50 protein-coding genes and 1 pseudogene (1 of these 51 cut by a window edge) are annotated in these 56,626 nt (G+C 72.8%); 13 read left to right on the top strand and 38 right to left on the bottom strand.

The window, feature by feature from the left end:
• The 19 genes and pseudogenes from ACIOGZ_RS33795 to ACIOGZ_RS33885 all read right to left on the bottom strand — a co-directional run.
• Nucleotides 1-245, bottom strand: a pseudogene (locus tag ACIOGZ_RS33795) (2-oxoglutarate ferredoxin oxidoreductase subunit alpha); the annotation flags it as partial.
• A gap of 256 nt (nt 246-501) precedes the next feature.
• A complete protein-coding gene (locus ACIOGZ_RS33800; RefSeq protein ID WP_363585065.1) occupies nt 502-1,164 on the bottom strand; it encodes a response regulator transcription factor in 663 nt (220 codons plus the stop codon).
• 115 nt (nt 1,165-1,279) lie between these two features.
• Nucleotides 1,280-2,290, bottom strand: coding sequence for a polyprenyl synthetase family protein (locus ACIOGZ_RS33805; RefSeq protein ID WP_363585063.1), 1,011 nt, complete (start codon nt 2,288-2,290; stop codon nt 1,280-1,282).
• Nucleotides 2,291-2,593: 303 nt separating this feature from the next.
• Nucleotides 2,594-4,216, bottom strand: a complete 1,623-nt coding sequence (gene nuoN, locus ACIOGZ_RS33810) for an NADH-quinone oxidoreductase subunit NuoN (protein WP_400988844.1) — start codon at nt 4,214-4,216, stop codon at nt 2,594-2,596.
• A gap of 11 nt (nt 4,217-4,227) precedes the next feature.
• A complete protein-coding gene (locus ACIOGZ_RS33815) occupies nt 4,228-5,847 on the bottom strand; it encodes an NADH-quinone oxidoreductase subunit M (protein ID WP_363632142.1) in 1,620 nt (539 codons plus the stop codon).
• A 34-nt stretch (nt 5,848-5,881) separates the two neighbouring features.
• Complete coding sequence (gene nuoL, locus ACIOGZ_RS33820; protein ID WP_363619160.1) at nt 5,882-7,777, bottom strand: NADH-quinone oxidoreductase subunit L; 1,896 nt, start codon at nt 7,775-7,777, stop codon at nt 5,882-5,884.
• A 13-nt stretch (nt 7,778-7,790) separates the two neighbouring features.
• Nucleotides 7,791-8,090, bottom strand: coding sequence for an NADH-quinone oxidoreductase subunit NuoK (gene nuoK / locus ACIOGZ_RS33825; protein WP_363585058.1), 300 nt, complete (start codon nt 8,088-8,090; stop codon nt 7,791-7,793).
• Nucleotides 8,087-9,085 carry an NADH-quinone oxidoreductase subunit J gene (locus ACIOGZ_RS33830; protein ID WP_400988782.1) on the bottom strand — a complete coding sequence of 333 codons (999 nt, stop codon included), beginning with the start codon at nt 9,083-9,085 and terminating at the stop codon, nt 8,087-8,089. Before ACIOGZ_RS33830 ends, nuoK begins: the two co-directional genes overlap by 4 nt.
• On the bottom strand, nt 9,082-9,684 hold the full coding sequence (nuoI, locus tag ACIOGZ_RS33835; RefSeq protein WP_363585056.1) for an NADH-quinone oxidoreductase subunit NuoI: 603 nt from the start codon (nt 9,682-9,684) through the stop codon (nt 9,082-9,084). Before nuoI ends, ACIOGZ_RS33830 begins: the two co-directional genes overlap by 4 nt.
• A 6-nt stretch (nt 9,685-9,690) precedes the next feature.
• Entirely contained in the window at nt 9,691-11,019 is a 1,329-nt protein-coding gene (gene nuoH, locus ACIOGZ_RS33840) for an NADH-quinone oxidoreductase subunit NuoH (protein ID WP_363632139.1), read from the bottom strand.
• Nucleotides 11,016-13,559, bottom strand: a complete 2,544-nt coding sequence (locus ACIOGZ_RS33845) for an NADH-quinone oxidoreductase subunit G (RefSeq protein WP_363585052.1) — start codon at nt 13,557-13,559, stop codon at nt 11,016-11,018. Before ACIOGZ_RS33845 ends, nuoH begins: the two co-directional genes overlap by 4 nt.
• On the bottom strand, nt 13,556-14,917 hold the full coding sequence (gene nuoF / locus ACIOGZ_RS33850) for an NADH-quinone oxidoreductase subunit NuoF (RefSeq protein WP_363585050.1): 1,362 nt from the start codon (nt 14,915-14,917) through the stop codon (nt 13,556-13,558). Before nuoF ends, ACIOGZ_RS33845 begins: the two co-directional genes overlap by 4 nt.
• The gene (nuoE, locus tag ACIOGZ_RS33855; RefSeq protein ID WP_363585048.1) at nt 14,917-15,672 is read right to left on the bottom strand and encodes an NADH-quinone oxidoreductase subunit NuoE; all 756 of its coding nucleotides are present in this window, start codon (nt 15,670-15,672) and stop codon (nt 14,917-14,919) included. Before nuoE ends, nuoF begins: the two co-directional genes overlap by 1 nt.
• Complete coding sequence (locus ACIOGZ_RS33860) at nt 15,669-17,045, bottom strand: NADH-quinone oxidoreductase subunit D (protein ID WP_363585047.1); 1,377 nt, start codon at nt 17,043-17,045, stop codon at nt 15,669-15,671. Before ACIOGZ_RS33860 ends, nuoE begins: the two co-directional genes overlap by 4 nt.
• On the bottom strand, nt 17,045-17,758 hold the full coding sequence (locus ACIOGZ_RS33865) for an NADH-quinone oxidoreductase subunit C (protein WP_363585045.1): 714 nt from the start codon (nt 17,756-17,758) through the stop codon (nt 17,045-17,047). The genes ACIOGZ_RS33860 and ACIOGZ_RS33865 overlap by 1 nt, the downstream gene beginning before the upstream one ends.
• Nucleotides 17,755-18,309 (bottom strand): NADH-quinone oxidoreductase subunit B family protein, encoded by a 555-nt coding sequence (locus tag ACIOGZ_RS33870; RefSeq protein ID WP_063348147.1) that lies wholly within the window; start codon nt 18,307-18,309, stop codon nt 17,755-17,757. The genes ACIOGZ_RS33865 and ACIOGZ_RS33870 overlap by 4 nt, the downstream gene beginning before the upstream one ends.
• Before the next feature lie 100 nt (nt 18,310-18,409).
• On the bottom strand, nt 18,410-18,769 hold the full coding sequence (locus tag ACIOGZ_RS33875) for an NADH-quinone oxidoreductase subunit A (protein WP_030060100.1): 360 nt from the start codon (nt 18,767-18,769) through the stop codon (nt 18,410-18,412).
• A 549-nt stretch (nt 18,770-19,318) separates the two neighbouring features.
• Nucleotides 19,319-20,389 carry a DMT family transporter gene (locus tag ACIOGZ_RS33880; RefSeq protein WP_400988785.1) on the bottom strand — a complete coding sequence of 357 codons (1,071 nt, stop codon included), beginning with the start codon at nt 20,387-20,389 and terminating at the stop codon, nt 19,319-19,321.
• A gap of 230 nt (nt 20,390-20,619) precedes the next feature.
• Nucleotides 20,620-21,285: a CatB-related O-acetyltransferase gene (locus ACIOGZ_RS33885; RefSeq protein ID WP_363585041.1), complete on the bottom strand. Its 666-nt coding sequence runs from the start codon at nt 21,283-21,285 to the stop codon at nt 20,620-20,622.
• 94 nt (nt 21,286-21,379) lie between these two features.
• On the opposite strand from ACIOGZ_RS33885, the gene ACIOGZ_RS33890 reads away from it, so the two are divergent.
• From ACIOGZ_RS33890 to ACIOGZ_RS33900, 3 genes are all read left to right on the top strand, one after another.
• Nucleotides 21,380-22,144 carry a TetR/AcrR family transcriptional regulator gene (locus tag ACIOGZ_RS33890; protein ID WP_400988787.1) on the top strand — a complete coding sequence of 255 codons (765 nt, stop codon included), beginning with the start codon at nt 21,380-21,382 and terminating at the stop codon, nt 22,142-22,144.
• An 85-nt stretch (nt 22,145-22,229) separates the two neighbouring features.
• Nucleotides 22,230-22,928 (top strand): peptidylprolyl isomerase, encoded by a 699-nt coding sequence (locus tag ACIOGZ_RS33895; RefSeq protein WP_363585037.1) that lies wholly within the window; start codon nt 22,230-22,232, stop codon nt 22,926-22,928.
• 97 nt (nt 22,929-23,025) lie between these two features.
• Nucleotides 23,026-23,388: a MazG-like family protein gene (locus ACIOGZ_RS33900; protein WP_363585035.1), complete on the top strand. Its 363-nt coding sequence runs from the start codon at nt 23,026-23,028 to the stop codon at nt 23,386-23,388.
• Between the two features lie 54 nt (nt 23,389-23,442).
• Here ACIOGZ_RS33900 and ACIOGZ_RS33905 read toward each other — a convergent pair whose 3' ends face one another.
• The 6 genes from ACIOGZ_RS33905 to ACIOGZ_RS33930 form a co-directional block, all read right to left on the bottom strand.
• Entirely contained in the window at nt 23,443-24,732 is a 1,290-nt protein-coding gene (locus tag ACIOGZ_RS33905) for a geranylgeranyl reductase family protein (RefSeq protein WP_350877772.1), read from the bottom strand.
• A 134-nt stretch (nt 24,733-24,866) separates the two neighbouring features.
• Nucleotides 24,867-25,562, bottom strand: a complete 696-nt coding sequence (locus ACIOGZ_RS33910; RefSeq protein WP_363585033.1) for a demethylmenaquinone methyltransferase — start codon at nt 25,560-25,562, stop codon at nt 24,867-24,869.
• A gap of 138 nt (nt 25,563-25,700) precedes the next feature.
• Nucleotides 25,701-26,288 (bottom strand): hypothetical protein, encoded by a 588-nt coding sequence (locus tag ACIOGZ_RS33915; RefSeq protein WP_400808765.1) that lies wholly within the window; start codon nt 26,286-26,288, stop codon nt 25,701-25,703.
• 247 nt (nt 26,289-26,535) lie between these two features.
• Nucleotides 26,536-27,177 carry an imidazolonepropionase-like domain-containing protein gene (locus ACIOGZ_RS33920; RefSeq protein ID WP_363632132.1) on the bottom strand — a complete coding sequence of 214 codons (642 nt, stop codon included), beginning with the start codon at nt 27,175-27,177 and terminating at the stop codon, nt 26,536-26,538.
• A 16-nt stretch (nt 27,178-27,193) separates the two neighbouring features.
• Complete coding sequence (gene mqnC, locus ACIOGZ_RS33925) at nt 27,194-28,414, bottom strand: cyclic dehypoxanthinyl futalosine synthase (RefSeq protein WP_400988789.1); 1,221 nt, start codon at nt 28,412-28,414, stop codon at nt 27,194-27,196.
• A 225-nt stretch (nt 28,415-28,639) separates the two neighbouring features.
• Entirely contained in the window at nt 28,640-29,542 is a 903-nt protein-coding gene (locus tag ACIOGZ_RS33930) for a menaquinone biosynthetic enzyme MqnA/MqnD family protein (RefSeq protein ID WP_063348157.1), read from the bottom strand.
• Nucleotides 29,543-29,910: 368 nt separating this feature from the next.
• On the opposite strand from ACIOGZ_RS33930, the gene ACIOGZ_RS33935 reads away from it, so the two are divergent.
• Nucleotides 29,911-30,114: a cold-shock protein gene (locus ACIOGZ_RS33935; RefSeq protein WP_052580872.1), complete on the top strand. Its 204-nt coding sequence runs from the start codon at nt 29,911-29,913 to the stop codon at nt 30,112-30,114.
• 271 nt (nt 30,115-30,385) lie between these two features.
• On the opposite strand, the gene ACIOGZ_RS33940 is transcribed toward ACIOGZ_RS33935, so the two are convergent.
• Nucleotides 30,386-31,732, bottom strand: a complete 1,347-nt coding sequence (locus ACIOGZ_RS33940; protein ID WP_363585025.1) for a dicarboxylate/amino acid:cation symporter — start codon at nt 31,730-31,732, stop codon at nt 30,386-30,388.
• A gap of 424 nt (nt 31,733-32,156) precedes the next feature.
• Between ACIOGZ_RS33940 and ACIOGZ_RS33945 the strand changes: the two genes are divergently transcribed.
• The gene (locus tag ACIOGZ_RS33945) at nt 32,157-33,365 is read left to right on the top strand and encodes an MFS transporter (protein WP_400988791.1); all 1,209 of its coding nucleotides are present in this window, start codon (nt 32,157-32,159) and stop codon (nt 33,363-33,365) included.
• A gap of 73 nt (nt 33,366-33,438) precedes the next feature.
• On the opposite strand, the gene ACIOGZ_RS33950 is transcribed toward ACIOGZ_RS33945, so the two are convergent.
• From ACIOGZ_RS33950 to ACIOGZ_RS33965, 4 genes are all read right to left on the bottom strand, one after another.
• Complete coding sequence (locus ACIOGZ_RS33950; protein ID WP_400988793.1) at nt 33,439-34,632, bottom strand: LacI family DNA-binding transcriptional regulator; 1,194 nt, start codon at nt 34,630-34,632, stop codon at nt 33,439-33,441.
• A gap of 29 nt (nt 34,633-34,661) precedes the next feature.
• The gene (locus ACIOGZ_RS33955) at nt 34,662-35,006 is read right to left on the bottom strand and encodes a DUF4229 domain-containing protein (protein ID WP_063348160.1); all 345 of its coding nucleotides are present in this window, start codon (nt 35,004-35,006) and stop codon (nt 34,662-34,664) included.
• Between the two features lie 121 nt (nt 35,007-35,127).
• Nucleotides 35,128-35,655: a GNAT family N-acetyltransferase gene (locus ACIOGZ_RS33960; RefSeq protein WP_400988795.1), complete on the bottom strand. Its 528-nt coding sequence runs from the start codon at nt 35,653-35,655 to the stop codon at nt 35,128-35,130.
• 71 nt (nt 35,656-35,726) lie between these two features.
• The gene (locus tag ACIOGZ_RS33965) at nt 35,727-37,061 is read right to left on the bottom strand and encodes an MFS transporter (RefSeq protein ID WP_400988797.1); all 1,335 of its coding nucleotides are present in this window, start codon (nt 37,059-37,061) and stop codon (nt 35,727-35,729) included.
• A gap of 192 nt (nt 37,062-37,253) precedes the next feature.
• On the opposite strand from ACIOGZ_RS33965, the gene ACIOGZ_RS33970 reads away from it, so the two are divergent.
• Complete coding sequence (locus tag ACIOGZ_RS33970) at nt 37,254-38,225, top strand: GlxA family transcriptional regulator (RefSeq protein ID WP_400988799.1); 972 nt, start codon at nt 37,254-37,256, stop codon at nt 38,223-38,225.
• 484 nt (nt 38,226-38,709) lie between these two features.
• Here ACIOGZ_RS33970 and ACIOGZ_RS33975 read toward each other — a convergent pair whose 3' ends face one another.
• Nucleotides 38,710-39,183, bottom strand: a complete 474-nt coding sequence (locus ACIOGZ_RS33975) for an ATP-binding protein (RefSeq protein WP_063348164.1) — start codon at nt 39,181-39,183, stop codon at nt 38,710-38,712.
• Nucleotides 39,184-39,803: 620 nt separating this feature from the next.
• On the opposite strand from ACIOGZ_RS33975, the gene ACIOGZ_RS33980 reads away from it, so the two are divergent.
• Together ACIOGZ_RS33980 and ACIOGZ_RS33985 are read left to right on the top strand one after the other, a co-directional pair.
• Nucleotides 39,804-40,463, top strand: a complete 660-nt coding sequence (locus tag ACIOGZ_RS33980) for a sigma-70 family RNA polymerase sigma factor (RefSeq protein WP_400988801.1) — start codon at nt 39,804-39,806, stop codon at nt 40,461-40,463.
• Nucleotides 40,460-41,707 carry a zf-HC2 domain-containing protein gene (locus tag ACIOGZ_RS33985; RefSeq protein ID WP_363632125.1) on the top strand — a complete coding sequence of 416 codons (1,248 nt, stop codon included), beginning with the start codon at nt 40,460-40,462 and terminating at the stop codon, nt 41,705-41,707. The genes ACIOGZ_RS33980 and ACIOGZ_RS33985 overlap by 4 nt, the downstream gene beginning before the upstream one ends.
• 58 nt (nt 41,708-41,765) lie before the next feature.
• On the opposite strand, the gene purU is transcribed toward ACIOGZ_RS33985, so the two are convergent.
• Together purU and ACIOGZ_RS33995 are read right to left on the bottom strand one after the other, a co-directional pair.
• Nucleotides 41,766-42,632, bottom strand: a complete 867-nt coding sequence (gene purU / locus ACIOGZ_RS33990) for a formyltetrahydrofolate deformylase (RefSeq protein WP_371517487.1) — start codon at nt 42,630-42,632, stop codon at nt 41,766-41,768.
• Nucleotides 42,633-42,795: 163 nt separating this feature from the next.
• The gene (locus tag ACIOGZ_RS33995) at nt 42,796-43,311 is read right to left on the bottom strand and encodes a hypothetical protein (protein ID WP_079135686.1); all 516 of its coding nucleotides are present in this window, start codon (nt 43,309-43,311) and stop codon (nt 42,796-42,798) included.
• Nucleotides 43,312-43,485: 174 nt separating this feature from the next.
• Here ACIOGZ_RS33995 and ACIOGZ_RS34000 point away from each other — a divergent pair, with 174 nt between their 5' ends.
• On the top strand, nt 43,486-44,784 hold the full coding sequence (locus tag ACIOGZ_RS34000) for an ABC transporter substrate-binding protein (protein ID WP_363585010.1): 1,299 nt from the start codon (nt 43,486-43,488) through the stop codon (nt 44,782-44,784).
• 106 nt (nt 44,785-44,890) lie between these two features.
• Here the strand turns inward: ACIOGZ_RS34000 and ACIOGZ_RS34005 are convergent, their stop codons facing one another.
• Nucleotides 44,891-46,108, bottom strand: coding sequence for a hypothetical protein (locus tag ACIOGZ_RS34005; RefSeq protein WP_400988803.1), 1,218 nt, complete (start codon nt 46,106-46,108; stop codon nt 44,891-44,893).
• A gap of 209 nt (nt 46,109-46,317) precedes the next feature.
• Entirely contained in the window at nt 46,318-47,694 is a 1,377-nt protein-coding gene (locus ACIOGZ_RS34010; RefSeq protein ID WP_350877580.1) for a transcriptional regulator, read from the bottom strand.
• Between the two features lie 315 nt (nt 47,695-48,009).
• On the opposite strand from ACIOGZ_RS34010, the gene ACIOGZ_RS34015 reads away from it, so the two are divergent.
• Nucleotides 48,010-48,714 (top strand): bifunctional DNA primase/polymerase, encoded by a 705-nt coding sequence (locus tag ACIOGZ_RS34015; protein ID WP_371522710.1) that lies wholly within the window; start codon nt 48,010-48,012, stop codon nt 48,712-48,714.
• Nucleotides 48,715-49,260: 546 nt separating this feature from the next.
• Here ACIOGZ_RS34015 and ACIOGZ_RS34020 read toward each other — a convergent pair.
• Nucleotides 49,261-49,953 (bottom strand): metal-dependent transcriptional regulator, encoded by a 693-nt coding sequence (locus tag ACIOGZ_RS34020; RefSeq protein ID WP_350877579.1) that lies wholly within the window; start codon nt 49,951-49,953, stop codon nt 49,261-49,263.
• Nucleotides 49,954-50,175: 222 nt separating this feature from the next.
• Here ACIOGZ_RS34020 and ACIOGZ_RS34025 point away from each other — a divergent pair, with 222 nt between their 5' ends.
• The 3 genes from ACIOGZ_RS34025 to ACIOGZ_RS34035 all read left to right on the top strand — a co-directional run bounded on the left by ACIOGZ_RS34025 (nt 50,176) and on the right by ACIOGZ_RS34035 (nt 52,947).
• A complete protein-coding gene (locus ACIOGZ_RS34025) occupies nt 50,176-50,940 on the top strand; it encodes a sugar isomerase domain-containing protein (RefSeq protein WP_363632121.1) in 765 nt (254 codons plus the stop codon).
• A gap of 220 nt (nt 50,941-51,160) precedes the next feature.
• Nucleotides 51,161-52,069 carry a DUF4231 domain-containing protein gene (locus ACIOGZ_RS34030; protein WP_363585002.1) on the top strand — a complete coding sequence of 303 codons (909 nt, stop codon included), beginning with the start codon at nt 51,161-51,163 and terminating at the stop codon, nt 52,067-52,069.
• A gap of 23 nt (nt 52,070-52,092) precedes the next feature.
• Nucleotides 52,093-52,947 (top strand): alpha/beta hydrolase, encoded by an 855-nt coding sequence (locus ACIOGZ_RS34035; protein WP_363585072.1) that lies wholly within the window; start codon nt 52,093-52,095, stop codon nt 52,945-52,947.
• Nucleotides 52,948-52,951: 4 nt separating this feature from the next.
• On the opposite strand, the gene ACIOGZ_RS34040 is transcribed toward ACIOGZ_RS34035, so the two are convergent.
• Nucleotides 52,952-53,920 carry a D-glycerate dehydrogenase gene (locus ACIOGZ_RS34040; protein ID WP_363585000.1) on the bottom strand — a complete coding sequence of 323 codons (969 nt, stop codon included), beginning with the start codon at nt 53,918-53,920 and terminating at the stop codon, nt 52,952-52,954.
• Nucleotides 53,921-53,985: 65 nt separating this feature from the next.
• Nucleotides 53,986-56,626, bottom strand: partial view of an FxSxx-COOH system tetratricopeptide repeat protein gene (gene fxsT / locus ACIOGZ_RS34045; RefSeq protein WP_363585070.1) — the 3' portion only. The gene runs 1,280 nt beyond the window's last position; the window shows 2,641 of its 3,921 coding nt (coding positions 1,281-3,921); the start codon falls outside the window, past its right edge; the stop codon is at nt 53,986-53,988.

Here is a 56,626-nt window from a genome sequence, read left to right on the forward strand (position 1 = left end):
AACGACGCCGTCTCCGAGGTGAACCGGTCACCGGTGAGCTGCATGCCGTCACCCGAGTCACCGGCGAAACGGATGATCACCCGGTCCAGTCGGCGGATCGGCTTGCCGTGCCTCGGCGGCGAACCTCCCGGGGCCGTTGGATCGGCGGGCACGGCCGCACCGGGGCGTCCGTCACCGTTCCCGGAACGACCACCGTCGCCGTCCGAGCCGTCCACTGCCTCTGACTGATCGACCTGACTGGTCACTGCCGCGGACCTCCTCGAGGGCACACCACCGCGGGCGCGGCCCCGTGCCCCGTCCGCTTGGTGCACCTCCCGCATCCTATGCGCGGGCACTTGATCCCGGACGGAACTCCCACGTGCGGCGGGAAAACACCGGCCCGCGCCCGTACCGCACACGGGGTACAACGTCCGGCCGCCGGAGATCATTCCGCGTCCGACGGCCGCCCCCCTGCCCCCCTACCCCCGAGCCGCCCCCCGAGCTGCCCGGCCGCCGGGACGGCTACGAGTTGAGGTAGGTGAGCACCGCCAGCACCCGGCGGTGGTCCTCCGGGCTCTGCGCCAGGCCCAGCTTCAGGAAGATGTTGCTGACGTGCTTCTCCACCGCGCCGTCCGAGACCACCAGCTGCTTGGCCACCGCGCTGTTGGTGCGGCCCTCCGCCATCAGCCCGAGCACCTCCCGCTCGCGCGGGGTGAGGTTGGCCAGCACGTCGCCCTTGCGGCTGCGGCTGAGGAGTTGCTGCACCACCTCCGGGTCCAGCGCGGTGCCGCCCTCGGCGACCCGGACCACCGCGTCCGCGAACTCGCGCACCTCCGCGACCCGGTCCTTCAGCAGGTAGCCGACGCCCCGGGTCGAACCGGCCAGCAGCTCGGAGGCGTACCGCTCCTCCACGAACTGCGACAGCACCAGCACGTTCAGCTCCGGGTAGCGCCCGCGCAGCTCGACGCAGGCGCGCAGGCCCTCGTCGGTGTGGCTCGGCGGCATCCGCACGTCGGAGACCACGACGTCCGGCAGTTGCCCGGCCGCGGCCAGGTCGTGGATGGTCTTCACCAGCGCGGCGCCGTCCCCGACACCCGCCACGACCTCCAGGCCCCGGTCGGTGAGCAGCCGGGTCAGGCCCTCCCGCAGCAGTACGGAGTCCTCGGCTATGACGACGCGGCGCATGGTGACCTTCCCGGCAGGGCAGAGCTGACAGGGGCCAGTCTCCCCCATCCGGGTGAACACCCGGCCCGCCGTCCGCGGATCCGCCGGTCAGGGGCTGCCGCCCGCCGCGCCCCGGTCACATGGTCCGGATCGCCACCGCGTCGCAGAGCCCCTCCAGGGCCGCCTTCGCCGCGCAGTCCGGCAGCGGGGCGAGCAGCGCCCGGGCGTCCTCGGCCTGGCGCAGCGTCTCCCGGCGGGCGCGCTCCAGCGCGGGGTGGCGGCGCAGCAGCCGCAGCGCCTCGGCGTGCAGCTCGTCGTCGGCGAGGTCCAGGGTGAGCAGTTCGCGCAGCCGGGTGTCGGCCGGGTCGGCGGGGTCAGCCGGCATCTGCTCCAGCAGCAGGGTCGGCAGGGTCGGCACGCCCTCGCGCAGGTCGGTGCCGGGGGTCTTGCCGGACTCCTGGCCGTCGCTGGCGATGTCCAGCACGTCGTCGGCCAGCTGGAAGGCGATGCCGATCCGCTCGCCGAACTCGCTGAGGGTGTCCACCATCCACGGCTCGGCGCCGGCCATCAGCGCTCCTATCCGGCAGGAGACCGCGATCAGCGAACCGGTCTTGCCGGCCAGCACGTCGAGGTAGTGCAGCAGCGGGTCGCCGTCCGGGCCGGGGCCGCGGGTCTCCAGGATCTGGCCGGTGACCAGCCGCTCGAAGGCGTCGGCCTGCATCCGCACCGCCTCGGGGCCGAGGTCGGCGAGCACCTGGGAGGCGCGGGAGAACAGGAAGTCGCCGGTGAGGATGGCCACCGAGTTGTCCCAGCGGGAGTTGGCGCTGGGGGCGCCGCGGCGCACCGGGGCCTCGTCCATGACGTCGTCGTGGTACAGGGTCGCCAGGTGGGTGAGTTCGACGACGACGGCCGCCGGCACCACACCGGGCGCCCCCGGGTCGCCGAACTGCGCCGCCAGCAGCAGCAGCAGCGGACGGAAGCGCTTGCCGCCGGCCTCGATGAGGTGACTGGCGGTGATGGTGATGAACGGGACGTCGCTCTTGACGGCCTCGGCGAGCGCCGTCTCCACCGCGTCCAGTCCGGCCTGAACGTCCCGGGTCAGGTCGCGGTCCTGCACGCTGAGCCCGAAGGGTCCCACGACGGTCACGAAGACCACTCCTCTGTCCCTGGTCGATCTAGCGGCCTGGTCCCTGAGTGCCGCCGCTGGCCATACAGGCAGGGTATCCGGTCACGAGTGGATCACTGCACGGGCGTGCGGATCCTGTCATGATCGGGCCGGATGCCCTGGTCAGGGCGGCTGTGGGGGCAGTACTGCGGTGGGGGCGAATTCAGCTGGAAAACACGGGCCGGAGCCCCTCCGCCGGCGGGCCGGCGGCAAACGCGCGTCCGGACCGCGCGCCGAGGGCGCGGCCCGGACGGGCCCGGGGCGGCGGCGCCGCCCCGGTGGCGGTCAGCGGACGAACAGCGCGGCCTTCGACGCCAGGTCCAGGAAGTACTGCGGCAGCAGGCCGAGACCCAGCGTGACCAGCACCCCCACCCCGATCGCGGTCGCCGTGAAGGCGCTCGGGATCGCCACCGTCGGGCCGCCCGGCTTCGGGTCGGAGAAGAACATCAGCACGATGACCCGGATGTAGAAGAACGCGGCCACCGCCGAACTCAGCACACCGACGATCACCAGCGGCGTCGCCCCGCCGGCCGCCGCCGCCTGGAACACCGCGAACTTCCCGGTGAACCCGGAGGTCAGCGGGATCCCGGCGAAGGCCAGCAGGAACAGTGCGAACACCGCCGCCACCAGCGGCGAGCGCCGGCCCAGCCCGGCCCAGCTGGACAGGTGGGTCGCCTCGCCCTTGGAGTCGCGCACCAGGGTGACCACGGCGAACGCGCCGAGCGTCACGAAGGAGTACGACAGCAGGTAGAACAGCACCGAGGACAGGCCCTGCTTGTTGGTGGCGATCACGCCCGTGAGGATGAACCCGGCGTGCGCGATCGAGGAGTACGCCAGCAGCCGCTTGACGTCCTGCTGGGTGACCGCCAGCACCGCGCCCACCACCATGGTGAGGATCGCCACCCCCCACAGCACCGGCCGCCAGTCCAGCCGCAGGCCCGGGAAGGCCACGTAGAACAGCCGCAGGAACGCCCCGAAGGCCGCGACCTTCGTCGCCGCCGCCATGAAGCCGGTCACCGGGGTCGGCGCGCCCTGGTACACGTCCGGGGTCCAGGAGTGGAACGGCACCGCGCCGACCTTGAACAGCAGGCCGACCGCGAGCATCGCCAGGCCGATCAGCAGCAGCGCGTCACTCTGGGTGCTGCTCAGCTGCGCCGGGGTGGTCATCGCCTTGCCGGAGATCACGTCCGAGATGTCGCCGAGCTTCACGCTGCCCGCGTAGCCGTACAGCAGCGCGGTGCCGAACAGGAAGAACGCCGAGGCGAAGGCGCCCAGCAGGAAGTACTTGACGGCCGCCTCCTGGGAGAGCAGCCGGCGGCGCCGGGCCAGCGCGCAGAGCAGGTACAGCGGGAGGGAGAAGACCTCCAGCGCCACGAACATCGTCAGCAGGTCGTTGGCCGCGGGGAACAGCAGCATCCCGCCGACCGCGAACATGGTGAGCGGGAAGACCTCGCTGGTGGCGAAGCCGGCCCGGACCGCGGCCCGCTCCTGCTCGCCGCCGGGGGTGGCGGCGGCCTGGGCCGCGAAGGCGTCGGCGGGCAGGCCGCCCGCCTTGGGCTCCAGCTTCCGTTCGGCGTAGGTGAGCACCGCGACGACGGCGGCCAGCAGGATCACGCCCTGCAGGAACAGCGCCGGGCCGTCCAGCGCGACGGACTCCATGGCCAGCAGGTCGACCCGGGTGGAGCCGAAGCCCTGGGAGGCCAGCACCACCACGGCGACGAAGGAGCCGATCAGCCCGGCCAGGGCGAGCGACACCTGCGTCCAGTGCCGGTGCCGGCGGGGCACGAAGGCCTCCACCAGGATGCCGGCCACGGCGGCGCCGAACACCACCAGCATCGGGGAGAGCTGGCCGTACTCCAGGTGCGGCGCCGGGATGCTGGCGGTGTTGCCGCCGGCGGCGGCGAGCATGCCGGTGGTGCTCACTTCTGCTCACCTCCTGAGGTGGCGGCGACCGGGTGGGCCGGCGCCGGGTCGGTCTCGTGGACCTGCGAGAGCGTCGCGTTCACCGAGGGGTTGACCAGGTCGGTGAGCGGCTTGGGGTAGACGCCGAGCAGGATGGTCAGCGCCACCAGCGGGGCGACCACGGCCAGTTCGCGGACCTTGAGGTCGGGCATCCCGCCGACGCCGGCCTTCACCGGGCCGGTCATGGTGCGCTGGTACAGCAGCAGGGCGTACAGCGCGGCCAGCACGATGCCGAAGGTCGCCACGATGCCGATCGCCGGGTAGCGGGTGAACGTGCCCACCAGCACCAGGAACTCGCTGACGAACGGGGCCAGCCCGGGCAGCGACAGGGTGGCCAGACCGCCGATCAGGAACGTCCCGGCGAGCACCGGGGCGACCTTCTGCACCCCGCCGTAGTCGGCGATCAGCCGCGAGCCGCGGCGGGAGATCAGGAAGCCCGCCACCAGCATCCACGCGGCGGTGGAGATGCCGTGGTTGACCATGTAGAGGGTGGCGCCGCTCTGGCCCTGGCTGGTCAGCGCGAAGATGCCCATGATGATGAAGCCGAAGTGCGAGATCGACGCGTAGGCGACCAGCCGCTTGATGTCCTTCTGACCGACCGCCAGCAGCGCGCCGTAGATGATCCCGATCACCGACAGGACCAGGATCACCGGGGCGAAGGTCTTCGAGGCGTGCGGGAACAGCCCGAGGCAGAAGCGCAGCATCGCGAAGGTGCCGACCTTGTCCACCACGGCGGTGATCAGCACGGCGGTGCCGGCGGTGGCCTCGCCCATCGCGTTCGGCAGCCAGGTGTGCAGCGGCCACAGCGGGGCCTTCACCGCGAAGGCGAAGAAGAAGCCCAGGAACAGCGCCTTCTCGGCGGTGCCGGACAGCTGGAGCTTGCCGTCGGCGATCGCCGAGGTGAGGGTCTGGAGGTCGAAGGTGCCGAAGCCCTGGTCCTGCGCGATCACGTACAGGCCGATCACGGCGGCCAGCATCACCAGGCCGCCGAGCAGGTTGTAGAGCAGGAACTTCACGGCCGCGTACGAGCGCTGGCGCGCCGCGTCGGGGCCGCCGGCCCGGTCGCCGAAGCCGCCGATCAGGAAGTACATCGGGATCAGCATGGCTTCGAAGAACACGTAGAAGAGGAAGACGTCGGTGGCGTAGAAGGAGACGACCACCATCGCCTCCACCGCCAGGATCAGGGCGAAGAAGCCCTGGGTGCGGCGCCTGCCCTCAAAGGTGCCGTCGGGAGAGGCAGGCCCCGGGTCGGCGTCGTGCCAGGAGGCCAGCATCACCACCGGCACCAGGACGGCGGTGAGCAGGGCGAGGACGGCGCCGATGCCGTCCACGCCGAGCGAGAAGGTGATGCCGAAGGAGCGGATCCAGCTGTACGACTCGGTCAGCTGGTAGCGATCGCCGTGCGGGTCGAAGCGGGTCGCCACCACGGCGGCCAGCACCAGGGTGACGACCGAGACGCCCAGGGCGACGGCCTTGGTGGTCGAGCGGCGGCGCTCGGTCGACCCGGCGGGCAGGGCGGCGGTCAGCACCGCGCCGGCCGCCGGGACGGCACAGGTGGCGGTCAGCAACGCGCTCATGGCCGCACCCCCCACGTGGAATCTGCGCGAGTCATCAGACGGACCTCATCAGGAGAGTCGTGGCGACCAGCACCAGCGTGCCGCCGAACATGGAGAGCGCGTACGAGCGGACGAAGCCGTTCTGGACCCGCCGCAGCCGACTGGACACGCCGCCGATGGTGGCGGCCAGGCCGTTGACGAAGCCGTCCAGACCGCGGCTGTCGAAGTAGACCAGCGTCGCGGTGAGCGCCGAGCCCGGGCGGACCAGGACGGCGTGGTTGAAGTCGTCCTGGAGCAGGTCGCGGCGGGCGGCCCGGGTGAGCGGGGAGCCGACCGGCGGCACCACGGGGACGGCGGAGCGCCCGTACATCAGGTACGAGACGAGGACGCCGGCCAGCATGCAGGCCGTGGTGAGCACGGTGACCACCAGCGGGGCGAGCGGCGAGTTGCCCTCGGAGTGTCCGGTGACCGGCTCCAGCCAGGTCAGGAACGAGTCGTTGAAGGCGAACAGCCCGCCCGCGAAGACCGAGCCGAAGGCCAGCAGGACCATCGGGATGGTCATGGTCTTCGGCGACTCGTGCGGGTGCGGGGCGTTGCCCTCCGCGTCCGGCTGCCAGCGCTTCTCGCCGAAGAAGGTCAGCAGCATCACCCGGGTCATGTAGAACGCGGTGACGGCGGCACCGGTCAGCGCGCACAGGCCGAGGATCCAGCCCTCGGTGCCGCCCTTGGCGAAGGCCGCCTCGATGATCTTGTCCTTGGAGAAGAAGCCGGACAGGCCGGGGAAGCCGATGATCGCCAGGTAGCCGAGGCCGAAGGTGACGAAGGTGACCGGCATGTACTTGCGCAGGCCGCCGTAGTGACGCATGTTCACCTCGTCGTTCATGCCGTGCATGACCGACCCGGCGCCGAGGAACAGCCCGGCCTTGAAGAAGCCGTGCGTCACCAGGTGCATGATCGCGAAGGCGTAGCCGATCGGGCCGAGCCCGGCCGCCAGCACCATGTAGCCGATCTGCGACATCGTCGACCCGGCCAGCGCCTTCTTGATGTCGTCCTTCGCGCAACCGACGATCGCACCGAACAGCAGCGTGACCGCGCCGACCACCACCACGGCGGTCTGCGCGTCCGGCGCCAGGTCGAAGATCGCCGACGAGCGGGTGATCAGGTAGACGCCGGCGGTCACCATGGTGGCCGCGTGGATCAGCGCCGACACCGGGGTCGGGCCCTCCATCGCGTCGCCCAGCCAGGACTGCAGCGGCACCTGCGCCGACTTGCCGCAGGCCGCCAGCAGCAGCATCAGGCCGATCGCCGTCAGCTTGCCCTCGCTCGCCTGCGCCGCCCCACCGAAGACCGGTTCGAAGGCGAAGGAGCCGAACTCGGTGAACATCAGCATGATCGCGATCGACAGGCCCAGGTCACCGACCCGGTTGACGATGAACGCCTTCTTCGCCGCCGTCGCCGCGCTCGGCTTGTGCTGCCAGAAGCCGATCAGCAGGTACGAGGCGAGGCCCACGCCCTCCCAACCGAAGTACAGCAGCAGGTAGTTGTCGGCGACCACCAGCAGCAGCATGGCGGCCAGGAACAGGTTCAGGTACGCGAAGAAGCGGCGCCGGCGCTCGTCGTGCGCCATGTAGCCCACCGAGTACAGGTGGATCAGCGTGCCGACGCCGGTGATCAGCAGGACGAAGGTCATCGACAACTGGTCGAGCCGGAACGACATGTCGGCCTGGAACCCGTTCACCGGGATCCAGCTGAACAGGTGCTCGGTGACGGCCCGGTGCTCGGCCTCGCGGCCCAGCATGTCCCGGAACAGCGCCAGGCCGAAGCCGAACGAGAGCGCCGCGAGGGCGGTGGCCAGCCAGTGGCCGAAGCGGTCCAGCGCGCGGCCGCCGAGCAGGAGCAGGGCGGCGCCGGCCAGCGGGGCCGCCACCAGCAGCGGAATGAGAGAGTTCACCGAGGCCCTCCGCCTACAGCTTCATCAGATTGCTGTCGTCGACCGAAGCGGAGTGCCTAGTCCGGAAGATGGAGACGATGATGGCGAGGCCGACCACGACCTCGGCCGCCGCGACCACCATCGTGAAGAACGCGATGATCTGGCCGTCCAGGGTGCCGTGCAGCCGGGAGAAGGTCACCAGGGCGAGGTTCGAGGCGTTCAGCATCAGCTCCACGCACATGAACAGCACGATCGCGTTGCGCCGGATCAGCACTCCGGCCGCGCCGATGGTGAACAACAGGGCCGCGAGGTACAGGTAGTTGGCCGGGTTCACTCCGATCCCTCCTCGTCGGCGCGGCCGTTCAGGCCGTCCTTGCCGTTCAAGCCGTCCTTGCCGTTCGAACCGCCGTTGCCGTTCAGACCGTTCGGACCGCCGTTGCCGTCCTTGCCGTTCACCGACGCCGGCACCGACGCCGGCACCGGCTCCAGGGACTTGCGCGGTCCGGCGACCGCCGGCCGCTCGGACGACGGCCGGCCCAGCCAGTCCGCCGTGGTGTTCTCCAGCTCGGCCATCCGCCGCAGCATCTCCTGGCTGACGTCCCGGACCTGGCCGCGCTCGCGCAGCGTCGCCATCACCGAGTCCTCGGCGATCGTGCCGTCCGGCAGCAGCGCCGGAACGTCCACCGCGTTGTGCCGCGCGTACACGCCCGGCGCCGGCAGCGGCGGCAGCTGGAGGTTGTCCACGACCCGCTGGGCGGCCAGCTCGCGCTGCGTCTTCGGCGCCTTCACGTGCTCGCGGTGGGTCAGCACCATCGCACCGATCGCCGCGGTGATCAGCAGCGCGCCGGTGACCTCGAACGCCCACACGTACCGGGTGAAGATCAGCCGGGCCAGGCCCGGCACGTTGCCCTCGGCGTTCGCCTCGGACAGGCCGGTGAAGTGGTCCAGCCGCGCGTTGGCGATCCCGGCGATCAGCAGCACGCCGAAGCCCAGCCCGCACAGCACCGCGGCGAACCGCTGGCCCTTCAGCTGCTCCTTCAGGGAGTCCTCGCTGGTGACGCCGACCAGCATCACCACGAACAGGAACAGCATCATGATCGCGCCGGTGTAGACGACGATCTGCACCACGCCCAGGAACACCGCGCCCTGCGCCATGTAACAGACCGCCAGCGCCATCATCGTGGCCGCCAGGCACAGCGCGCTGTGCACGGCCTTGCGCATCAGCACCATGCCGAGCGCGCCGCCGACCGCGATCACCGCGAGCACCCAGAACTGGACGGCCTCCCCGACGGAGGTCGTCCCGGTCGCGGCCAGGTTGAGGGAGGTCACTGCTGGACCTCCCGCTCCCGGTCGGTGCGCTCCTGCTGAACCGTCCCGGGCGCCGCCGCGGTGATCTCGCCCCGGTAGTACGCGCCCTCGTCGGCGCCCGGGAAGATCGCGTGCGGGGCGTCCACCATGCCCTCGGACAGGCCGACCAGCAGCTGCTCCTTGGTGAAGATCAGGTCCCGGCGCGAGGAGTCGGCCAGCTCGTACTCGTTGGTCATGGTGAGCGCGCGGGTCGGGCAGGCCTCGATGCACAGCCCGCACAGGATGCAGCGGGCGTAGTTGATCTGGTAGACCGCGCCGTAGCGCTCGCCCGGCGAGTAGCGCTCCTCCTCCCGGTTGTCCGCGCCCTCCACGTAGATGGCGTCGGCCGGACAGGCCCACGCGCACAGCTCGCAGCCGACGCACTTCTCCAGGCCGTCCGGGTGCCGGTTCAGCTGGTGGCGGCCGTGGAAGCGCGGAGCGGTGGGCTTCTTCTGCTCCGGGTACTGCTCGGTGAGCCGCTTCTTGAACATGGCCTTGAAGGTCACGCCGAAGCCGGCGGCCGGGCCGAGGATCGACGGCTTGTCGGGCCGCTCGGCCCGCTCCGTCTGGTCGGACGACATCTCGGTTCAGCTCCCTTCGGTATGGTCGGCCCCGTTGAGGGCGTCCTGGAGTTGCTTCGGGGCCCGGCTGCGCCGGCGCGGCACCGGCGGGAGCTCCTGTCCGGGCAGCGGGGGCACCGGGTATCCGCCCGCCATCGGGTCGAACTCCCCCTTCGGCAGGGCGGGTTCGGGCTCGGGCTCCTTCTTCAGGAAGTCCCGCAGCAGGGCGAGCAGCAGGATCGCCCCGACCGGCGCGCCGACGTACAGCACCACCTCGCCGAAGCCGTAGCCCTCGTTGCGCAGCGCCCGCACGCTCGCGATCAGCACCAGCCACACCAGCGAGACCGGGATCAGCACCTTCCAGCCCAGCTTCATGAACTGGTCGTAGCGGAACCGGGGCAGCGTGCCGCGCAGCCAGATGAAGAAGAACAGCAGCAGCTGGATCTTCAGCGTGATCCACAGCATCGGCCACCAGCCGTGGTTGGCGCCCTCCCAGAAGGTCGACACCGGCCACGGGGCCCGCCAGCCGCCCAGGAACAGGGTGGAGGCCACCGCCGAGACGGTCACCATGTTGACGTACTCGGCCAGCATGAACATCGCGAACTTCAGCGAGGAGTACTCGGTGTTGAAACCGCCGACCAGCTCGCCCTCGGCCTCCGGGAGGTCGAACGGCGCCCGGTTGGTCTCCCCCACCATCGCGATGATGTACACGATGAACGACACCGGCAGCAGCGCCGCGAACCAGGTCGGCTGCTGGTGCGCCACGATCTCCGAGGTCGACATCGACCCCGAGTAGATGAACACCGCCGCGAAGGACAGGCCCATCGCGATCTCGTAGCTGACCATCTGCGCGGCCGAGCGCAGCCCGCCCAGCAGCGGGTACGTCGAACCGGACGACCAGCCGGCCAGCACGATGCCGTAGATGCCGATCGAGGCCGTCGCCAGGATGTACAGCAGCGCCACCGGGAAGTCGGTCAGCTGCATCGCCGTCCGGGTGCCGAAGATCGACACCTCGTTGCCGGCCGGCCCGAACGGGATCACCGCGAAGGCCATGAACGCCGGGACGGCGCAGACGATCGGGGCCAGGATGTAGACCACCTTGTCCGCGCCCTTGACCACCAGGTCTTCCTTGAGCGCGAGCTTCACGCCGTCCGCCAGGGACTGCAGCATCCCCCACGGCCCGTGCCGGTTCGGCCCGATGCGCAGCTGCATCCAGGCCACCACCTTGCGCTCCCAGACGATCGCGATCAGCACCGTCAGGACCAGGAAGCCGAAGCAGAACACCGCCTTCAGCAGCACCAGCCACCACGGGTCCTGCCCGAAGAAGTGGAGCGTCTCGTACGGCTGCGGAGTCATCGCTCCTCCCCTTCGCTGCCCGCGTCGCCCGCCGCGGCCTCGGCCCTCGCGGCCGGCTCGGGGGCGGCCACGGCGATCGTGACCAGATGGCCGACGGTGGTGCCGAGCGCGCGGTGGGCGCCGCCCGGCGTGGAGTTGAGCGGGATCCAGACCGTGCGGTCCGGGATCGAGTCGGTGACCTCCAGCGGCAGGGTCAGCGAGCCGGCCGGGCCGGTCAGCCGCAGCGCCCCGCCCGCCCCACCCGCCTCGGCGCCGGCCTCCGGCGCACCGACCTCCTTCGCGGTGGCCGGCGAGACCCGGGCCACCGCCCGGTGCCGGGTGCCCGCCAGGTGCGGATCACCCTGCTGCAACGTGCCGTTGTCCAGCAGCTGGCGCCAACCCGCCAGCACCGCCTGGCCGGTGGCCGGGCGGGGCAGCACGCCGGGATGCGCGGCCGGGTCCGCGGACCGGTCACCCGTCCACGGGGTGAAGTGGTCCAGCTCCAGCCGGGCCGCCCGGACGTCCGGCAGGCCCAGCCGGTGGCCCAGCGCCTCCGCCAGCATGGTCAGCACCCGCAGGTCCGGGTACAGGTGGCGGCCCATCTGCTGATCGGGCTTGAGCGCCGCCTCGAACATCCGCAGCCGGCCCTCCCAGTCCAGGAAGGCGCCGGCCTTCTCCGCCACCGCCGCCACCGGCAGCACCACGTCCGCGCGCGCCGTCACCGCGGAGGGCCGCAGCTCCAGCGACACCACGAACGGCACCGCCGCCAGCGCCGCGTCGGCCAGCGCCGGATCCGGCAGGTCGTCCGGGTCGACGCCGCCGACCAGCAGCGCGTCCAGCTCGCCGTGCGCCGCGGCCGTCAGGATCTGCTCGGTGTCCCGGCCCGGCCGGGACGGCAGCTCCGCCACCCCCCACACCCCGGCGGCCTCCGCCCGGGCGGCCGGAGCCGCCACCGGACGGCCGCCGGGCAGCAGCCCCGGTAGCAGGCCCGCCTCGACCGCACCGCGCTCACCCGCCCGGCGCGGCACCCACGCCAGCCGGGCGCCGGTCGCGTGCGCCAGGCGCAGCACCGCCGTCAGCGCGCCCGGGGCGGCGGCCAGCCGCTCGCCCACCAGGATCACCGCGCCCGGGCCGCGCAGCAGCTCGGCGGCCCGCCCGGCCTCGTCGTTCAGCGGCTCGTCGGCGGCCAGCGCGGCGAACCACTCCGCCTCCGTGCCCGGGGCGGCCGGCAGCAGCGCGCCGCGCAGCTTGGCCAGGCCCCGGGAGGCGAACGCCGCCACCGAGTACACCTTCAGGCCCCGGTCGCGGCTGGCCTTGCGCAGCCGCAGGAAGACGATCGGCGACTCCTCCTCCGGCTCGAAACCCGCCAGCAGCACCGCCGGCGCCTGCTCCAGCTGCTCGTAGGTCAGGCCCTCGCCGTCCACGTCCACCCCGCGCCCGGCGACGGCGGCGGCCAGGAAGTCCGCCTCCTCGCCGCTGTGCGGGCGGGCCCGGAAGTCCACGTCGTTGGTGCCGAGCACCACCCGCGCGAACTTCCCGTACGCGTAGGCGTCCTCGACGGTGACCCGGCCGCCGGTCAGCACCCCGACGCGGGCGCCGCGCAGTCCCTCGGCGGCCCGGGCCAGCGCCTCCGGCCAGGAGGCGGGCACCAGCTCGCCGTCCACCCGCACCAGCGGGGTGGCGATCCGGTCCCGCTGCTGGGCGTAGCGGAACGCGAACCGGCCCTTGTCGCAGTTCCACTCCTCGTTGACCGCCGGGTCCTCGCCCGCCAGCCGGCGCAGCACCTTGCCGCGCCGGTGGTCGGTGCGCTGGGCGCAGCCCGAGGAGCAGTGCTCGCACACGCTCGGCGAGGAGACCAGGTCGAACGGGCGGGAGCGGAAGCGGTACGCCGCCGAGGTCAGGGCGCCCACCGGGCAGATCTGGATGGTGTTCCCGGAGAAGTACGAGTCGAGCGGCTCGTCGTCCCCGGTGCCGACCTGCTGGAGCGCGCCGCGTTCCAGCAGGTCGATGAACGGGTCCCCGGCGATCTGCTGCGAGAAGCGGGTGCAGCGCGCGCACAGCACGCAGCGCTCCCGGTCCAGCAGCACCTGGGTGCTGAGCGGGATCGGCTTCTCGTAGGTGCGCTTCATCCCCTCGAAGCGGGTGTCGGCGTCACCCGTGGACATCGCCTGGTTCTGCAGCGGGCACTCGCCGCCCTTGTCGCAGACCGGGCAGTCCAGCGGGTGGTTGATCAGCAGCAGCTCCATCACGCCGCGCTGCGCCTTCTCGGCCACCGGTGAACTCACCTGGGTGCGCACCACCATGCCCTCGGCGACCGGGATGGTGCAGGAGGCGACGGGCTTGCGCTGGCCCTCGATCTCGACGATGCACTGCCGGCAGGCGCCGGCCGGGTCGAGCAGCGGGTGGTCGCAGAAGCGCGGGATCTGGGTGCCGATCCGTTCGGCGGCCCGGATCACCAACGTCCCCTTGGGGACCTGCACTTCGACGCCGTCGATGGTGAGCGTGACCAGCTCGACCGCGGCCTTGTCGCCCGTGGAGGTGGATGGCTCTGTGATCGTCACGCGTGCACCTCCCTTTCGGTGGCGGACTGGTGGCCGGGGCGGGGGCCGTCGGCCCAGACGGTGGAGGCGGCCGGGTCGAACGGGCAGCGGCGCTCGGCCAGGTGCTGCTCGTACTCGGCCCGGAAGTGCTGGAGGGAGGAGACGATCGGGCTCGCGGCGCCGTCGCCCAGTGCGCAGAAGGACTTGCCGTTGATGTTGTCGGCGATGTCGAGGAGCTTCTCCAGGTCCCCGTCGACGCCCGCGCCCGCCTCGATCCGCTTGAGCAACTGGACCAGCCAGTAGGTGCCCTCGCGGCAGGGGGTGCACTTGCCGCAGGACTCGTGGGCGTAGAACTCGGTCCAGCGGGTGACCGCACGCACCACGCAGGTGGTCTCGTCGAAGACCTGCAGCGCCTTGGTGCCGAGCATCGAACCGGCCGCGCCGACACCCTCGTAGTCCAGCGGGACGTCCAGGTGCTCGTCGGTGAACATCGGGGTGGACGAGCCGCCCGGGGTCCAGAACTTGAGCCGGTGCCCGGGGCGGACGCCGCCGCTCATGTCCAGCAGCTGGCGCAGCGTGATGCCCAGCGGCGCCTCGTACTGGCCGGGGTTGGTGACGTGGCCGGAGAGCGAGTACAGCGTGAAGCCGGGGGACTTTTCGGTGCCCAGGCCCTTGAACCACTCCTTGCCGCGGGCCAGGATCGGCGGCACCGAGGCGATCGACTCGACGTTGTTGACCACCGTCGGGCAGGCGTACAGGCCGGCGATCGCCGGGAACGGCGGCCGCAGCCGGGGCTGGCCGCGGCGGCCCTCCAGCGAGTCCAGCAGTGCCGTCTCCTCGCCGCAGATGTAGGCGCCGGCTCCGGCGTGCACGGTGATGTCGAGGTCGACGCCCGAGCCGAGGATGTCCCGGCCGAGCAGCCCGGCCTGGTACGCCTCGGCGACGGCCGCGTGCAGGCGGCGCAGCACCGGGACGACCTCGCCGCGCAGGTAGATGAACGCGTGGTCGCAGCGGATCGCGTAGGAGGCGATGATCATGCCCTCGATCAGCGCGTGCGGGTTGGCGAACAGCAGCGGGATGTCCTTGCAGGTGCCCGGCTCGGACTCGTCCGCGTTGACCACCAGGTAGTGCGGCTTGCCGTCGTTCTGCGGGATGAACTGCCACTTCATCCCGGTGGGGAAGCCGGCACCGCCGCGACCGCGCAGCCCGGAGTCCTTCACCAGGGCGATCACGTCGTCCGGCGGCATCGCCAGGGCCGCCTTGAGGCCGTCGTAGCCGTGGTGGCGGCGGTAGGTGGCCAGCGTCCAGGGCCGTTCGTCGTCCCAGGAGGCGGACAGGACGGGGGTGAGCAGCTTCTCGGCCGGCTCGGCGGCGGTCATCACGCTTCCGTCCCTTCGTGGCCGGTGCCCTCGTGGCGGGGCGCGACGACCTTGGTGCCGCCGGTGCCGGGCAGCGCCTCGCCCTTGGCCAGGCGCAGGCCGGCCAGCGAGGGCGCGCCGCCCGCGCCGGACTCGTCGTTGGCACCCGGGCGCTCGTCGGGGAAGCCCGCCAGGATCCGGGCGGACTCCTTGAAGGTGCACAGCCGGGCGCCGCGGGTCGGCCGGACCTCCCGGCCCGCGCGCAGGTCGTCGACCAGCCGCTTGGCGCTCTCCGGGGTCTGGTCGTCGAAGAACTCCCAGTTGACCATCACCACGGGCGCGTAGTCGCAGGCCGCGTTGCACTCGATGTGCTCGATCGAGATCTCGCCGTCCCCGGTGGTCTCGTTGTTGCGCACGCCGAGGTGCTGCTGGAGCTCGTCGAAGATCTGGTCGCCGCCGAGCACCGCGCACAGGGTGTTGGTGCAGACCCCGACGTGGTACTTCCCGGCCGGGCGCCGCCGGTACATGGTGTAGAAGGTGGCGACGGCGGTGACCTCGGCGGTGGTGAGGTCCAGCTGCTCGGCGCAGAACCGGATGCCGGTCGGGCTGACGAAGCCCTCCTCGGCCTGCACCAGGTGCAGCAGCGGCAGCAGCGCCGACCGGGCCTGCGGGTAGCGGCCGATCAGCTCCGCGGCGTCGGCGGCAAGCCGGGCGTGCACCTCCTCGGGGTACGGTGTGGCCGGCAGCGCCGGCATCCCCAACTGGACGTCTGTCACCGGTCCACGCCTCCCATCACCGGGTCGATCCCGGCCACCGCGACGATCACGTCGGCGACCTGGCCGCCCTCGCACATCGCCGCCATCGTCTGCAGATTGGTGAACGACGGATCCCGGAAATGGACCCGGTACGGGCGCGTCCCGCCGTCGCTGACCACGTGCACGCCCAGCTCGCCCTTGGGCGACTCGACCGCCGCGTACGCCTGGCCGACCGGGACCCTGAAGCCCTCGGTGACCAGCTTGAAGTGGTGGATCAGGGCCTCCATCGAGGTGCCCATGATCTTGCGGATGTGGTCGAGCGAGTTGCCCATCCCGTCCGGGCCGACGGCGAGTTGGGCGGGCCAGGCGATCTTCTTGTCGGCCACCATCACCGGGCCCGGCCGCAGCCGGTCCAGGCACTGCTCGACGATCCCCAGCGACTGCCGCATCTCCTCCAGGCGGATCAGGAAGCGGCCGTAGGAGTCGGCGCTGTCCGCGATCGCGACCTCGAAGTCGTAGTCCTGGTAGCCGCAGTACGGGTCGGTCTTGCGCAGGTCGTGCGGCAGGCCGGTGGCGCGCAGGATCGGGCCGGTGGCGCCGAGGGCCAGGCAGCCGGGCAGGTCGAGGAAGCCGACGTCGACCAGGCGCGCCTTGAACACCGGGTTCCCGGTGGCGAGTTTGTCGTACTCGTGCATCCGGGAGCGCAGGGTCTTCACGCATTCGCGGATCTGGTCGACGGCGCCGGGCGGGAGGTCCTGGGCGAGGCCGCCGGGGCGCACGTACGCGTGGTTCATGCGCAGGCCGGTGACCAGCTCGAAGACGTCCAGGATCAGCTCGCGGTCGCGGAAGCCGTAGATCATCAGGGTGGTGGAGCCGATCTCCATGCCACCGGTGGCCAGGCAGACCAGGTGCGAGGCGATCCGGTTGAGCTCCATCATCAGCACCCGGATCACGCTGACCCGGTCCGGGATGTCGTCGGTGATGCCGAGCAGCTTCTCGACGGCCAGGCAGTACGCGGTCTCGTTGAACAGCGGGGTCAGGTAGTCCATCCGGGTCACGAAGGTGGTGCCCTGGACCCAGTTGCGGAACTCCATGTTCTTCTCGATGCCGGTGTGGAGGTAGCCGATGCCGCAGCGGGCCTCCTTCACCGTCTCGCCGTCGATCTCCAGGATCAGCCGCAGCACGCCGTGGGTGGACGGGTGCTGGGGGCCCATGTTGACGATGATGCGCTCGTCGTCGGCCCGGCCGACCGCCTCGACCACCTCGCCCCAGTCGCCTCCGGTGACCGTGAAGACCCGGCCCTCGGTGGTCTCCCGGGCCTCTGCCTGCTCGGTCTCCTCGTGGGGTCGAGTCTCTTCGTCGTGCCGAGCATCTTCGTGGTGCCGAGTACTCATCAGCTGTACGACCTCCGCTGGTCGGGAGCCGGGATCTGGGCGCCCTTGTACTCGACGGGGATGCCGCCGAGCGGGTAGTCCTTGCGCTGCGGGTGGCCCAGCCAGTCGTCCGGCATCATGATCCGGGTGAGCGCCGGGTGGCCTTCGAAGACCAGGCCGAAGAAGTCGTAGGCCTCGCGCTCGTGCCAGTCGTTGGTCGGGTAGACGCTCACCACGGAGGGGATGCGCGGGTCGGCGTCCGGCGCGGTGACCTCCACCCGGATCAGCCGTCCGTGGGTGATCGACCGCAGGTGGTAGACCGCGTGCAGCTCGCGGCCCTTGTCGTCGGGGTAGTGCACGCCGCTCACGCCCAGGCACAGTTCGAAGCGCAGCGCCGGGTCGTCGCGCAGGGTGCGGGCGGTCCGGAGCAGGTGGGCGCGGTCGATGTGGAAGGTGAGCTCGCCGCGGTCGACGACGGTCTTCTCGATCACCTCGACCGGGTCCAGGCCCTGCTCCTCCAGGGCGCCCTCCAGCTCGTCGGCGACCTCGTCGAACCAGCCGCCGTACGGCCGTTCGCTCGGGCCGGGCAGCACGATCGGCGCGGCCAGGCCGCCGAAGCCGGAGGTGTCGCCGCTGTCCTGGGCACCGAACATGCCCTGCCGGCGGCCGACCACCTCGACCGGGATCTCGCGGACCGGGTGCTCGCGACGGGTCTCGGGTAGCTGCTCGTTCATCGCAGCAGCCCCCGCATCTCGCTGACCGGGGTGGCCTTGAGGGCGAGCGCCTCGCCCAGTTCCTCGGCCCGGATCCGGTTCGCGCCCAGCGGCTCGTGCTGGATCTTGTCGTGCAGCTTCAGGATGGCGTCCATCAGCATCTCCGGGCGGGGCGGGCAACCGGGCAGGTAGATGTCCACCGGGACGATGTGGTCGACGCCCTGCACGATCGCGTAGTTGTTGAACATCCCGCCCGAGGAGGCGCAGACGCCCATCGAGATGACCCACTTCGGGTTGGCCATCTGGTCGTACACCTGGCGCAGCACCGGGGCCATCTTCTGGCTCACCCGACCCGCCACGATCATCAGATCGGCCTGCCGGGGGGAACCCCGGAACACCTCCATGCCGAACCGGGCCAGGTCGTAGCGGCCGGCGCCGGTGGTCATCATCTCGATCGCGCAGCAGGCCAGACCGAAGGTGGCCGGGAAGAGTGACGCCTTGCGCACCCAACCGGCGGCCGTCTCCACGGTCGTGAGCAGAAAGCCGCTCGGCAGCTTCTCCTCGATTCCCATCAGATCCCTCTCAATGCCCTCAAGAAGCCCTCAAGTCCTGTGGTACGTCGGCCCGTTCGGGCTTGTCCGCTCGTTCACAAAGGCGGCGGCCACCCCGCGCTCAGTCCCACTCCAGGCCGCCGCGGCGCCACACGTAGGCGTAGGCGACGAAGACCGTGGCGATGAACAGGAGCATCTCGACCAACCCGAAGATCCCCAGGGCGTCGAAGGTCACCGCCCAGGGATAGAGAAAGACGATCTCGATGTCGAAGACGATGAAGAGCATCGCCGTCAGGTAGTACTTGATCGGGAACCGACCGCCGCCCACGGGCTGCGGGGTCGGCTCGATGCCGCACTCGTACGCCTCCAACTTGGCCCGGTTGTAGCGCTTGGGGCCGGTGAGTGAGGCCATCACGACGGAGCCGACCGCGAACGCCGCCGCGATGGCACCGAGTACGAGGATCGGCGCGTAGGCATTCATAGCCCCCGCTCCCTCCGTCCAGTCGTCCTTGACTGCAGATCGGAACCGGCAGGTCACGCTGAGGTGAACCCGCGTTCCGGTTCCCGGGATCCACCTCATGTGAGGCAGTTCACAAAGCCTGGAACGAGCGCATCCTATGCCCGTCGGCTTGTGATCTGCGACACGCAGTTCAACGTCATCTTTGTGATCTACGCCACGATGGGAATCGTGCCGAATATGAACATGCCCAGAGTTGTCAACACAAAGAAGTCAAATGGTCACAACCAGTCGCATTTACTTGTGAAGCGGCTGGTCAGAGCCGCGCTCCTATATCAACTATGCGTCGACGGGAGCAAATTTCGAGGCGTCATGTTGACGTGTTATAGCGGCTCACCCTGAGGGGTGGCGGGGGACCGAACGCTCGCTTGACCCTTCGTTCACAAGCGTGCGAAACGGTCCTCGGGGCCCTCCCCCTCCCGCCGCCCGCCGCCCGGTACGCCGAGCACCAGCCGGGCTGGGGCACGGTCTACGCCCGTCGGACGCTGAGTCGCCGGTGACCACCACAGCGGATCACACCGGGGCCGGCTCCGGGCCCCGCTCCCCGACCCCGGTCGCGGACTCGGCGACAACAGATCCAGCGGCCTCGGACTCGACGGCCTCGGACTCGACGGCTTCGGACTCAACGGCTTCGGTCTCAACGGCTTCGGTCTCCCCGCGCCGGACGGGAGCGGGAGCGGGGACGGAGGCGGGAGCGGTGCGGCGGCCCCACTCGGTGGCGACCATGACCAGGGCTCCGCCGACCAGGGCGAGCGGACCCATCCGGTTCCCGGCGATGGTGATGCCGAAGACGGCGGCCCACAGCGGTTCGGTGCCGAGCAACAGACTCACCCGGGACGGCGAGGTGGCGCGGACAGCCCACATCTGAACGAAGAAGGCGAACAGCGTGCACAACAGGGACAGGTGCAGCAACCAGGCCCACTGGCCGGGCCCGTACGAGCGGGCGACGGCCCACGGCGACGGCCCTACGGCTGGCGCGACGGACGCGAACACGGCTGTCGCGACGGCGAGTTGGACCCAGGTCAGGGCCAGCATGTCGGTTCCGCGGACGGCGCGGGCGCGGGCCGTCGCCAGGACGAAGGCCGAGCGAACCAGGGCGGCGCCCAGCACCAGCAGGTCGCCGAGCGAAGGCGGGCGCAGCCCGCCGTCCCCGGTGAGCAGCGCGACGCCGAGCACGGCCAGCGCGGCGGCCGCGAGGAAGGCGCGCGGCGGCGCCGTCCGGCTGAGGACGCTCTCGCCGAGCGGGGTGAGCACCATCGCGAGGCTGATGATCAGCCCGGCATTGGTGGCGGAGGTGTGCACGGCACCGTACGTCTCCAGCAGGAAGATCCCGCTGAGCACCAGCCCCAGTGCGCCGCCGCCCAGCCACTCGGCGCGGCTCAGCCTCCGTAGCGCCGGCCAGGCGACCATCCCGAGCAGCGGCAGCACCAGCCCGAACCGCAGGACCAGCATCGCCACGGCCGTCCCGGGCTCCGCCACCCGCTGGACGGCGAGGAAGCTCGACCCCCACACCACCGCCACCAGGAGAACCGGCAGGTCACGAAGGGCCGATGAGGACGAAGACACGGACAGGGAGGCGCGCATGAGTCAGATCCCTCCGAGCGAACGGAACCGGCGGGGCGCGAGTACCGTACGGCGTCGGACGGACCCTGGAGCTGGGCGAAGGGCGCAGCTATCGACGGGGCGGAGCATGGAGCAGGGGGACGCCATCCTCCCGCACCGGCCCACCCGTGATCAACGCCCTGCCGCAGCTCACTGGATCTCCGGAGGGCTCCAGCGCCCCCGGGGCCGACGTCCTTCCCAGGCCCGGCAGGTCAGCGGGCGAGCAGGCCGTTCGCCGCGGCGATCTCCTCGATGTCGGCCGGGGTCCCGGACATGATGGCGCGGACGTGCTCGGTGACGAGCTCGACCGGCCAGTTCCACCAGGCCGCACGGAGCAGTCGCTCGACGTCGGCGCCCTCGAAGCGGCGCCGGATCGGGCGGGCGGGGTTGCCGCCGACGATGGTGTAGGGCTCGACGTCGGCGGTGACCATCGCACCGGCCGCGATGATCGCGCCGTCGCCGATCCGGACGCCGGGCAGGACAGTGGCGCCGAAGCCGAACCAGACGTCGTTGCCGATCACGGTGTCGCCCCGGCTGGGCAGGCCGGTGACGAGGTCGAGGGTCCGCTCGGTCCACTCGCCGCCGAACATCGTGAACGGGAAGGTGGACACGCCGATGGTCGGGTGGGCGGCGCCGGCCATCAGGAAGCGGGCCCCGGTGGCGATCGCGCAGTACTTTCCGATCACCAGCCGCTCGGGTCCGTAGGCGTAGAGGACGTTGCGCTCCTCGAAGCGGGTGGCCCCTTCGGGGTCGTCGAAGTAGGTGTACTCGCCGACCTCGATCCGCGGGTCGGTGACGAGCGGGCGCAGCAGGACGACCCGGTCGTGGCCAGCGAGCGGGTGCAGGGCAGTGGGGTCGGGAATGGCGGTGGCGGTCACACAGACTCCTCTCGTAACGCGACCAAGGTCGCATTACGATGAGCATGGCACGGCCGCCACACCACAGCAAGCCTTAACGCGACTGGAGTCGACTTTGAACGAGAACGCCCCGGAGCCGACCCACCCCGCGACGACCCACCCCGCCACCACCGCACACCCCGCGACGACCGCCCCCGCCACCACCGCGCAGCCCGCGACGACCCACCTCGAAACGACCCACCCCGAGCCCCGCACCCCGACCCCGCGCCCCGGCGGTCGCAGCGCCCGGGTCCGGGAGGGGGTGGTCGCCGCCACGCTCGCCGAGGTCGCCGAGAAGGGGTACGACGGCCTCACCGTCGAGGCGGTCGCGAGCCGCTCCGGCGTCCACAAGGCGACGCTGTACCGGCGGTGGGGCGGAGTGGACGGCCTGGTCGCGGACGCCCTGACCGCCTCGGCCGACCAGCCCTGGCCGCTGCCCGACACCGGCGACCTCCGCGAGGACCTGCGGCTGATCACCCGGGAGGTGTTCACCGTCTTCACCGATCCCGACCTGGGGGCCACCCCCACCGCGCTGATCTTCGCCGCCCAGCGCTCCGACACCGGCGCGACCGCCCTGCGCGCCTTCTTCGCCTCCCGCCACCGCCAGGCCGCCGAGGTCGCCGAACGAGCCGTCGCCCGGGGCGAGTTGCCCACCGGAACGGACGGCGCCGAGGTGGTCCGGGCCGCCACCGCCCCGCTCTACTACCGGCTGTTCGTCACCGGCGAGCCGCTGGACGCCCACACCGCCGAGCGGGCCGCCGACGCCGCCGCGCTGGCCGCCCGCGCCGGGCTGTTCACCTCCGCACCCCGGGCCAACCCCGTTCCCCCGGAGCCCTCCTGACCCTCCACCCGCCCGACGGGGCCTGAAACCCAACGGCCCCTACCGACCTCTACCGGATCGCCGCCCCGGCGTGGATGATGGCGCCATGCCAACCCCGCCGTCCACCACCCTCCGGAAGGCCCGTCACGTGAAGCGCGCACCCTGGGCCCTGCTCGCCGTCGCCACCGTCCTCCCGCTCACGGCGAGCACCGGCACCGCCGTCGCGGACACCCCGCCGCCCGCGCCCGCCTGCGCCTACACGCCCGCGGTGCCGGCCGACAACTTCAAGGGCATCCCCGTCTTCGACGCCAAGAAGGCCGCCCAGCCCTACCGCGCCACCCTGCGCACCAGCCAGGGCGCGATCACCTTCCAGGCGCTGACCGACAAGGCGCCCTGCACCACCTTCTCGTTCCGCTTCCTCGCCGAGCACGACTACTTCGACCGCAGCCACTGCCACCGCCTCACCACCCAGCGGCTCTACGTCCTGCAGTGCGGCGACCCGACCGGAACGGGCAGCGGCGGGCCCGGCTACTCCTTCCCGGACGAGAACCTGACCGGCGCCACCTACCCGGCCGGCACCGTGGCGATGGCCAACGCCGGTCCGAACACCAACGGCAGCCAGTTCTTCTTCGTCTGGAAGGACACCAAGCTCTCCCCCGCCTACACCCCGTTCGGCCGGATCACGGCGGGCCTGGACGTCCTGCAGAAGATCGCCGCGGGCGGCGAGGACGACCAGAACAACCCCGGCGACGGCTTCCCCACCCTCCCCGTGAACATCCGCCACGTGAAGATCAGCACCCGCTGACCGGGAGCCCGCCCCTCACCCCCCACGCCGTTCCTGTGCGTCCGCAGCGCCTCCCGTACGGTGGCAGCACCAACGACACCGCACGGGAGCAGCGCGCATGGACAGCCGGATCTGGGAGAGCGTGGACCACCTCGTCGCGTGGCTCGACGAGCAGGGCACGCAGTCGCCCCGGGAGGAGCGCCTGCTGCGGATCCTCAAGCTCTCCGAGGAGGTCGGCGAGGTCGGCGCCGCGGTGATCGGCGCCACCGGCCAGAACCCGCGCAAGGGCGTCACCCACAGCTGGGAGGACGTCCAGCACGAGCTCTGCGACGTCGTCTTCACCGCCCTCGTCGCCCTCCGGACGCTCACCCCCGACGCGGCCCGGGTCTTCGCCGACCGCCTCGCCTACGTCGAACAGCGCTCCGCCGCCTCCCGCCGCCCGGCGGACGGGGAGCGGAAGACGGCAGAGGAGACGCCCTGAGGTCCTGGAAGGGACCGGGGGGACCGAGGGGGCCGGGAGAAGGCCCCGGGCCCGCTACGCGTTGGGCGCGACCTTCGCGAGGCCGTTGATGATGCGGTCCATCGCGTCGCCGCCCTGCGGGTCGGTGAGGTTGGCGAGCATCTTGAGGGTGAAGCGCATCAGCATCGGGTGGGTGAGGCCGCGCTGGGTGGCGAGCTGCATCACCTTGGGGTTGCCGATGAGCTTCACGAAGGCGCGGCCCATCGTGTAGTAGCCGCCGTAGACGTCCTTGAGGACGCGCGGGTAGCCCTGCAGAGCGCGCTCGCGCCCGGTCTCGGTGACCCGGGCGTGGGCCTGGACGATGACGCCGGCGGCGATCTGGCCGGATTCCATCGCGTAGGCGATGCCCTCGCCGTTGAACGGGTTGACCATGCCGCCCGCGTCGCCGACGAGCAGCAGGCCGCGGGTGTAGTGCGGCTGCCGGTTGAAGGCCATCGGCAGCGCGGCGCCGCGGATCGGGTCGGTCATGTTCTCGGGGGTGTAGCCCCACTCCTCCGGCATGCCGGCGCACCAGGCCTTGAGCACCTCGCGCCAGTCGAGTTCGCCGAACGCGGGCGAGGAGTTGAGGATGCCGAGGCCGACGTTGGAGGTGCCGTCGCCCATGCCGAAGACCCAGCCGTACCCGGGCAGCTGCTTGCGCTGGCCGCCGCGGGTGTCCCACAGCTCCAGCCAGGACTCCAGGTAGTCGTCGTCGTGGCGCGGCGAGGTGAAGTACGTCCGGTAGGCGACGCCCATCGGGCGGTCCTCGCGGCGGTGCAGGCCCATGGCGAGCGAGAGCCGGGTGGAGTTGCCGTCGGCGGCGACCACCAGCGGGGCGCGGAAGGTGACCGGCCGCTTCTCGTCGCCGAGCTTGGCGGTGACGCCGACGATCCGGCCGGTGCGCTCGTCCAGGACGGGCCCGCTGACGTTGCAGCGCTCGTAGAGCCGGGCGCCGGCCTTCTCGGCCTGACGGACCAGCAGCTCGTCGAAGTCGGCGCGCTTGCGGACCAGGCCGTAGTCGGGGAAGGCGGACAGCTCGGGCCAGTCCAGCTCCAGCCGGACGCCGCCGCCGATGATGCGCAGGCCCTTGTTGTGCAGCCAGCCGTTCTCGGTGGAGACGTCGATGCCCATGTCCACCAGCTGCTTGGTGGCGCGGGGGGTGAGGCCGTCGCCGCAGACCTTCTCGCGCGGGAACGCGGTCTTCTCCAGCAGCAGCACGTCCAGCCCGGCCTGGGCGAGGTAGTACGCGGTGGTGGACCCGGCCGGACCCGCGCCGACCACGATGACGTCGGCCGTGCTCTCGACCGGGCTGTCCGGCTTCGTCAGATCGGCTGCGGTCTCGGACACGGTGGACACTCTCCTGGAGCTGCGGCTGTGGGGACGGCGGCTTCTGTCTCCGGCAGTCTAGTTCCGTCCCCGCCGCCGGAAACGACCACGCCCCCACCCCGCCGGTGCAACGGCTACCCGAGCTTGTACGCCCGGTGCAGCGCGACGATGCCGCCGGTGAGGTTGCGCCAGGCGACCTTGGACCAGCCGCTCTCCTGCAGCCGGGCCGCCAGCTCGGGCTGGTCGGGCCAGGAGCGGATGGACTCGGCGAGGTACACGTACGCGTCCGGGTTGCTGCTGACCGCGGTGGCGACCGGCGGCAGGGCGCGCATCAGGTACTCGGTGTAGACCGTCCGGAACGGCGTCCAGGTCGGGGTGGAGAACTCGCAGATCACCAGCTTGCCGCCGGGCTTGGTGACGCGCTGCATCTCGCGCAGCGCCGCGTCGGTGTCCTGGACGTTGCGCAGCGCGAAGGAGATCGTCACCGAGTCGAAGGTGCCGTCCGCGAACGGCAGCCGGGTGGCGTCGCCGGCGGTGAGCGGCAGCTCGGGGTGGCGGCGCTTGCCCTCGACGAGCATGCCGACGGAGAAGTCGCACGGGACGACCTGCGCGCCGGCCTCGGCGAAGGGCAGCGAGGAGGTGCCGGTGCCGGCTCCGAGGTCGAGCACGAGGTCCCCCGGTCCGGCGTCCACCGCCTCGGCCACCGCCCGGCGCCAGGCGCGGGCCTGGCCGAGGGACAGCACGTCGTTGGTGCGGTCGTACTTGGCCGCGACGTCGTCGAACATGGCGGCGACTTCGTGCGGCTGCTTGTCCAGAGAGGCTCGGGTCACGCCCCCATTGTTCACCCTGGCGCCGACACCCCGACCAACGGGGCACGCCGCGGGGCGTCCGCACCCGCCGCACGGGCCCCGCCGCACGCCCCCGCCGTCCAGCGCCCCCGCCCGGCCCCACCGGTGCCGCGCGCCCCGTCAGTGCTGCGCGCGCCGCCCGCTCGCGCGCCGCCGGCGCCGGGAGCGCTTGCCGTGGGTTATCGCGGGCATCCCGTCGGCCAGCGCCCCGGTCGCCAGTGCGACGGTGGTGGCCAGCCGGCCCTGCCCGGCGCGGACCGCGAGCGCCCGCCGGTGCCGCCGGATGCGCAGCACGCAGACCACGAACATCCCGACCGCGACCGGCACGCTGAACCGGGCCAGGCCGACGCCGACCGGCTGCGGGTAGGTGTCGCCGCAGATCCGCACCGCGCCCGGGTCGTCGGCGGCGTGCTCCAGGCAGATCGGGTCGCCGATCCTGGCGCCGTCGGCGAGCGGCAGCGCGGCCGCGGTGTGCGACTGGCCGGACGCCCGGTAGCTGACGGCACTGTAGGAGCCGCCGCCGGTGGGGAGCTGGGTGACGACGCCTTCGACTCTCACGGGGTGGGCGCCGATCCGGTCGGCCTGGTCGGCCTGGCGCCAGCCGAGCAGGCACATGCCGACGGCCAGCACGGCGCTGAGCACGGCGGCGAGGTACCAACCACGGCCCAACCGCGGGGATCGCGGCGGGGGGACGGTCGCGGATCGCATGGTTCCTGTCCTGGCTTGCCTTCGGGGCCTGGGACACGGCCCCGCCACCCGCGGGCACGGGCGGTAGGTGGTGAGGGTACGGAGTGAGCTGTCCGGGATCGTATCCGCTGGCGGGCCCTCAGGTCACGGCGAAGGGGGAATCACCCCACAGGGTGGACAGTGGAGTTCGGCGGCACACGAAGGAAGTGCCGTACGCCGCAAGGAAGTCCGACTACCGGCGAGTACGTCGTCCGGTTCCCGGCCCCGTTCAGCGCCGCCGGTACACCAGCCGCCCGCCCAGCACGGCGGCCAGGCAACCGCCCGGCGATGGCTGGGCGAAGCCCTCCCCAACGGCCGGGAACACCGCGAAGTCGGCCCGGCCGCCCGCCGCCACCCGGCCGTGCACGGCCGCCGCGAGCGGCAGCACCGACAGCGGGTCCAGCGGGCCGTCCGCCGGGTCCATCGCGTCCGGGGCGCCCGGCAGTGCGACCAGCCCGGAGCGCGCCACGGCCGTGCGCACCGCGGCCCGCTCGAACGGCCCGGCCACCGCCGTCACCCCGAACCCGAGCATCCGTTGCAGCCCGCGCCGGGCGCTCGCGCCGCAGCGCCCCTCGTCGACGGAGCCCGTCAGCCCGTCCGCGACCGGCTCGACGCCGATCTCCTCGCGCGGGTCCGGGTGGTAGGCGTGTTCCAGCAGCCGGTGCCCGTACGGGTTGCGCAGCCCCGGCGTGAGCACCGCGGCGCCCCAGTCCCGCAGTCGCGCCCCCGGGTGCGCGGCGGCCAGTTCCCGGTACGGTCCGACGGCCTCGACGCGGTCACCGCGCACCAGCACCGCCCCGTCCGGGAGGGACGGGGCGGTGGGGTCGGCCGGGTCGGGCAGCACCAGGGCCGCCCGGTGCAGGGTCAGCACGGCGGTGCCCCGGGCCTCAGTTGTCCAGGATCTTCAGCTCGGGGTGCGCGGTGCCGCCCTCGATCGCCGTGGAGGCGATGTGCGAGGCGACCCGCAGGTCCACCGGGTCGTTGGCCGGGTCGTCCAGCACCCGCAGGTGCTCGTACGTGGTCGCGCGCTGCGCCGGGACGCGGTCGGCGGCCCGGATGAGGTGGATCAGCTCGGTGAGGTTGGAGCGGTGCTTGGCACCGGCCGCCGAGACGACGTTCTCCTCCAGCATGACCGAGCCGAGGTCGTCCGCACCGTAGTGCAGCGACAGCTGGCCGGCCTCCTTGCCGGTGGTGAGCCAGGAGCCCTGGATGTGGGCGATGTTGTCGAGGAACAGGCGGGCGATCGCGATCATCCGCAGGTACTCGAAGACGGTGGCCTGCGTCGAGCCCTTCAGGTGGTTGTTCTGCGGCTGGTAGGTGTAGGGGATGAAGGCCCGGAAGCCGCCGGTGCGGTCCTGCACGTCGCGGATCATCCGCAGGTGCTCGATCCGCTCGGCGTTGGTCTCGCCGGTGCCCATCAGCATGGTGGAGGTGGACTCCACGCCGAGGCCGTGCGCGGCCTCCATGATCTCCAGCCAGCGCTCGCCGGACTCCTTGAGCGGGGCGATCGCCTTGCGCGGCCGCGCGGGCAGCAGCTCGGCGCCGGCGCCGGCGAAGGAGTCCAGGCCGGCCCGGTGGATCCGGGTGATGGCCTCCTCGATCGAGACGCCCGAGATCCGGGCCATGTGGTCGACCTCGGAGGCGCCCAGGGAGTGGATCACCAGCTGCGGGAAGTCGGCCTTGATGGCCGAGAACGCGCGCTCGTAGTACTCCACGCCGTAGTCCGGGTGGTGGCCGCCCTGGAACATGATCTGGGTGCCGCCCAGTTCGACGGTCTCGGCGCAGCGGCGCAGGATCTCGTCGAGCTCGCGGGACCAGCCCTTGTCGCTCTTCGGCGGCACGTAGAACGCGCAGAACTTGCACGCCGTCACGCAGACGTTGGTGTAGTTGATGTTGCGCTCGATGATGTACGTCGCGATGTGCTCGGTACCGGCGTAGCGGCGGCGGCGCACCGCGTCGGCGGCGGAGCCGAGCGCGTGCAGCGGCGCCGAGCGGTACAGCTCCAGCGCCTCCTCCGGGGTGATCCGGCCACCGCCGGCGGCCCGGTCGAGCACGGCCTGCAAATCGGTGCTGGGCGCATCGAGGGTGGTCGCTGCGAGCTCGGTCACCTGGCCGCCTTCTCTCTCTCGGATACTGCAGTTCTCGGCGCTGCCGCCCCCCGGACGGCGGGCGTCCGGGTACGGCCGAACCAGCCTACGCCAGGCCTTTCGAGCGTCCGCGTCAGCCCGCTGCCCGTCGACCACCGTGCTCAACCGACCACCGTGCCCAACCGACCACCGCGCTCAACCGACCACCGTGCCCAACCGACCACCGTGCTCAACCGACCACCGTGCTCAGCCGACCGGCAGCGCCGCCGGCTCCAGCAGCCGCACCGCGACGTCCGACGCGAAGCCGCTGTCGTGCGCGACCCGGCGGGCGAACTCGGCGACGCCGGCCAGCTGCCGCTCGCCGAGCGAGAAGTCGAGGGCCTCGCTGAAGTACCGCTCCAGCACGTCCGCGCCGAAGGCCTCCCAGCGGGCGGCCTGTTCGGCGACCTTGGCGGCCTCGACCAGTGAGAGGTCGCGGGACTCCAGGAAGGCCCGGTGCACGGCCGCGGTCAGTTCCGGACGGCGCTCGGCGAACTCGCGGCGCACGGCCCAGACGGCGAAGACGAACGGCAGGCCGGTCCACTCCTTCCACATCTCGCCGAGGTCGTGGACGGTCAGTCCGAGGTCGGCGGCCTGGCCGAGGTAGGCGCGCAGCGCCGGGTCGCCGATCAGGACGGCGGCGTCGGCCTCGGCGAGCATCGAGCTGAGGTCGGGCGGGCAGCTGAAGTAGTCGGGGCGGACGCCCTCGCGTTCCTCCAGCAGCAGCCGGGCGAGCCGGACGGAGGTGCGGCTGGTGGAGCCGAGGGCGACGCGGCGGCCGTCCAGGTCGGCGAGCGGCACCTTGCTGACGATGAGGCAGGACATCACCGGGCCGTCGCTGCCGACCGCGATGTCGGGCAGGACCAGGAGGTCGTCGGCGTTGCGCAGGTACTCCACGCAGGTGATCGGACCGATGTCCAGCGAGCCGTCGACGAGCTGGTCGCTCAGCTTCTCCGGGGTGTCCTTGGTGAGGTCGAGGTCCAGCAGGTTGCCGGTCCTGGCGAGGCCCCAGTAGAGGGGGACGCAGTTCAGGAACTGGATGTGGCCGACGCGAGGCCTGACCGGGGTGTGTTCCTGGGGCTCCCGCGATTGTCCGTCCGGTGCTGCCACTGCGCCGCTCCCTTGTACTGTTCGTGCGCTTTCCCGCAGCGTATGCCTGCTGTTCACAGAGGCTTGCACCGGGCACCCGACACGCGCTCGCGAGGCCTGCGGGACGCCCCTGCGGGGCCCTACGACACGCGCCGTGGGGGCCGCAGTTCACCCCTGGTCGTCACAGCGACCGCATGCTAGCGTTGCCCTCAGTTGCAGTTTGATTCCCCTTGCAGTACTTGAAGCCTGCGGAGCATGTAACCGCGGGCTTTTTGTAGTTTTTCAGCAATATCGAAAAACTTCGGACTCGTCCGGAGGCAGGGCGATCAGCGCAGCGGACCGGGTGCCACACGGTGTGGCCCCGACACGTCCCTCGCAAGGAGAACGGCATGGCCACGGGAACCGTCAAGTGGTTCAACGCTGAGAAGGGCTTCGGCTTCATCGCCCAGGAGGGCGGCGGCCCCGACGTCTTCGTCCACTACTCCGCCATCAACGCGAGCGGCTTCCGCTCGCTGGAGGAGAACCAGGCGGTGAACTTTGACGTCACCCAGGGCCCGAAGGGCCCGCAGGCGGAGAACGTCACCCCCATCTGACCATCTTCTGATGTTCTGATCGCTCGGGACCCCAGCGGGTCCGTCGGCGGCTCCCGACAGCCGTCACCATGAGCACAAGAGCAACACCCAAGGGGGCCCGCCCGACCGGCGGGCCCCCTGCCTTTTCCGCCTGGCCTTTCCCCGGCCCCTCCTCCCGGCCACCGCCCCGGGAAGCAACGCACGCACCCGCGCCCCCGCGGCGCGCACAAGGGCCCGCCTCCGCACCGGGGAACGGTGCACAGGCGGGCCCTTGTCGCCGAGCCGGCCGGGATCAGGCAGCCACCGGGGCCGCCTTGTCCGTCTGCGCCGGGACGACGGCCGACGGCGCGTCCTCGTACAGGTCGCCGGAGGGGCGGTTGTAGGCGGCGACGTCGAGGATCTTCTCCCGCGAGGCCACCAGGACCGGCACCAGCACCTGGCCCGCGACGTTGGTCGCGGTGCGCATCATGTCGAGGATCGGGTCGATGGCGAGCAGCAGGCCGACGCCCTCCAGGGGCAGGCCCAGGGTGGAGAGGGTGAGCGTCAGCATGATGATCGCACCGGTGAGGCCCGCGGTGGCGGCCGAGCCGACGACCGAGACGAAGGCGATCAGCAGGTAGTCCCGGATGCCGAGGTCGATGTTGTAGACCTGGGCGACGAAGATCGCGGCGATCGCCGGGTAGATCGAGGCGCAGCCGTCCATCTTGGTGGTGGCGCCGAACGGCACGGAGAAGGACGCGTACTCGCTGGGGACGCCGAGGCGCTCGGTGACGCGGCGGGTGACCGGCAGGGTGCCGACCGAGGAGCGCGAGACGAAGGCCAGCTGGATGGCGGGCCAGGCGCCCTTGAAGAAGTTGACCGGGTTCAGGCCGGCGGCGAACTTCAGCAGCAGCGAGTAGACGACGAAGAGCACCAGCGCGCAGCCGACGTAGATGTCGAGGGTCAGCGTGGCGAAGGGCTTGAGGAGGTCCCAGCCGTACTTGGCGACGGACTTGCCGATCAGGCCGAGGGTGCCGAGCGGGGAGAGCCGGATGACCCACCACAGGGCGGTCTGGGTCAGCTCCAGGACGGACTCGCTGAGCTTGAGGACCGGCTCGGCCTTGCTGCCGAGCTTGATGATCGCCGCGCCGACCACGACCGCCATGAAGACGATCTGCAGCACGTTCACCTTGGCGAAGGCGTCGACGATGTTGGTCGGGAAGATCCCGGTCAGGAAGTCGATCCAGGTGCCCTTGGAGTCGAGCGCCTTGAGGCCGTCGGTCTTGAGGTTGGTGCCCTGGCCGGGGTTGGTCAGCAGGCCCAGGCCCAGGCCGACGGCCACCGCGATCAGCGAGGTGATCATGAACCAGAGCAGCGTGCGGGTGGCCAGGCGGGCCGCGTTGGTGACGTTGCGCAGGTTGGCGACGCTCACCACGATCGCGGTGAACACCAGCGGCGGGACGGCCAGCTTGAGCAGCTGGACGAAGATCTTGCCGATGGTCTCCAGGGTGGTGGCCAGCCAGGAGATGTCGGCGGCGCGGGCCAGGTAGCCCAGGCCGACGCCGAGCAGCAGTCCGCCGACGATCTGGACCCAGAACGGGGTCTTGCGGATTCTCGCGAGCACGGACGGCGACGAGGTCGCCTCGGGCGCTGTGGACATGACGGTGCGGCTCCGGGGGAGGGCGTTGCTGACGGTGGGGTGTGGCGGAGGAGGCGGCACGGCGCGCGGGCCGGGCGGGGAGGTCCCGGCCCCCGGTCAGGGGCGTGCCGCCGGGATACAGCTCATGGCGCGACAACGGCGCGGGCTGTCCACAGCACCGGTCAGAGCGCACGGGCGGGCGGCACCGGGCAGCGAGCCCCGGCCGTGCTTCCGCGATGCGTCTGAGGTGGTCATGGGCGACACATTAGCAGTAAAGGTTTGAGATGTTCAAAGTAGTTGTTTGAGGTTGGGGTGAGATCCGGACACGAACGAAGCTGACGCACCATCAGATCATCCCCATCGACCCGATTGACCGCTGAGCGGTTATACGTATAACTTTGACGGCGTCCCCGCCCCCGCCTGCCCAGACCGGAGAAGACGCCCGATGGGCTACCTCGCCCTGCTCCGCGCCCCCCATGTCAGCCGCCTGCTCCTCGGCACCCTGCTCGGCCGCCTGCCCGCCGGCATGACCGCCCTGGTGATCGCCCTCGCCCTGCGCGAGGCCGGCGCGCCGTACGGGCGGATCGGACTGGCCACCGCCGCCTACGCGATCTCCGCCGCCGTCGGCGGGCCGGTGCTCGGGCGGATCGTGGACCGCACCGGGCAGCCCCGCGTCCTGCTCGCCTCCGCCGTGCTCGCCGGCGGCGGGTACGCGCTGCTCGCCCTCGCCCCCGGCTCCGAGATCGCCGCTCCGCTCGGCGCCGCGATCGCCGGGCTCGCCATGCCCCCGCTCGAACCCTGCCTGCGCTCGCTCTGGCCGGACGTGGTGGAGGAGGAGCAACTCGACACCGCCTACGCCTTCGACTCCGCCTCCCAGCAGATCCTCTACGTGGCCGGCCCGCTGGCCGTCGCCGGGATCGCCGGCCTGTTCAGCCCGGTCGCCGCGCTCTGGATGGCCGCCGGACTGGGGCTGGCCGGCGCGCTGATCGTGGCCACCACCGCCCCGGCCCGGGCCTGGCGCGCCCCGGCCCGCGCGCACTCCGCCGGGCTGCTCGGCCCGCTGCGCTCCCCCGGCCTGGTGCTGCTGCTGGTCGGACTGGCCGGGGCCGGCTGGGCCGTCGGCGCGCAGAACGTGCTGTTCATCGCCTACGCCGAGCACCACGCCGACGCCCTGCCCGGCGGCGCGGGCACCCTGCTGGCGCTGGCGGCGCTCGGCGGCCTGCTCGGCGCGCTCGCCTACGGCGCGGTGAAGTGGCGCAGCAGCACGGCCACCCGCACCTGGATCATGGCGCTCGCGATGGCCGCGTCCTACCTGCCGCTGGTGCTGCTGCCCGGGCCGTACCCGATGGCCGCGCTGGCCTTCCTCTCCGGGATCGGGCTGGCGCCGCTGCTGGCGGCGGCGTTCGTGCTGGTCGCCGAGCTGGCGCCGACCGGGACGGTGACCGAGGCGTTCGCCTGGCTGGTGACGCTGTTCGCGACGGGCAACTCGCTCGGCTACGCGGTGTCCGGCAACCTGGCCGAGGACTCGCTGCGGCCGGTGGCGCTGTGCGCGGCGGGCGGGATCGCGCTCGGCGCCCTGCTGCTGTTCGGCGCCCGCCGCTGGTTCCACCCGGTGCCGCCGGCGCCGTCGGTGCGGCCGGTGCCGGTGGGCTGAGGCCCCCCACAGACGACCGCGCCCACCGGGGTCTGGCCGGCGGGCGCGGTCTTTCGTTCTCCCCTGCTCCTGCCTACGGCTTCGCGCCCCGCCCCGGCGCGCCGACCGCCGGCGCGGTGGAGGAGCGCAGCACCAGCGAGGTGGCCAGCGGCGGGACGGACGCCGCCCGCTCGCCGCGCAGCAGGCCCGCCAGCGCCGCCGCGCCGACCCGGCCCAGCTCCTCGCCGGGCAGGTCGACGGTGGTCAGCGGCGGGGCCAGCAGCGCGGCCACCGCGACGTTGTCCATGCCGACCACCGACAGGTCGGCCGGCACCCTCAGCCCCAGCTCGGCGGCGGCCTGGTACACCCCGGAGGCGACCACGTCGTCGTCGCAGATCACCGCGCGCGGACGGTCCGGGCGCTCCAGCAGGCGGTGCGCCACGCTCCGCGCGGCCGGCTGGCCCTCGTTCAGGCTCACGCCCAACTCCACGACCTCCAGGTCGAGTTCGGCGGCGACCTGCTCGAACGCGGCCTGCCGCACCCGGAACGTGTACGCGGAGTGGGTGGAGCGCAGCCGCCCGATCCGGCGGTGGCCGAGCCCGGCCAGGTGCTCGACGGCGGCGCGCATCCCGCCCGCCACGTCGAGTTCGACGGTCGGCCGGGCCCGGTCGGTGCCCGGGTCGGCGTCGAGGAAGACGACGGGGGTGTCGGCGGGCAGCTCGCCGAGCTGGCTGTCGTCCGGGGAGCAGATCAGCAGGCCGTCGAAGCGGCTGGTGGTGGCGGCCTCCGCGAGGGTGGCGCTCCCCCAGCCGGAGCTGACCACGACCGCCAGGCCGTGCCGGCCGGCCTCCTCGTGGACGCCCTCCAGCACCCGGCCGAAGAACGGGCCGAGGATGTTCGGCACCGCCAGGAGGATCATCCCGCTACGGCCGAGCCGCAGCTGCCGGCCGGCCGCCTGCGGGCGGTAGCCGAGGCTGCGGGCGGCCTCCCTGACCCGCTCCCGGGTGGCGTCGGAGACCCGGCGGCCGGCCTCGGCACCGGAGAAGACCAGCGAGACGGTGGCCTGGGAGACCCCGGCGAGCCTGGCCACGTCCCGGCCGGTGGGCCGGCGCACCGGGGCCGGCCAGGTCCCGGCCTCCCCCTCGACGGACGGCCCGAGCGACGCGGCCGACCCGAGCGACGCGGACGGCCCGGACGGCGGGTCGGCCGGTCCGGGCTCGGAAGCCGCAGAAGCGGAAGCGGGGTCGGGGTCGGAAGCGGAGGCGTCCGAGGCGGCGGAGTCGGGCACGGCGGCTGCGGCTGCGGGTCCGGCCGGGGTCAGCTCTGCCGGACGGCGGCCGTCCGGGCCGCCTCGTCGACGGCGTCCTCCTCCGCGTTCTGCGCGGCGATCCGCTCGGCGGTACGGCTGCGCAGGCCGGAGACCTTGGTGGTGATCTGGGCGGACATGTCGTCGCGCTGACGGCTCAGCAGCACGTAGCTGAGCGGCGCGGACGCGATCGCGGCCAGCAGGAACAGGAAGATCACTCCGGCCTGGCCGCTGACCGGGATGATCTTGAAGTGCCCGAGCAGCAGGGCGACCAGCAGGCAGCCGAGGAAGATGCTGACCCGCAGGGAGGTGTAGCGGAGCGTGGCGTGCGACTTCTCCTGGCCGGTGCTGCTCACGGGACACATCCTTTTCACTGGTCTGGGCGGGGGCCGGTCTCCCAGTGAAGCATGCCTGACGGGCGGCGCGGGGAAGGGGGCGCCCGTCCCCCCGCCCGCCGCCTCCCGGCCGTCCTGCGGATCAGCGCAGGTCGAGCCACATGGTGATCTCGTCGCGGTCGTCCCCTAGGGCGACCCGGACCGCGGCCGGCACCCGGCCGACCTCCCGGTAGCCGCAGCGGGTGTAGAAACGCTCCAGGCCCTGGCCGCCGCGCGCGGTCAGCCGCAGGCTCTCCAGGCCCCACTCCCGGGCTATCCGCTCGGCCTCGGCGAGCAGCCGGACGCCGTAGCCGCGGCCCTGGCAGTCGGGGTGCACCATGACCCGCTTGAGCATCCGCCAGTGCTCCATCAGGCCGAACCGCATCGACTCGAAGAAGAGGACACCGACGAGCCGACCGGTGTCACTCTCGTGGGCGACCAGCAGCCGGTCCGGGCCGTCCGGCGCGACCCCGGCGAACTGGTGGTCGGCGGTGTCCCAGACCTCGTCCTCCGTCACCGGCGCCACGAAGCCGACCGCGCCGCCGGCGTTGGTGACGTCGGCCCACAGCCGGACGACGGCGGTGCGCAGGTCCGGGTCGAGCTTCGGGTCCAGGGTGAAGATGAGCGCCATGGCTGCGGAGCCTAGCTCTCCGGTCCGACAGGCCCCCGACCCGCCTTGGGAGCCCGCACTGGGAGCCCGCCCTACGGGAGGGCCGGAACGACGGGGCGGTCCGGCCGGCTGGTGCGCAGCGCCAGGCAGAGCCCGACGGCGACCACGCACAGGGCGCCGGCGCCGTACCAGGTGAGGTCGTAGTTCCCGAGCGCGTCGCGGGCCAGGCCCGCCAGCCCGGCGACGACGGCCGCACCGATCTGGTGGCTGGCCAGCACCCAGCCGAAGACGATCGGGGCGTCCCCGCCGAAGTGCCGGCGGCACAGCGCGACGGTCGGCGGCACGGTGGCCACCCAGTCCAGGCCGTAGAAGATGACGAAGGCCAGGATCGGCGGCTGCAGCGAGCCTGCGAGCAGCTGCGGCAGCAGGAGCAGCGAGATCCCGCGCAGCCCGTAGTAGGTGACCAGCAGGATCCGGGAGTCGACCCGGTCGGTGAGCCAGCCGCTGAAGATGGTGCCGATCACGTCGAAGACGCCGATCATGGCGAGCAGACCGGCCGCGGTGGTCACCGGCATGCCGTGGTCGTGGGCGGCCGGGATGAAGTGGGTGCCGACCAGGCCGGCGGTGGTGGCGCCGCAGATCGCGAAGGAGCCGGACAGCAGCCAGAACGCCCGGCTCCGGGCAGCGTCCCGCAGCACCCGCAGCGAGCGGGTCAGGGCGCGGCCGTCGGCGGCGGGCGCCGGGGGCTCCTCGGTCGCTCCGTACGGGAGCAGGCCGAGGTCGGCGGGCCGCTCGCGCATCAGCAGCAGGACGGGGACGGCGACCGCGCTGGCCGCGAGCGAGACCACGATCACCGCCGAGCGCCAGCCGTGGTGCTCGACCAGCCAGGCGCCGACCGGCAGGAAGACCAGGTTTCCCGCTGCCCCGGCGGCCGTCAGCACGCCGGTGACCAGGCCCTGGCGCGCCTGGAACCAGCGGCCGGTGATGGTGGTGGCGAAGGCGCCGGCCATCGAGCCGCTGCCCAGGCCCACCAGCACGCCCCAGCAGAGCACCAGTTGCCAGGGCTCGCGCATCAGCATGGTGAGCCCGGAGCCGACCGAGATGGTCAGCAGCGCGCAGACCACCACCAGGCGCACGCCGAAACGGTCCATCAGGGCGGCGGCGAAGGGGGCGGTGAGGCCGTAGAGGGTCAGGTTGACGGAGGTGGCGATGGATATCGTCCCGAGCGACCAGCCGAACTCGTTGTGCAGGGCGTCCATCATCAGGCTGGGCGTGGACCGGAAGCCGGCCGAGCCGAGCAGGACCAGCAGCGAGACACCGGCCACCACCCAGGCGTAGTGCACCCGGAAGCGGGCCGGGCGGGCCGGGCGGACGGGTCCTTCGGGGGCGGGCGCGGGGGCGGGGGCGAAGGCGTTGCGTTCGGTCACGCGGACGAGTGTCCCGAAGCGGCGCGGCCGCGACGAGTGGCCTGAATGACAGCTTTCGCAAGAATCGGGCCACGGTCCCGGCGTACCCTGGCCCGAACCGGCCGGACTGGCCCGAACCGGCCGACCGAACCGACTCAACCCGCCGACCCGACCCAACCGGCCCGGGCGGCCGCACCACCGAAGGGGAACGGCATGGCCCACCTGGTCGCGGTACTCGCCCTCGACGGCGTGATCGCCTTCGAACTCGGCATCCCCGCCCGCATCTTCGGCGGCGCCGAGGACCCGGCCGGACGGCCGCTCTACGAGATCGCCACCTGCACGCTGGACGGCCGGCCGGTCGCCACCAGCGCGGACTTCCGGATCAGCGTCGACCACGGGCCGGAACTGCTGGAGCGGGCCGACACGGTGGTGATCCCGGCCTCCGCCGACGCGAGCACGGCCACCGTCGACACCGCCTTCACCCCCGAACTGGCCGCCGCACTGCGCCGGATCCGGCCCGGCACCCGGCTGATGTCGATCTGCACCGGCTCCTTCCTGCTGGCCGCCGCCGGACTGCTGGACGGCCGCCCGGCCACCACCCACTGGCGCTACACCCGGCGCTTCGCCGAGCTGTACCCGAAGGTGCGGCTGGACCCGGACGTGCTCTACACCGACGACGGCGACCTCCTCACCTCCGGCGGGGTGGCCGCCGGGGTGGACCTGTGCCTGCACGTGGTCCGCCGCGACCACGGCAGCGCGGTGGCCAACGCGGTGGCCCGCAGCTGCCTGGTGCCGCCGTGGCGCGAGGGCGGCCAGAAGCAGTACGTCGAGGCCCCGAGCCCGGTGGACTCCACCGGCCACGGCACCGCCGCCGTACGCGCGTGGGCACTGGAACACCTGGACCAGCCGCTGGCGCTGCGCCGACTCGCCGACCGGGCGGGCATGAGCGTGCGGACCTTCACCCGGCGCTTCCGCGAGGAGACCGGCGCCAGCCCCGGGAAGTGGCTCACCGTGCAGCGCACCGAGCGGGCCCGGCAGCTGCTGGAGCGCACCGACCTGACGATCGACCAAGTCGCCCGGGAGTCCGGTTTCGGCACCGCCGCCTCGCTCCGGCTGCAACTGCGCGACCGGCTGGACGTCGCCCCGAGCGCCTACCGGCGTACCTTCCGCACCGTCCCCGGGTGACCCCGGGTGACCGTGGACGGCTCCGAACCGCCCCGGACGACTCCGGACGACTCCGGACGATCCACGACCGGACGGCTCTCGGCCGAGTGGCCGGAAAGCGACGCCGGATGACGGCGGGTCGGATGGCGGCCGGCCGCGTGCACCCCGAGCACGGCGCGGCCGGCCACCATCCAATCGCGACGCACGGGCCCTGAACCCGCGCCGCGCCCTCCGCACTCGCCAAGGAGCGCCCGCGACCGGCGATCCACGGCCCCCCTGCTGGCGTGGTCCCCCTGGACAACAGCACCGCGGCGGCGTTCGGGCGTCCCCTCGGCGTCCCCTCACTGACGGAGAGCCGCACCCAAGCGTGATCAGTCGGATACGTCACGTCAATGGGTAGTCCGAAATTCGGAATGGTTGCGTCAACTTTCGGCCGGTGATCTCCGCCGGCGATCACCGGCGGGATCGGCAGCGAACCGAGCGGGCCCCGGGGCTGCCGCTGCCGCTACTGCGCCAGCGCCGCCCAGTCCACGCCCGCCAGCGGGTCCGCCGGCCGGGCGTCCGCACCGATCTCGCACCACACCCGCTTGCCCGAGCCGTCCGGGAACCAGCCCCAGCGCTCGCAGAGCAGCTCGACCAGCTCCAGGCCGCGCCCGTTGGTGGCGTTCTCGTCCGCCCCGGCGTGCCGCGGGGCGGGGGCCGTCCGGCTCGCGTCGGCGACCTCCACCCGCAGCGGGCCGGCCGGCTCGCCGCCCGCCTGGTCCTCCTCCACCGGCAGACAGAGCCGCAGCACCGCCGGACACCCGGTGTGCACCACGGCGTTGGTCACCAGCTCGGAGACCACCAGCACCACCGTCTCGGCGACCGGCGCGTCCGGGTCCACCCCGTGGTTCAGCAGCCGCGAGCGCACCCACCGACGGGCCCGGCCGACCTCGGCGGGGTCCGCCTGCACCGCCAGCTGTACCTGAAGAACCTGCACCGCTCCACCACCCGCACTCGCAGTTCGGCCATCGTCCCGATCGGGCCGGATCGTCCAGCCGGCGAACCCTCGCACATCGCCCGGTGCCACCCGGGCCCTTGGCCGGGCCAACTCGGCCGGGCCAACTCGGCCGGGCCAACTCGTCCGTCGCGCACTGGCCGCGACTCGATTACGCCTCAGGATGAGTGGGCGGACGGACCTCGGCAAGCGCTTCGGGCATATTCCAGCGATCGGGGGACAGCGCAGTGCATACTGTCCCGTTCACTCTCGCGAGCCTCGTACCGGCACTCGTCCGGCCCGGGCCGACCCGCCGGTCCCGCAGTGGCGAACCTACCTCCGGACGCCCCGCGCACCCGGCCCGCCACTCGCGAACCACCCGTGCGACATATGTCCAACGGCCTTCGAACAGTGGCCTCCAAGGACCGCCCCGCGCCCGGGCCGCCGATCCGAGCGACGACCGGGCGACGACCGGGCGACGACCCGGTTGGCGATCCGGCTGGCGACCCGGGCGACGATCCGCGGGCCCGGGTTCCGTTCTTCGGGGAATGCTCCCGCCGCCGACCGGCCGCAAGATACCGTTGGGTACGCCAGCGAAACCCGGGCAGGAGGGTTGGTTCCCGATGGCCACCCCCGACCGCGCGCCGCGTTGGGACGAGCAGCTCCAACGCCGCCTCGCCCGCGGCGAGGAGACCGCGCTCGGCGAGATCTACGACCAGCTCGCGCCGATGGTGCACGGACTGGCCGGGCGGATACTCGCCGACCAGGCCGCCGCCGCCCAGCTCACCCGGGAGATATTCGCCCAGGTCTGGGAGCACCCCGAGGACTTCGACCCCGCCCAGGGCTCGCTGCGCTCCTGGCTCGGCGCGCTCACCCACCGCCGCGCGGTCGACCGGCTGCGGGCGCGGCGGGCCGCCGAGCGGGTACCGGGCGGCCCGGGCAGCGGGCTTGACGGACCGGGAGGCAGCGAGGGCGCGGCCGAGGCGGAGATCCGCGCCGTGGCCACCGCCGCGCGCATGCAGTACGTGGTGGACTCCCTGCCCCAACCCCTGCGTGAGACCATCGCGGTGACGTACTACGACGGCCGCACCTACCAGGAGACGGCCCGGCTGCTCGGCATCAGCGAGCAGGCCGCCAAGCAGCGGATGCGGCTCGGCCTGGAACTGCTGGCCACCGAACTGGCCGAGGAGCGCGCCCGCCACGACGAACGGCACGGCCGCGAGGACGGCCGGGAAGACACGGACGACGCGGGCGACGGGGACGACGGGGACAGGGGCGCATGAGCGAGCGGAGCGAGCCCACCACCGAGGAGCGGCACGACGCCCTGCGCTCGCTGCTCGGCGCCTGGGCCCTCGGCGCCTGCCCGAGCCATGACGCCGCCGAGCTGGAGCGGCACCTGCGCACCTGCCCGGAGTGCGCCGAGGAGGCCGCCCGGCTGCGCGAGGCGGCGGGCTGGCTCGCCCTGGACGAGCCGCTCGACCAGCCCAACTCGCTGCGCCAGCAGGTGCTCGACTGGTGCCTGGCCCGCCGCCCGGCCGAACTGCCCGTCCCCGCCTGGGGCATGCCGTACACCGCGGAGACGGCCAAGCTCGACGCGCTGCTACGCGACCTCGGCCCGGAGGAGTGGCAGGAGGTGGCCGACCTGCCGTGGCACGGCGGCACCGGGCGGCTGCGCCCGGCCGAGGTGCTGTGCCACCTCGCCGCCGTGGACGGCTATCTGGCGCTCGCCCTCGGCCTGCCCGACCCGGTGCCGGCCGGCCCGGGCGCCGCACCGGCCCCGGCCGCCCGGCGGGTGCCGCCGCAGGAGCCGGCCGCGCGGCCGCCGGCGCTCCGGATCCCGCCCCTGCTCCCGCCCCGGGTCCCGCCGCAGGGCGGGCCGTACGCCGGGATCGCCGAGCGCACCGCCCGGCTGGTCGCCGACCAGGCCGGCCTCCCGCCGCAGTCGGTGCGGGAGCGGTGGCGGCGGCAGACCCACGACCTGGTGCGCACCGCCGCGCTCGCCCCGCAGGGCAACACCCCCGTCGACTACGGCTTCGCCGTGCTGCCGCTGCGCGACGCCTTCGTGGACCGCGCCTTCGAGTGCTACGTGCACGGCGAGGACGTGGCCCGCGCGGTCGCCTACCCGTACGACCCGCCGGCGCCCCAGCACCTGCGGCAGATGGTGGACCTGGCGGTCCGGATGGTCCCGCGGGCACTGGCCGACCTGCGTGCCGCCCGCGCCACCCGTCCCGAGCCCGCCGGGGCGCCGACCCTCCCGCCCGTGGCGGACCAGGGTCAGGGCCGGGGCCGGCGGCTGCGGCTGGTGATCGACGGCCCGGCGGCCGGCGAGTGGCTGATACCGCTGGACGGACCGGAGTCGGGGCCGTCCGGCGGCGAACCGGTGGCCTCGATGGTGCTGGACGGCCTGGAGCTCTGCCACTTGGCCGCCGCGCACCGCGATCCGGACCGGCTGCCGGTCGGCGAGCACGGCGACCGGGCCGCGATCCGCGAGGTGCTGCACGCCCTGCCGCTGCTGTCGCGGCCGTAAGCGGCCACAGCCGCCGCAACGGCGGCAACCACACCGGCCGCCGACCGCCCCGGCCTCGCTACGCGAAGACCACCGTGCGGGTGCCGTTCAGCAGCACCCGGTGCTCGCTGTGCCACTTCACCGCACGGGCCAGCGCCTGGCACTCGACGTCCCGGCCGAGCGCGACCAGCTGGTCCGGGGTGACGTCGTGGGTCACCCGGGCCACCTCCTGCTCGATGATCGGGCCCTCGTCGAGGTCGGCGGTGACGTAGTGCGCGGTGGCGCCGATCAGCTTCACGCCCCGGGCGTGCGCCTGGTGGTAGGGCTTGGCGCCCTTGAAGCTCGGCAGGAAGGAGTGGTGGATGTTGATCACCCGGCCGGACAGCGCGGTGCACAGCTGGTCCGAGAGCACCTGCATGTAGCGGGCCAGCACGACCAGCTCGACGTCCTCCTTGGCGACCAGGTCCAGCAGCTGCTGCTCGGCGTCGGCCTTGGTGTCCCGGGTGACCGGGATGTGGTGGAACGGGACGCCGTAGCTCTCGGTCAGGTCGCGCAGGTCGGTGTGGTTGGACACCACCGCGGCGATCTCCACCGGCAGGGCACCGATCCGGGTGCGGTAGAGCAGGTCGTTCAGGCAGTGCCCGAACTTGCTGACCATGAGGACGATCCGCATCCGCTGCTCGGTCGGGTGGATCTGCCAGTCCATCCCGAACGAGGCCCCGATCGCCGCGAAGCTGGCCCGCAGCTTGTCGGCGGTGACCGGCTCGGCGGCGGAGAAGTGCACCCGCATGAAGAACAGCCCGCTGTCCCCGTCGCCGAACTGCTGGCTGTCGATGATGTTGCAGCCGGTCATGAAGAGGTAGCTGGAGACGGCGTGGACGATGCCCTGCTTGTCGGGGCAGGACAGCGTGAGGACGTACTGGGCGCTGGCCGGCTGCTGGTCCACTGGGGGTATCCCGTCCTGAGGTCGTGGCGTTCGTGGGTGGTCCAGCGTGTCACATCCTGGACAGCCGCCGCCCCGCTGCCCGTACTGCGGGACGGCACTGCTCAGCGGCCCGACCGGATACCCGGCCGGCGGCCCCGCCGTCGGCCCGGGCTCAGACCCGGGCTCAGACTCGGGTGAGGATGCGCAGCACGTCCAGCGACTTGGGCGCCGCGTCCGGGTCGTCCCCGTCGTTCACCGCCAGCGCGACGTGCGCCTCGCGCGCGGCCCGGACCGCCTCCGGCCAGCCGGGGTGGCCGAAGTAGGCGGAGGCGTGGGCGTCCGCGCCGACCTCGTGCAGCAGCTGGACCACCCGCAGCACCGCGACATCGACCAGGGCGGCCTCGGCGGAGTCGCGGAAGATCGTGCCCACGTACTTCTCGGCCGACCAGTGGTCCAGCCAGGTGTCCTCGACCAGCCGGTAGACGGCGTCGGTCACGTCGCCGTACCCCTCCCGGCCGTTCAGCCAGGTCTCCTGCTGGAAACCGGGGTCGGACAACATGTGCAGCGCCGAGCGCAGTCGGGCTCGCCAGCGCCACCAGGGCAGGTCGTTGAGCGGCATGCCGTTCATCGTGCTGGAGCGGTGGCCCGGACGAGAAGTGTTTCGGGCAGACCGATGCGAAGAATCTGTGCTGGCGGACATGGAGAACGATCGTACGTTCCCTGTCCGTTCGTACTCCACTCCCGATCTACACGCGTACCCCGCCTGATTTCAGCTCCCGTTACCCGGCCGTTCGTACTTCGGCCCTCTCGGCGTGTGGCGCCGGGGCTTGGCTTGCTCCGGTGCGCCGGATGGCGCCCCAGAGAGGGAAGACCGATGACCAGCCGAAGGGACCCGTTCCAGCCCCGGCACCAGTTCGCGCGGCGCCGCCGCCGCCCGATCGCCGCGGCCGCCACCGCCGCGGCCCTGTTCCCCACCCTCTTCTCGGCCTCCGCGTGCGGCGGACCGGCCGATGCCTCCACCAACGGCGGCGACCTCACCGTGATGACCTGGTCCCCGTCCGGCACCGGCTCCGCCGACCGGCCCGGCATGACCGCGCTCGCCGAGGCGATCGGCCGGGACGTCAACCTCAAGGGCGGACTGAACGGCCGCCGGCTTCAGGTGCTCACCTGCAACGAGCACAACACCTCCGAAGGCGCCAAGGCCTGCGCCCAGCGGGCGGTGGACGCCAAGGCGGTCGCCGTGATCGGCTCCTACAGCCAGTACGGCTTCGACTTCATGCCCGTCCTGGAGCGCGCCGGCATCCCCCTGATCGGCGGCTACGGGCTCTCCCAGCCCGAGTTCAGCAGCCCGCTCTCGTACCCGGTGGACGGCGGCATGCCCGCACTGATCGGCGGCAGCGGCCGTCAGCTGGTCGAAGCCGGCTGCAAGGCCGTCGCACTCGTCCGCCCGGACACCCCGTCCGGCGACAACCTGCTCGGCTACCTGGCCAACGCGCTCAAGCCGGCCGGCATCAAGCTGCTCGACGTCAAGGCGCCCGAGCAGTCCACCGACTACACGGCGGTGGCCCGCAAGGCGATCGGCAGGGACGAAGCGGCGAACTGCGTCACCAGCGCCCTCGCCGCCGAGCCGACCGGCAACCTGCTGGACTCCTACCGTCGGCTGAACCCGAGGAACACCCGGTTCGCCTCGGTGATCGGCAGCGTGCAGCAGTCGGTGGTCGACTCCACCGGCGGCGACTCCGGCCCGCTGGCCGGCACCTACGTCACCAGCTGGTACCCGCCGGAGTCGGCGAAGGTCTGGGACGGGCTGCGCGCGGTGGTACGCGCCGACACCACCGGCAGCCACACCATCGACGTCTCCGATCCCGGCGTGCAGACCACCTGGGTCGCGTACGAGGTGTTCCGGCTGGTCGCCGAGAAGGTCGCGGCGTCCGGCCGGCAGGTCACCGAGAAGACCGTCACCGGGCTGCTGGACAGCGGCGAGGGCATCGACGTCGGCCTCACCCCGCCACTGAACTGGGGCACCCCCAACATGCTGCCCAGCACCGAGTCCCCGCGGCTGGTGAACACCTGGGTCACCTACCAGGTGGTCAAGGGCGGCCGGATGACCCTCCAGCAGCCGGGCTTCGTGGACATCCGCTGGGTGCTCACCGGGGGCCGCCCGCCGGCGTGACGCCCGGGCGGCGCAGGACGGCCGGTGAAGGACAGCCGACGCAGCACGGACGACAGGGGGACGGACGACGAAGGGGCGGGCCGGCGGGCCCGTTCCCCCGTCCGTCCTACAGGTCGCCGTCGCTGCGGCTGGGCAGGCCGGTCTGGGTGGCGATCGCGTTCCACAGGGTCGAGGCCTGCTTCTTCGCGGTGGTCGCCGTGCCGCTGGCCTGGACGGCGTTCTTGTAGTGCTGGTTGTCCAGCTTCTTGGGGTCACAGGCGCCGGGCGCCTGTGAGTCCCCGGCCCAGGCCGCGTACTCGTCGTCGGCCTGCGCGGAGGCGGTCCACGCCGCATTGAGCTGCTCGACCAGCTGCTGGCCGCCGGGCAGCTTGTCGGCCTTCAGCTGGCCGAGCTTGGTCTGGAGTTCGCGCCGCTTGCCGGCCGCGCCGGTGAGCGCCTGCTGCGACTCGGGCAGCTTGTCGCACTTCTGCACCGCGGCGACCGCGCCGACCACCGCCGAGCGGCTGTCGCTCGCGGTGCCGAGCAGGTCCGACAGCGGCTGCGCCTGGGCCTTGACCGCCGGGTCGACGGTGGTGCCCGAGCTGCTCGCGCTCGCCGTGCCGGGGGTGGCGCTGCCGGTGGCGGCCACCGGGAGGGTCTTCTTGGCGTCGGCGGCGGGGGTGGTGTCGTCCCCGTTCACCAGGACGGCGACCAGGATGCCGGCCACCGCGAAACCGGCCACCACCCCACCGATGATCAGCTTGTTGGACGGGCGGCCGCCCCGGGCGGCCGGAGCCTGCGCGCCCGCCTGGGTGGTGTCGAAGCCCTGCCCGTGGTCCTGGGCGTAGCCCTGCCCGTGCCCGTGGTCCTGCCCGTAGCCCTGGCCGTAGTTCTGCCCGTAGTCCTGACCGGGGTAGGCCGGCGCCGGCGGCGGCTGCCCGGCCTGCGAGTAGCCCTGGTAGCCGCCCGGGCCGGGCTGCTGCGGGTAGCCGGCCTGGGACTGGCCCGTGGGGTACCCGCCCGCGTACGGGTCCGCGCCCGGGTACGGCGGGAGGTGCTGCGTCTCCGGCGCCGGCTCGTGCTGCGGGACGCCGTAACCGGGCTGCGGAGCGCCGGCCCACGGGGCGGGCTGGGCCGGCATGGCCTGGGTCGGCCGCGCGTGCCCGCCCTCGCCGAGGTACTCCGGCTGCCCGGACGGCTGCCCCACCGGCGGCACGCCCGTCTGCCCCTGCGGGTGACCCTGCGGCTGGCCCGGCGCGCCGCCCTGGGTCTGGCCGGGCTCGGGGCGGAACAGGTCGTCCAGGTTGAAGTCACCCGAGTTGGGGTACGAGCGGCGCTGGCTCAACGCGATTCCTCACCTGTGCACGACCGCGCGCTGACGGCGGACCACATCTCGTCGGTTCTTGGGGGCATCACAGTTCCTTGGACGTCGCGCCCACGCTACCGGTTCGCCGAACCGGGTGACCACGCGGGCGGGACATCCCTCACGCTCCCCTCACCCCGCCCCGCCGGGGCCCGGGGCCTTGGACCCGCCCTGGCGCCCCGGGCGCGACACTAGGCGGCCTCCGCATCCGCCCGGGCGTGGAACTCGCGGACCACCCGCTGCTCCCGGTAGGGCTCCAGCCTGCGCCGGAACTCGTCCAGGTACTCCACGCCCCGGTTGGACCGCAGCCCGCTCAGCAGCCGGACCGCCTGCGCGCCCGTCTCACAGGCGCGTTCGAGGTCCCGCTGCTGCAACTGGGCGGTGGCGAGCAGGACGAGGTCCACCGCGCGGCGGCGGACCCGGGTCGGCGGGTGCAGGTCGAGCGCCCGGCGGGCGTAGTGCTCGGCCTGGCCGGCCTGCTCCAAGTCCCGGTGGCAGTGGGCCAGTTCGTCCGACAGGTAGGCGTCGTCGAAGTGGACGATCCAGTCCGGGTCGTCCTCCGGGCGGCGCTTCTCCATCATCTCCAGCGCCTTGGCCGACACCGCCTCGCAGGAGCGGGCGTCCCCCAGCAGGGCGTGGCCGCGGGCCTCGGCGGCGTAGAACATCGCCATCGCCGTCGGGGTGGCGACCGTCCGGGCGCCCTCCTGCGCGGCGCGGGCGAGCTGGGCGATCTCCCGCGGGTTGCCGAGCGTCGCCGCCAGGTGGCTCATCGACGCCGCCAGCACGTAGCCGCCGTAGCCGCGGTCGTCGGCCGCCTGGGCGAGCCGGAGCGCCTGGATGTAGTAGCGCTGGGCCAGGCCGGGCTGGCCGGTGTCCACCGCCATGTATCCGGCCAGTTCGGTCAACCGGGCCACCGCGGCGAAGAGTTGGCGCCCGGTCTCGTCCCGGTACGCCCCGCCGAGCAGGCTGGAGACCACCGAGTTGAGGTAGTGCACGACCACCGGGCGCACGTGACCGCTGCCGAAGCGGTGGTCCAGGTCGACCAGCATCGTGGTGGTGGCCTTGATCGCGGCCACGTCGGTCGGGCCGACCCGGGGGCCGCCGGTGCGGGCCACCACCGGGTCGGGCGGGGTGATCAGCCAATCCCGGCTGGGCTCCACCAGCGCGGAGGCCGCGACCGTGGCCCCGGTCAGGAAGTCCCGCCGTCCGACGTCGCTGCGCCAGAGCTCGCAGACCTGCTCCAGGGCGGCGTTCAGGGTCGGCGCGAACTGGAGCCCGATACCGGAGCTGAGGTTCTTGCCGTCGGCCATGCCGATCTCCTCGACCGACACGCTGCGGCCGAGCTTGCGGCCGAGGGCCTCGGCGATCACCGCCGGCGCCTGCCCGCGCGGCTGCTGCCCGCGCAGCCAGCGGGCGACGGAGGTCTTGTCGTACCGCAGGTCCAGACCGTGCTCGGCGCCGCAGAGGTTGACCCTCCGGGCCAGGCCGGCGTTGGAGCAGCTGGCCTCCTGGATCAGTTGCTGCAGACGCTCGTTGGGCTGTCGTGCGACGAGTGGTCTTGCGGCCATTGGGTTTCGCCTCCCCACACCCTCCGGTCCCGGCCGGCGGGCGACGATTCTGCTGATCTGTTGCCGACTGTCCGACCGTCCAAGGAATCTGACACCAGGTTAGCGATCAGCAACGCCAGCGGGATACCCACGGTGACGATCCGCACCCCCCACGCGCCCTGGGAAATGCTCCTGTGCGCCCCCACTGCGCCTGCCTCCGCCCGCCTCAACTCGGTCGAGTAACCGGTTCGGGTGACATTGCCGGTATACGCCCAACCGGCTTGCGCCGGGCCGTAACCAGCCTCACACACGGTAGTTGAGCAGCGTGTGGAAGACATCCCCGACTCCCCCGACCAGGGCAAGACCGCCGCACTGCCCCCGCTGCTCATCGAAGCCGTCGGCTACGCCGAGAACCGCCACTGGGAGGTCGCTCCCGGCGCCTGGCTGATCGACGGCGACGGGCCCGCCCGCTGCTCCTGCGGCGACCGGCGCTGCCTGCTGCCGGGGGCCCACCCGCTCGACGCGGACTGGGCCCGCAAGGCGAGCGCCGGGCCGGGGGCGGTGCGGCGCTGGTGGACCGAGCGGCCGCAGGCCTCGATCCTGCTGCCCACCGGCCGGTCCTTCGACGTCCTGGACGTCCCGGAGACGGCCGGCTGCCTGGCGCTGGCGCGGATGGAGCGGATGGACCTCCAGCTGGGCCCGGTCGCGGTGCTGCCCGCCTCGCCCGGCCGGATCGGCCGGCGGCTGCACTTCCTGGTGCTGCCCGGGGTCGCGGCCAAGCTGCCGGAGATGCTCCGCAAGCTCGGCTGGCCGCCCGGTCGGCTGGACCTGGTGGCCCGCGGCGAAGGGGACTGGACGGTCGCCCCGCCCTCCCGGATCGGCGGCACCGGCTACGCCCAGTGGGCCCGCTCCCCCTCGGCGCTCAACCGCTGGCTGCCCGACGCCGCCGAGCTGATCAGCCCGCTCGCGTACGCCTGCGGACGCGAGGCGCCCGCGGCCGCCCACCCCCAGCCCGCCCAGCCGGCGGCAGCGGTGCGCTGAACGGGCGCGGCAACGGTTCACCGCCGCGGTTCACCATCCTGGTTCACCACCCTGGTTCACCGTCTCGTGAACGGCCTCGTGAACCGCCCCGATTCACTGCCCCGATTCACCACCCCGTGAACGGCCGCCCTCCGCCTATCGGGTGAGGGCGCGCAGCGCGCGACACCCCGCGCCCGGCTGACGGGCCTTGTCTCCCACCGGAGGCGAGGCCCGTCACACGCATGTGCGGATAAGGCCTCCGTGTACCCGCTGACCATGGGCGAAAGCCCCCCGGACGAGTGACAACGCTCAAGGATTGCCATGATCGGCCGAGGGGAGGAATTGCGGTGCGAGGGGACGCCGGAGGGAGCGCTCGGACGGGGAAGCCGGGCGAGGCGGTGGAGGGGCCGGGAGGGAACGGAGGGGATGGGAGGGACGGAGGGGACAGGGAGGGAACGGGGAGGCGAAAGGGCCCGCTGCACGGGGAGCAGCGGGCCCTTCGCGTCGTTCCGGGAAGCACGTTCCCCGGGCCCGGAAGCGTTCCTCCGGGCCCGGGGGGCGCGTTCCTCAGGCCTGGGCGACGAAGACGTGCTGGGCGATGTCCTTGCCCAGCTCCGCCGCGTTCTCCCCGGTGCCGACCAGCACGCCGCCGACGCCGGCGCTGACCCGCACGGTGGAGCCCGGCCGGATCCCGGCCCGGCGCAGCGTGCGCATCAGTTCGCCGTCGGTCTGGATCGGCTCGCCGATCCGGCGGACCACCACGCTGGCGCCGCCGTCACCCGGCTTGACGGTGTCCAGCGGGACGAGCGCGGCGTCGAAGCCCTCGCCCTCGGCCTTGGCGTCGCCCAGCTCGTCCAGGCCCGGGATCGGGTTGCCGTACGGGGACTGGGTCGGGTGGCCGAGCATGGCGAGCACCTTGCGCTCGACCGTCTCGCTCATCACGTGCTCCCAGCGGCAGGCCTCCTCGTGGACCTGCTCCCACTCCAGTCCGATCACGTCGACGAGCAGGCACTCGGCGATGCGGTGCTTGCGCATGACGCGCACGGCGAGCCGGCGCCCGTCGTCGGTCAGTTCGAGGTGGCGGTCCCCCGCCACCTGCAACAACCCGTCGCGCTCCATCCGGCCGACCGTCTGGCTGACCGTCGGGCCGCTCTGCTCCAGTCGCTCGGCGATCCGGGCGCGCATCGGGACGATGCCTTCCTCCTCCAGCTCCAGGATGGTGCGAAGGTACATCTCAGTGGTGTCGATCAGCCCAGACATCGCCGCTGGCTCCGTTCTTCGGTGTCCTCACCGCCAATTCTGACGTACTGCACCGACAACCGGGCCCGCGCAAGGGCCCCGGGTCCCGGTTTTCGTTCCTGTTGACAGCGGTGCCGCCTGGGCGCCACGGTGCTCGCCGTAGCTTTCTCCACTGGCGGCCCGGACCCGACCGGCCCGCCCCACCCGGCCGGCTCCCCCACCGGCAGAGAGCGAAGGCAACAGATGAACGACCTGGTCGGCCGGTACTTCGACGCCGCGATCGCCCATCTCCAGCGGGTCCGGGAGGAGGAGGCCGACGCCATCGAGGCCGCTGCGGCGCTGCTCGCCGAGGCGATCACCGAGGGCCGCCGGGTGTTCACCTTCGGCGCCGGGCACTCCGCGCTGCCGGCCCAGGACGTGGTCTACCGGGCCGGCGGGCTGGTCCCGATGAACCTGTTGAACGTCCCCGGGATGGCGGGGGTGACGGTGATGCCCGCGCCGCTGGCCAGCGCGCTGGAGCGGGTGTCCGGCCTGGCCACCACCACCCTGGACCTGACCCCGGCCGCCTCCGGCGACCTGCTGTTCGTGATCTCGCTGTCCGGCCGCCAGGTGATGCCGGTCGAGCTGGCCCGGTACGCCCGGGACCGCGGCCTGAAGGTGATCGGCGTGACCTCGCTGGCGTACCCGGGCGAGGTGCCCCCGGCGCACCCGTCCGGCACGTACCTGAAGGACAACTGCGACGTGGTGCTGGACAGCAAGATCGCGGTCGGGGACGGCGAGCTGACCCACCCGGCCGCCGAGACCACCTTCGGCCCGGTCTCCACCATCGTGACCAGCGCGCTCATGCAGGCCGTGGTCGCCTCGGCGGTCGGCCGGCTGGCCGACGCGGCGGCCGAGGGCACCGCCGCGGCCCCGCCGCTGTTCCGCTCCGGCAACGTCCCCGGCGGCACCGAGTGGAACGCCAAGCAGATGGCCGACAACGCCGACCGGATCCTCTACACCTACTGACGCCCACCGGTCGCGCCCACGGGCACGCCGGGCCACGCAGGGTGTCCGCCCGCCCACCGAACGTACCCGGGCCGGACAATCCACCGGGGCATCCCGGCCATTGCGGGCGGCCCGGGGGCGGGCCAGGCGTACCGGGAAGCCGCCCGGGGCAGGAGGGCGGTGCGACCGGAGCGACGGGTGGGGGCCGGACATGGCGTCTGGGGCGGGACGGACGGGGTGGGTGCGCGAGCGGGAACTGCTGCCCGGGTTCTTCTGGGCCGCCGACGCGGCCTCGCTGCGCGGCCAGCGGCGTTCGGTGCTGCTCTCCGCCTGGGAGCTGCTCCTGCTGGTGGCCGCCGCCGCGACCGGCTCGGCCGACGGCGAGCCGTGGGCCTGGCCGGCGGCCGCCGCCTACCTCGGCGCGATCGTCCTCGCGGTGGTGATCAGCCGGCAGAACCCGCAGGGGCTCTGGTACGAGGGCCGGGCCGCCGCCGAGTCGGTCAAGACGCTGGCCTGGAAGTTCGCCGTCCGGGCGGACGCCTACCAGCCGCCGCCGCACACCCTGCCGGACGCGGAGGGCCTGTACCGCGTCCAGCTCGGCGGGGTGCTGGGCGCCTTCCGGGACAGCCGGGTGGTCACGCCGGGCGCCGGGGCGGAGCTCGCCGGGATCACGGCGGCGATGCGCGACCTGCGCGAGCAGCCGCTCGCGGTGCGGCGCGAGGTGTACCTGCGGGAGCGGATCCAGGTGCAGCACGACTGGTACCGCGCCAAGTCCCGGTACTGCGCCCGGGCCGGAGCCCTGGCGGGGGTGCTGGGCGTGGTGCTCCCGGCGCTCGGGCTGGTGCTCGCGGTGCTGCGGGCGCTCGGCGCGTTCACCTACGACGCGTTGGGCACCGTCTCGGCGGTGGCCGCCTCGATCACCGCGTGGGCGCAGCTGCGCCAGTACCGCCCGCTGGCCGCCGCGTACGGGCTGGCCGCCGACGAGCTGGAGCTCATCCGGCGCCAACTGGCCCGGCTGGACGTGGAGTCGGCGGACGCCGAGGAGCTCTGGGCCCGGCTGGCCCGGGACGCCGAGGACGCGGTCTCCCGCGAGCACACCACCTGGCAGGCCCGCCGGGAGATCCGCACCACCACCGACCGGGACCACTGAGGAGGCCGCAGGTGTCGTTACGGATGGTCAAGGCCCCGGACGGTCGCGCCCTCGCCGTCGAATCCCTGGGCGACCCGCGCGGCCGCCCGGTGTTCCTGCTGCACGGCATGCCCGGCAGCCGGGTGGGCCCGCACCCGCGCAGCACCGTGCTGTACCGGCTGGGGGTGCGGCTGATCTCCTACGACCGGCCCGGCTACGGCGACTCGACCCGCCAGTTCGGCCGCCGGGTGAGCGCGGCGGCCGCCGACGTGCGGGCCATCGCGGACGACCTCAAGCTGGACGGCTTCGCGGTGCTCGGCCGCTCCGGCGGCGGCCCGCACGCGCTGGCCTGCGCGGCGCTGCTGCCGGAGCGGGTCAGCCGGGTGGCGGTGCTGGTCGGCCTGGCGCCGCGCAACGCGGCCGGCCTGGACTGGTACGCCGGGATGACCCCGTCGAACGTGCACGCCTACCAGGAGGCGGAGCGCGGGCACGGCCGGATCGCCGACGCGATGGAGTTCCGCTCCCGGCAGATCAAGGACGACCCGGTCCGGCTGCTGAACGGGCTGCGGCCCGAACTGTCGCCCGCCGACCGGGAGGTGGTGGCCGACAGCGGGCTGCGGCGGATGCTGCAGAGCAACTACCGGGAGGCGTTCCGGCACGGCGCGGACGGCTGGATCGACGACGTGCTGGCGTTCACCGCCGACTGGGGGTTCAAGGTCGAGGACATCGCGGTGCCGAGCTGGCTGTGGCACGGCACCGACGACCAGTTCTCCCCGGTCGAGCACTCCCGCTGGCTGGGCGACCACATCCCCGGCGCCGAGCTCTTCCTGGAGCCCGGCGCCGCGCACTTCGGCGCTTTCCGGGTGCTGACCACCGCCCTGGCCTGGGCGGCGGGCTAAGGCCTCAGGCCGTCACCGGGGTGACCGGCGCTCCCCCGCCCAGCACGGCCAGGACGTTGTCCACGGCCAGGCCGCCCATCGCCTGCCGGGTGGCGACGGTGGCACTGCCCAGGTGCGGGGCCAGGACGGCGCGTTCCTGGGCGAGCAGCGCGGACGGGACGGCCGGCTCGTGCTCGAAGTTGTCCACGGCGGCGGCGAACAGCGCGCCGGACTCCAGCGCGGCGGCCAGCGCCTCCTCGTCCACCACTCCGGCGGTCATGCTGACCACCACCGCCCCGCGCGGCAGCAGGGCGAGGCGGCGGGCGTCCAGCAGGTGCCGGGTGGCGGCGCTGAGCGGGGCGGTGACGACCAGCACCGTGGAGTGGGCGAGCAGGTCCTCCAGCGGCCGCCAGGTGGCGCCGTCGGCCTGCTCGGGCGGCAGCTCGCGGCGGTTGTGGTAGCTGACCGGCATGTCGAAGGCGCGGGCCCGGCGGGCCACCGCCTGCCCGATCCGGCCCATGCCGAGCACGCCCAGCGGGGTGCCGGCCAGCTCCATGCCGAGCAGGAAGTTCGGCGCCCAGGTCCAGGGGCTGCCGGAGCGCAGCAGGCGCTCGCCCTCGCCGAGGCGGCGGGTGGCGGCCAGCAGCAGCGCCCAGGCCATGTCGGCGGTGGCGGTGGTGAGCACGCCGGGGGTGTTGGAGACCAGCACGCCGCGTTCGGCGCAGGCGGCCAGGTCGATGTTGTGGTGCCCCACGGCGTGGTTGGCGACGATCTCCAGGGACGGCCCGGCCGCGTCCAGGAACTCGCCGTCGACCCGGTCGTCCAGGGTGGTGAGCACGGCACGGCGATCGCGGACGGCGGCCAGCAGGTCGGCCCGGGCCATCGCCTGGTCGGAGTCGTGGCAGGTGACGGTGTGGCGCGCGGTGAGCCGTTCGATCACCCCGGGCGCGAGGCGCCGGGTGACCAGGACCGGGGGCGGCGTCTGCTTGCTCATGGTCCCGCAGCGTACCCGCCGCCCCCGGCCGGAGGCCGTGCTCTCACCGGCGCCTGCACCGCCGCTTACACCGGTTGCGGCTCCAGGTCCCGGTTGATCCGCTTCCAGCCGCGCGCCGCGACCGTGTTGGGGTGCTCCTCGCCGAACTGCCGGATCAGCTCGCCGATCGCGCGGGCCCGCAGTTCGGCGGCCTGGGTGTGCCGACCGGCCGAGCGCAGGGTGATCGACAGGTTGGCCTCGCAGGCGACGGCGTCCGGGTGCCGGGGCGTGTAGCGCTCGCACAGGCCCTGGTAGGCGGCCCGGCCGAGTTCCTCGGCGAGGCCGATCTGGCCGTCGTCGCCGTAGGCGTTGGCCAGGTTGATCACCGCGTTGAGGGTGTACGGGTGGTCCGCTCCGACGGAGTCGGTGAGCCCCTCGACGGTGAGCCGGCCGCGTTCGATGGCGCCCTGGACGTCACCGCTGCCGCGCAGGTAGATGCCGAGGTTGTTGGCGCAGGCCAGGGTGAAGGGGTGTTCGTCGCCGAACAGGCGGCGGTGGCCTTCGAAGACGGTGGAGCAGAGGTCGCGGGCGGCCTCCTTGTCGCCGGAGGCGCTGTGGTCGGCGGCCAGGTTGAGCGCGCAGGCGAGCGCGTCGGGGGCGTCGGCGCCGTAGCGCTCCAGGTAGCGCTCGTAGGTCTCCTTGGTGATCCGGCGGGCTTCGGCGAGCGCGCCGATGCGGCGCAGTGAGACGGCCAGGGACTTGGCGTTGCGCAGGTTCTCCGGCAGGTCGGGGTCGAGGACGTCGCCGAGGTCGGAGGTGACTTCCTGGAGCAGGTCCACCGAGCCGCGGTAGTCGCCGAGTTCGCGCAGGTCGCGGGCGAGGTTGGACTTGGTGGAGAGGGTGTAGGGGTGCCGGGGGCCGAGGACGGCCGTGCGCCGGTCGAGGGTCTCCTGGTCGAGTTCGCGGGCGGCCTCGCTGTTGCCGACGAGCCGGTAGTCGATGGCCAGGTTGTTGGCCATCGAGAGCGTGCGCGGGTTGTCGTCGCCGAACAACTCGCGGAACTGGTCGAGGATTTCGCGGTCGAGGTCGAGTGCGGCCTGGAACCGGCCGAGTGCCCGGCGGTCGGCGCCGAGGGAGCCGGCCGTCATCAGGGTGTACGGGTGGTGCTCGCCGAGCAGGGCCCGCTGGCGTTCCAGGGTGTCCTCGTCCAGGGCCAGGGCTTCCGCGTAGTTGCCCTGGGAGCGCAGCACGTTGGCGAGTTGGAAGCGCAGCAGCAGGGTCTGCCGGTCGTTCTCGCCGAGCTTGTTGGTCCACTCGGTGTCCAGGGCGTGGCCGAGGTCGCGGGCGCGGTCGAGTTCGCCGCGCTTCCAGAGGTAGCGGACGCGGTCGATGAGCAGCTGGCGGGTGTCCGCCTCGTCGCAGTTGTGCGCCTTGGAGGGCGACAGGTGCGGCCAGATCTCGTCGAAGGCGGGCCAGTTGGCGGGGTCGTCGGTGTCGCCGAGGACCGGCCGGGCGCCGGTCAGGATGCGATGCACCTCGTGGACGGCGATCTCCTGTTCGTCGTCGGTCATCTCGGCCCGGATCACCGCCTGGACGAGCCGGTGCACCTGGAAGCTGTTGCTGCCGGCGTCGACCTTGGCCAGCGCGTACCGGCCGATCGCCTGGATCACCTTGCCCAGCATGAACTTGTCGCTGAGGTCGGCGTCGTACTTCACCAGCGCCCGGATCATCTGGTCGCTGTAGAAGAGGTTCATCGAGATCGGCTCGGGCGCGAAGAACGCGCAGAGCTGGAGGAGCCGGACGGCGGCCGGGGACTGCTGGCGCAGCCGGCCGATGGAGACGTTCCAGGTCGCGCCGACCGGGGTCGGGTAGTCGGCGGGGCGGGCGACGGCCAGCGCGCGGGCCGCCTCGGCGTGCAGTTGGGCGACGTAGGTCTCCACCGGGGTGCCGGTGGTGTCCAGCCAGGCGGCCGCGACCTCGACGGCGAGCGGCAGGTCGCCGACCGCCTCGGCGACCCGGTCGGCGTCCGGGCGGGACAGGCCGCGGGCTCGCCGGCACAGGTGCTCGACGCTCTCGCCGCGGGTGAAGACGTCCACCTCCAGCGCCTCGGCGTGCCCGGTCCAGGCCTGGTTCCGGGAGGTGACCAGGATGTGGCCGGAGCCTCCGGGGAAGAAGCGGCGGATCTCGGCCGGTTCGTCGGCGTTGTCGAAGATCAGCAGCCAGCGCGAGGTGGGCACGCCGCGGCGCAGCGCCTCCCGGGCGGCCTCGGCGGCTTCGGTGACGGAGTCGCCGACGCGCAGGCCGAGCCGGCGGGCGAGGTCGGCGAGGGCGGGGGCGACGAGTTCGGTCTGTTCGGCGTCGATCCACCAGACCAGGTCGTAGTCGGACATGAACCGGTGCGCGTACTCCAGCGCGACCTGGGTCTTGCCGACGCCGCCGAGCCCGTACAGCGTCTGGGGGGTGGGCAGGACGGCCGCCATGCCGCCGCGCAGCTGGTTGCGCAGCTGCTCCAGGACGGCGGCGCGGCCGGTGAAGGAGGGGTTGCGCGGCGGGACGTCCCACACGGTCGGCTTGCTGCCGGGGAAGCGCGGCCCGCCGCCGTTGGGCTCGGTCAGGACGACGTCGCCGCGGCCGAGGGCACGCAGCAGGGTCTGGACGGACTGCGTCTCGTCGCGGCCGACGAGGTCGACGGGGTTGCGGTTGCTGAAGGGTGCGGTGAGCCTGACG

Origin of the sequence: Kitasatospora sp. NPDC088160 (genome assembly GCF_044741445.1) — a bacterium.
Classification (GTDB): Bacteria; Actinomycetota; Actinomycetes; order Streptomycetales; family Streptomycetaceae; genus Kitasatospora.

Coding starts and splice junctions, on each gene's coding strand:
- ACIOGZ_RS33800 (WP_363585065.1), bottom strand. CDS start 1,164: ATGCGCCGCGTCGTCATAGCCGAGGACTCCGTACTGCTGCGGGAGGGC.
- nuoN (WP_400988844.1), bottom strand. CDS start 4,216: ATGCTCGCCGCCGCCGGCGGCAACACCGCCAGCATCCCGGCGCCGCAC.
- ACIOGZ_RS33815 (WP_363632142.1), bottom strand. CDS start 5,847: ATGAGCGCGTTGCTGACCGCCACCTGTGCCGTCCCGGCGGCCGGCGCG.
- nuoI (WP_363585056.1), bottom strand. CDS start 9,684: ATGTCGTCCGACCAGACGGAGCGGGCCGAGCGGCCCGACAAGCCGTCG.
- nuoH (WP_363632139.1), bottom strand. CDS start 11,019: ATGACTCCGCAGCCGTACGAGACGCTCCACTTCTTCGGGCAGGACCCG.
- nuoF (WP_363585050.1), bottom strand. CDS start 14,917: ATGACCGCCGCCGAGCCGGCCGAGAAGCTGCTCACCCCCGTCCTGTCC.
- ACIOGZ_RS33860 (WP_363585047.1), bottom strand. CDS start 17,045: ATGAGTACTCGGCACCACGAAGATGCTCGGCACGACGAAGAGACTCGA.
- ACIOGZ_RS33865 (WP_363585045.1), bottom strand. CDS start 17,758: ATGAACGAGCAGCTACCCGAGACCCGTCGCGAGCACCCGGTCCGCGAG.
- ACIOGZ_RS33870 (WP_063348147.1), bottom strand. CDS start 18,309: ATGGGAATCGAGGAGAAGCTGCCGAGCGGCTTTCTGCTCACGACCGTG.
- ACIOGZ_RS33875 (WP_030060100.1), bottom strand. CDS start 18,769: ATGAATGCCTACGCGCCGATCCTCGTACTCGGTGCCATCGCGGCGGCG.
- ACIOGZ_RS33880 (WP_400988785.1), bottom strand. CDS start 20,389: ATGCGCGCCTCCCTGTCCGTGTCTTCGTCCTCATCGGCCCTTCGTGAC.
- ACIOGZ_RS33895 (WP_363585037.1), top strand. CDS start 22,230: ATGCCAACCCCGCCGTCCACCACCCTCCGGAAGGCCCGTCACGTGAAG.
- ACIOGZ_RS33900 (WP_363585035.1), top strand. CDS start 23,026: ATGGACAGCCGGATCTGGGAGAGCGTGGACCACCTCGTCGCGTGGCTC.
- ACIOGZ_RS33915 (WP_400808765.1), bottom strand. CDS start 26,288: ATGCGATCCGCGACCGTCCCCCCGCCGCGATCCCCGCGGTTGGGCCGT.
- ACIOGZ_RS33935 (WP_052580872.1), top strand. CDS start 29,911: ATGGCCACGGGAACCGTCAAGTGGTTCAACGCTGAGAAGGGCTTCGGC.
- ACIOGZ_RS33940 (WP_363585025.1), bottom strand. CDS start 31,732: ATGTCCACAGCGCCCGAGGCGACCTCGTCGCCGTCCGTGCTCGCGAGA.
- ACIOGZ_RS33945 (WP_400988791.1), top strand. CDS start 32,157: ATGGGCTACCTCGCCCTGCTCCGCGCCCCCCATGTCAGCCGCCTGCTC.
- ACIOGZ_RS33960 (WP_400988795.1), bottom strand. CDS start 35,655: ATGGCGCTCATCTTCACCCTGGACCCGAAGCTCGACCCGGACCTGCGC.
- ACIOGZ_RS33970 (WP_400988799.1), top strand. CDS start 37,254: ATGGCCCACCTGGTCGCGGTACTCGCCCTCGACGGCGTGATCGCCTTC.
- ACIOGZ_RS33980 (WP_400988801.1), top strand. CDS start 39,804: ATGGCCACCCCCGACCGCGCGCCGCGTTGGGACGAGCAGCTCCAACGC.
- ACIOGZ_RS33985 (WP_363632125.1), top strand. CDS start 40,460: ATGAGCGAGCGGAGCGAGCCCACCACCGAGGAGCGGCACGACGCCCTG.
- ACIOGZ_RS33995 (WP_079135686.1), bottom strand. CDS start 43,311: ATGTCCGCCAGCACAGATTCTTCGCATCGGTCTGCCCGAAACACTTCT.
- ACIOGZ_RS34000 (WP_363585010.1), top strand. CDS start 43,486: ATGACCAGCCGAAGGGACCCGTTCCAGCCCCGGCACCAGTTCGCGCGG.
- ACIOGZ_RS34010 (WP_350877580.1), bottom strand. CDS start 47,694: ATGGCCGCAAGACCACTCGTCGCACGACAGCCCAACGAGCGTCTGCAG.
- ACIOGZ_RS34020 (WP_350877579.1), bottom strand. CDS start 49,953: ATGTCTGGGCTGATCGACACCACTGAGATGTACCTTCGCACCATCCTG.
- ACIOGZ_RS34025 (WP_363632121.1), top strand. CDS start 50,176: ATGAACGACCTGGTCGGCCGGTACTTCGACGCCGCGATCGCCCATCTC.
- ACIOGZ_RS34035 (WP_363585072.1), top strand. CDS start 52,093: ATGGTCAAGGCCCCGGACGGTCGCGCCCTCGCCGTCGAATCCCTGGGC.
- ACIOGZ_RS34040 (WP_363585000.1), bottom strand. CDS start 53,920: ATGAGCAAGCAGACGCCGCCCCCGGTCCTGGTCACCCGGCGCCTCGCG.